The organism is Candidatus Neomarinimicrobiota bacterium (assembly GCA_017656425.1).
Lineage (GTDB): Bacteria > Fidelibacterota > UBA2242 > UBA2242 > B5-G15 > JACDNV01.
Genome location: JACDNV010000007.1, coordinates 115,343 through 165,253, shown reverse-complemented (window position 1 = coordinate 165,253; position 49,911 = coordinate 115,343). Strand labels below are relative to the sequence as shown.

General features: G+C 33.4%; 41 protein-coding genes and 4 tRNA genes (1 of these 45 running past the window's edge). 2 read left to right on the top strand and 43 right to left on the bottom strand.

The features are described 5' to 3' along the window. Positions 1-447: 447 nt before the first annotated feature. A complete protein-coding gene (locus H0Z29_06740) occupies positions 448-876 on the bottom strand; it encodes a hypothetical protein (protein MBO8131197.1) in 429 nt (142 codons plus the stop codon). A gap of 236 nt (positions 877-1,112) precedes the next feature. Between H0Z29_06740 and pruA the strand changes: the two genes are divergently transcribed. Together pruA and H0Z29_06730 are read left to right on the top strand one after the other, a co-directional pair. After that, positions 1,113-2,744 carry an L-glutamate gamma-semialdehyde dehydrogenase gene (gene pruA / locus H0Z29_06735; GenBank protein MBO8131196.1) on the top strand — a complete coding sequence of 544 codons (1,632 nt, stop codon included), beginning with the start codon at positions 1,113-1,115 and terminating at the stop codon, positions 2,742-2,744. A 156-nt stretch (positions 2,745-2,900) separates the two neighbouring features. After that, on the top strand, positions 2,901-4,661 hold the full coding sequence (locus tag H0Z29_06730) for a phosphoenolpyruvate carboxykinase (protein ID MBO8131195.1): 1,761 nt from the start codon (positions 2,901-2,903) through the stop codon (positions 4,659-4,661). A 282-nt stretch (positions 4,662-4,943) separates the two neighbouring features. On the opposite strand, the gene H0Z29_06725 is transcribed toward H0Z29_06730, so the two are convergent. From H0Z29_06725 to H0Z29_06520, 42 genes are all read right to left on the bottom strand, one after another. Beyond that, a tRNA-Arg gene (locus tag H0Z29_06725) sits at positions 4,944-5,017 on the bottom strand. 469 nt (positions 5,018-5,486) lie between these two features. After that, complete coding sequence (gene dnaK, locus H0Z29_06720) at positions 5,487-7,433, bottom strand: molecular chaperone DnaK (protein MBO8131194.1); 1,947 nt, start codon at positions 7,431-7,433, stop codon at positions 5,487-5,489. Positions 7,434-7,575: 142 nt separating this feature from the next. After that, positions 7,576-10,038 carry an ATP-dependent Clp protease ATP-binding subunit gene (locus H0Z29_06715; protein MBO8131193.1) on the bottom strand — a complete coding sequence of 821 codons (2,463 nt, stop codon included), beginning with the start codon at positions 10,036-10,038 and terminating at the stop codon, positions 7,576-7,578. Positions 10,039-10,109: 71 nt separating this feature from the next. Then, positions 10,110-10,781 (bottom strand): ABC transporter ATP-binding protein, encoded by a 672-nt coding sequence (locus tag H0Z29_06710; GenBank protein ID MBO8131192.1) that lies wholly within the window; start codon positions 10,779-10,781, stop codon positions 10,110-10,112. 10 nt (positions 10,782-10,791) lie between these two features. Then, positions 10,792-12,018, bottom strand: coding sequence for an ABC transporter permease (locus H0Z29_06705; GenBank protein ID MBO8131191.1), 1,227 nt, complete (start codon positions 12,016-12,018; stop codon positions 10,792-10,794). Beyond that, positions 12,011-13,228 (bottom strand): ABC transporter permease, encoded by a 1,218-nt coding sequence (locus H0Z29_06700; protein MBO8131190.1) that lies wholly within the window; start codon positions 13,226-13,228, stop codon positions 12,011-12,013. The genes H0Z29_06705 and H0Z29_06700 overlap by 8 nt, the downstream gene beginning before the upstream one ends. Further along, positions 13,225-14,727 (bottom strand): lysine--tRNA ligase, encoded by a 1,503-nt coding sequence (gene lysS / locus H0Z29_06695; protein MBO8131189.1) that lies wholly within the window; start codon positions 14,725-14,727, stop codon positions 13,225-13,227. Before lysS ends, H0Z29_06700 begins: the two co-directional genes overlap by 4 nt. Further along, the gene (prfB, locus tag H0Z29_06690) at positions 14,724-15,758 is read right to left on the bottom strand and encodes a peptide chain release factor 2 (GenBank protein MBO8131188.1); all 1,035 of its coding nucleotides are present in this window, start codon (positions 15,756-15,758) and stop codon (positions 14,724-14,726) included. The genes lysS and prfB overlap by 4 nt, the downstream gene beginning before the upstream one ends. Before the next feature lie 141 nt (positions 15,759-15,899). Then, positions 15,900-16,367, bottom strand: coding sequence for an Lrp/AsnC family transcriptional regulator (locus H0Z29_06685; protein MBO8131187.1), 468 nt, complete (start codon positions 16,365-16,367; stop codon positions 15,900-15,902). Positions 16,368-16,416: 49 nt separating this feature from the next. After that, positions 16,417-16,932 carry an SLBB domain-containing protein gene (locus H0Z29_06680; GenBank protein MBO8131186.1) on the bottom strand — a complete coding sequence of 172 codons (516 nt, stop codon included), beginning with the start codon at positions 16,930-16,932 and terminating at the stop codon, positions 16,417-16,419. 226 nt (positions 16,933-17,158) lie between these two features. Next, entirely contained in the window at positions 17,159-17,923 is a 765-nt protein-coding gene (locus H0Z29_06675; protein MBO8131185.1) for a hypothetical protein, read from the bottom strand. Further along, complete coding sequence (locus H0Z29_06670) at positions 17,907-18,899, bottom strand: hypothetical protein (protein MBO8131184.1); 993 nt, start codon at positions 18,897-18,899, stop codon at positions 17,907-17,909. The genes H0Z29_06675 and H0Z29_06670 overlap by 17 nt, the downstream gene beginning before the upstream one ends. An 11-nt stretch (positions 18,900-18,910) precedes the next feature. Continuing rightward, positions 18,911-23,653, bottom strand: coding sequence for a T9SS type A sorting domain-containing protein (locus tag H0Z29_06665; protein ID MBO8131183.1), 4,743 nt, complete (start codon positions 23,651-23,653; stop codon positions 18,911-18,913). A 5-nt stretch (positions 23,654-23,658) separates the two neighbouring features. Continuing rightward, a complete protein-coding gene (locus H0Z29_06660) occupies positions 23,659-24,438 on the bottom strand; it encodes a TIGR00159 family protein (protein MBO8131182.1) in 780 nt (259 codons plus the stop codon). Beyond that, the gene (folP, locus tag H0Z29_06655; protein ID MBO8131181.1) at positions 24,435-25,601 is read right to left on the bottom strand and encodes a dihydropteroate synthase; all 1,167 of its coding nucleotides are present in this window, start codon (positions 25,599-25,601) and stop codon (positions 24,435-24,437) included. Before folP ends, H0Z29_06660 begins: the two co-directional genes overlap by 4 nt. A 31-nt stretch (positions 25,602-25,632) precedes the next feature. Next, positions 25,633-27,615: an ATP-dependent metallopeptidase FtsH/Yme1/Tma family protein gene (locus tag H0Z29_06650; protein MBO8131180.1), complete on the bottom strand. Its 1,983-nt coding sequence runs from the start codon at positions 27,613-27,615 to the stop codon at positions 25,633-25,635. Between the two features lie 19 nt (positions 27,616-27,634). Next, a complete protein-coding gene (gene hpt / locus H0Z29_06645) occupies positions 27,635-28,201 on the bottom strand; it encodes a hypoxanthine phosphoribosyltransferase (protein ID MBO8131179.1) in 567 nt (188 codons plus the stop codon). Beyond that, a complete protein-coding gene (gene tilS, locus H0Z29_06640; protein ID MBO8131178.1) occupies positions 28,191-29,573 on the bottom strand; it encodes a tRNA lysidine(34) synthetase TilS in 1,383 nt (460 codons plus the stop codon). Before tilS ends, hpt begins: the two co-directional genes overlap by 11 nt. Positions 29,574-29,582: 9 nt before the next feature. Further along, positions 29,583-30,194 (bottom strand): MBL fold metallo-hydrolase, encoded by a 612-nt coding sequence (locus tag H0Z29_06635; GenBank protein ID MBO8131177.1) that lies wholly within the window; start codon positions 30,192-30,194, stop codon positions 29,583-29,585. Beyond that, on the bottom strand, positions 30,191-31,168 hold the full coding sequence (locus H0Z29_06630) for a hypothetical protein (protein ID MBO8131176.1): 978 nt from the start codon (positions 31,166-31,168) through the stop codon (positions 30,191-30,193). Before H0Z29_06630 ends, H0Z29_06635 begins: the two co-directional genes overlap by 4 nt. Positions 31,169-31,235: 67 nt before the next feature. Beyond that, complete coding sequence (locus H0Z29_06625) at positions 31,236-32,612, bottom strand: aspartate kinase (GenBank protein MBO8131175.1); 1,377 nt, start codon at positions 32,610-32,612, stop codon at positions 31,236-31,238. A gap of 5 nt (positions 32,613-32,617) precedes the next feature. After that, a complete protein-coding gene (asd, locus tag H0Z29_06620) occupies positions 32,618-33,643 on the bottom strand; it encodes an aspartate-semialdehyde dehydrogenase (GenBank protein ID MBO8131174.1) in 1,026 nt (341 codons plus the stop codon). A 162-nt stretch (positions 33,644-33,805) separates the two neighbouring features. Continuing rightward, on the bottom strand, positions 33,806-34,276 hold the full coding sequence (locus tag H0Z29_06615; protein ID MBO8131173.1) for a methylglyoxal synthase: 471 nt from the start codon (positions 34,274-34,276) through the stop codon (positions 33,806-33,808). An 11-nt stretch (positions 34,277-34,287) separates the two neighbouring features. Then, positions 34,288-35,733 (bottom strand): RtcB family protein, encoded by a 1,446-nt coding sequence (locus H0Z29_06610; protein ID MBO8131172.1) that lies wholly within the window; start codon positions 35,731-35,733, stop codon positions 34,288-34,290. Positions 35,734-35,749: 16 nt separating this feature from the next. Beyond that, positions 35,750-36,172 carry an archease gene (locus tag H0Z29_06605; GenBank protein MBO8131171.1) on the bottom strand — a complete coding sequence of 141 codons (423 nt, stop codon included), beginning with the start codon at positions 36,170-36,172 and terminating at the stop codon, positions 35,750-35,752. Positions 36,173-36,176: 4 nt separating this feature from the next. Continuing rightward, a complete protein-coding gene (locus H0Z29_06600; GenBank protein MBO8131170.1) occupies positions 36,177-37,322 on the bottom strand; it encodes a nicotinate phosphoribosyltransferase in 1,146 nt (381 codons plus the stop codon). Between the two features lie 76 nt (positions 37,323-37,398). Then, positions 37,399-37,962, bottom strand: a complete 564-nt coding sequence (locus H0Z29_06595) for a ComF family protein (GenBank protein ID MBO8131169.1) — start codon at positions 37,960-37,962, stop codon at positions 37,399-37,401. Positions 37,963-38,079: 117 nt separating this feature from the next. Continuing rightward, on the bottom strand, positions 38,080-38,958 hold the full coding sequence (locus H0Z29_06590; protein ID MBO8131168.1) for an ROK family protein: 879 nt from the start codon (positions 38,956-38,958) through the stop codon (positions 38,080-38,082). An 18-nt stretch (positions 38,959-38,976) separates the two neighbouring features. Beyond that, on the bottom strand, positions 38,977-40,308 hold the full coding sequence (locus H0Z29_06585) for a GWxTD domain-containing protein (GenBank protein ID MBO8131167.1): 1,332 nt from the start codon (positions 40,306-40,308) through the stop codon (positions 38,977-38,979). Between the two features lie 10 nt (positions 40,309-40,318). After that, positions 40,319-43,837, bottom strand: a complete 3,519-nt coding sequence (smc, locus tag H0Z29_06580) for a chromosome segregation protein SMC (GenBank protein MBO8131166.1) — start codon at positions 43,835-43,837, stop codon at positions 40,319-40,321. Between the two features lie 4 nt (positions 43,838-43,841). Beyond that, positions 43,842-44,189, bottom strand: a complete 348-nt coding sequence (locus tag H0Z29_06575) for a histidine triad nucleotide-binding protein (GenBank protein MBO8131165.1) — start codon at positions 44,187-44,189, stop codon at positions 43,842-43,844. Positions 44,190-44,199: 10 nt separating this feature from the next. After that, positions 44,200-44,913, bottom strand: a complete 714-nt coding sequence (locus H0Z29_06570) for a 16S rRNA (uracil(1498)-N(3))-methyltransferase (GenBank protein ID MBO8131164.1) — start codon at positions 44,911-44,913, stop codon at positions 44,200-44,202. Between the two features lie 5 nt (positions 44,914-44,918). Next, on the bottom strand, positions 44,919-45,524 hold the full coding sequence (locus tag H0Z29_06565; GenBank protein MBO8131163.1) for a hypothetical protein: 606 nt from the start codon (positions 45,522-45,524) through the stop codon (positions 44,919-44,921). 116 nt (positions 45,525-45,640) lie between these two features. Then, positions 45,641-45,726 (bottom strand) — tRNA-Leu (locus tag H0Z29_06560). A gap of 15 nt (positions 45,727-45,741) precedes the next feature. After that, positions 45,742-45,814: transfer RNA gene (locus H0Z29_06555), tRNA-Cys, on the bottom strand. A gap of 69 nt (positions 45,815-45,883) precedes the next feature. Beyond that, positions 45,884-46,252: a DUF2065 family protein gene (locus H0Z29_06550; GenBank protein ID MBO8131162.1), complete on the bottom strand. Its 369-nt coding sequence runs from the start codon at positions 46,250-46,252 to the stop codon at positions 45,884-45,886. A 13-nt stretch (positions 46,253-46,265) separates the two neighbouring features. Continuing rightward, positions 46,266-47,414 (bottom strand): DUF362 domain-containing protein, encoded by a 1,149-nt coding sequence (locus tag H0Z29_06545; GenBank protein ID MBO8131161.1) that lies wholly within the window; start codon positions 47,412-47,414, stop codon positions 46,266-46,268. A gap of 13 nt (positions 47,415-47,427) precedes the next feature. Continuing rightward, positions 47,428-48,270: a hypothetical protein gene (locus H0Z29_06540; protein ID MBO8131160.1), complete on the bottom strand. Its 843-nt coding sequence runs from the start codon at positions 48,268-48,270 to the stop codon at positions 47,428-47,430. 122 nt (positions 48,271-48,392) lie between these two features. After that, positions 48,393-49,253 (bottom strand): hypothetical protein, encoded by an 861-nt coding sequence (locus tag H0Z29_06535; protein MBO8131159.1) that lies wholly within the window; start codon positions 49,251-49,253, stop codon positions 48,393-48,395. Between the two features lie 28 nt (positions 49,254-49,281). Further along, positions 49,282-49,356, bottom strand: a tRNA-Pro gene (locus H0Z29_06530). A 36-nt stretch (positions 49,357-49,392) separates the two neighbouring features. Then, the gene (locus H0Z29_06525) at positions 49,393-49,770 is read right to left on the bottom strand and encodes a MerR family transcriptional regulator (protein ID MBO8131158.1); all 378 of its coding nucleotides are present in this window, start codon (positions 49,768-49,770) and stop codon (positions 49,393-49,395) included. Between the two features lie 80 nt (positions 49,771-49,850). Then, on the bottom strand, positions 49,851-49,911 hold the end of the coding sequence (locus tag H0Z29_06520) for a polysaccharide deacetylase family protein (GenBank protein MBO8131157.1). 599 nt of this gene lie beyond the right edge of the window; the window shows 61 of its 660 coding nt (coding positions 600-660); its start codon lies off the right edge, out of view; it ends in the stop codon at positions 49,851-49,853.

The following is a 49,911-nucleotide window of genomic DNA, read 5'->3' as shown; positions in this document are numbered from 1 at the left end:
TTTGAGTACAAAAGCCAAATCTGACAAAAGGCGATTTTGCATTTTTCAATTTGCACTCTGCATTCTGCATTGAGCCTTTGCGCTTAACGTCTTGTATTCACGAAGTCGCCGAAGGCGATTTCCCAAAGTGCAAGATAGCCTTACGGCAATTGCAAAATGAAGATTGCAAAGTGCAAAAGTCAAATTTATTTCTGTCTACATTTTGAGTACAAAAGCCAAATCTGACAAAAGGCGATTTTGCATTTTTCAATTTTCATTCTGCATTTTGCACTGAGCCTTTGCGCTTATCGTCTTGTATTCACGAAGTCGCCGAAGGCGATTTCCCGAAGGGCAAGATAGCCTTACGGCAATTGCAAAATGAAGATTGCAAAGTGCAAAAGTCAAATTTATTTCTGTATACATTTTGAGTACAAAAGCCAAATCTGACAAAAGGCGATTTTGCATTTTTCAATTTTCATTCTGCATTTTGCACTGAGCCTTTGCGCTTAAATCAATATTATATCCCTCTTTCCTAAGGTGCTCATTCGTAATATCAGCAAAAATAGCATTCCCAGATTTTATATCTTCAAGGAAGTAAAAATGTGATTTACTAAGATTCAATACTAGATGTGTTGTTAATGACAAATTATTAAATCTTCTTTTAAAATAATTTTCATGATAGGCATTTATAAAGTCAATTTCTAATCCCCTATTCTCAAGCCTTTGTAATAAATTTGTTCTATAGATTATCGAAATTAGTCTTTTATTCGGTAATCCAGGTATATGACATTCCATCGTATTATAAAGTTTATAACCAGTAAATAACGCTGTCTGACAGGTAGCGCTCTGAGGCAAACCTTCTAATCCAATCCTGGTATTTATTTCTTTAAAATACATGTTATTAGAAAATATAATCAATTATTTTCAATTGTAAAATATTTCAATACCTCATAATAATTCTTATATAAAGGATCTGTATCTTTTTTCTCGCCAATACCAAGCCCATCTACAAAAACAATCAAGATATTTCCTATCCTAAATCCTTTAAATTTAACACTACCAATTAACCTATCTATTTCTTAACTTAAAAGTATGATAAATTAATTAAAAACAAGAAAAACCAAGAGGTTATTATGAGTAACGCAAAATTTACATTACCAGATCCAAAAAACGAACGAATACTCAGTTACGCCCCCGGCACAAAAGAAAGAGAAATTCTAAAACAAACGCTTGATAAACTTTCATCTGAACAAATCGAAATACCGTTAATAATTGGAGGTAAAGAAATAAGGACAGGCAATACAGCCAAGTGCGTCATGCCCCATGATCATAATCATATATTATCGATATACCATATAGCCAGCCATAAAGAAATACAAATGGCAATCGACTGTGCAAAAGAAGCCTGGAAAGAATGGTCGAACACACCCTGGTGGATAAGAGCCAGCATTTTCAAAAAGGCGGCGGAACTTCTTTCAAACGAATGGAGATATATTCTCAATGCCGCTACAATGCTAAATCAGAGTAAAAATGTATTTCAGGCTGAAATAGACTCTACATGCGAATTACTAGATTTCTGGAACTTTAATACAAAATACATGGAAGAGATATACGAACAACAACCTATCTCCCCAAAAGGACAATGGAACAGGGTTGAATATAGGCCACTTGAAGGATTTATCTTTGCGATAACACCCTTTAACTTCACTTCCATTGCAGGAAACCTCCCGACTTCACCAGCCATTATGGGAAATACAGTTGTCTGGAAACCAGCATCTTCAGCTATCTTTTCTGCATATTACCTTATGAAGCTATTGAAAGAAGCTGGTTTACCAGATGGTGTTATCAATTTTATTCCCGGTCCCGGTACTATGGTCGGCTCAATAGTTTTGAACAGTCCTGATCTTGCTGGTGTACATTTCACCGGTAGTACCGAAACATTTCAGTATATTTGGAAAACAGTTGGGGAAAACATAAAAATTTATAAGAATTATCCTCGCGTAGTTGGTGAAACAGGTGGGAAAGACTTCATTTTTGCTCATTCAAGTGCAGACCTAGATGAGTTAAATACTGCCGTTGTAAGAGGCTCTTTTGAATATCAGGGACAAAAATGTTCCGCATCATCTAGAGCATATATTCCTAAATCAATCTGGGCAAAATTTAAAGAACTATTTATTGAAACTATTAAAACAATTAAGATAGGTGATGTGAGAGACTTCGAATGCTTCATGAATGCAGTAATAGATAGACCTGCTTTTGAAAAAATAAAATCCTATATTGAATTTGTAAGGAATTCGAATGAAGCAAAAATATTAATAGGCGGTAATTGCGATGATTCAAAGGGATATTTTATAGAACCAACAGTTGTTCAAACTGACAATCCATATTTCAAAACCATGGTAGAAGAAATATTTGGACCCGTTGTTACAATTTATGTTTACGACGATAATAAATACGAAGAAACTCTTGAAATCTGTAATAATACATCCCCTTATGGTCTTACTGGCTCTATTTTCGCAAAAGATAGAAAAGCCATTCAGTTAGCGGAAGACAAACTTCGATATGCAGCTGGTAATTTCTACATTAATGACAAACCGACAGGTGCAGTTGTTGGACAACAACCATTCGGTGGCAGTAGAGCTTCTGGCACAAATGATAAAGCAGGCAGTATATTGAATTTATACAGGTGGGTAACACCAAGAGCAATCAAGGAGCTATTAGTACCACCCAAAGACTACAGATATCCTTTTATGGAAAAGGAATAAAAATTTTACTTTACAATTTTATCGAACACACATATTTATGTTTAGCAATAATAGTAGGTAATTTATCGTTCCTAAATAATATCACGTAGAATATAAATCACTTTGTATTTATTTATAAATTCTTTATAATTGCGTGCATTAGATGGAGGCCTTGAAATGATTGAAAAAAACATTTTTTCGATAATAGGTAGAAAAGTTATACTAAGGATAAGGGGCCGAATGTGTGAAACAGAAGAAGAGTTATTTAATAGCCCATTTTTCAAAAAGTTTTTGTCGATTGCTATAGAAAGATTGAAACAAAGTGAATCTCGTCTCCTTGGCATATTTGGTACAAAAGATATAAAAAAACAAGATTTAGATGACTTGACCAAAGTATTTTTAATGCTAACAAAAATGCCTTATGAATATATTATAAAAATAAATCCTGAATACTCAGTATTTTTCAGGGATATACACCTTTTAAATGACCTCGTCGAGTTTTTATATAACTACTGGAGAAGCTTTGATAGATTTATAATCGCAGATTCCGAGGGAGACAGGCTCGATAAAAGACCTTACCGTACATTTAACGATACAAATGAAACGCTAACTCATCTTGTAAGAAAGATATACAGGGATCTTCAGGAAAATATAACTGGAAAACATCCACGCATTTATAGACAGGTTGCAGCTGGTGCTAATTTTTCCTCAATTGCCATACAGCGCCAATTAAACTTACCTGGAAATAGTTATGAAATATTGAAAAATATAAAAGTTATACGGCAGGTTTTGCTCAATCCTCCATTAATATTAGACCCCCCAATGAATAAAAGAACAGGTAGATTTCAGAAAGTAAATGAAAATCCACTCAACTATATTGAAAATATAGACCCAGATGAATGGCTCTGCTATCCAGCCAATGTAGGACATTATCTAATCTTTATATACTTTCACCAAAAATTTTATGAATTGGGATTTTCATTAAGCAATCTATTTGAACTTGCTAACGATGAATATTTAAAAAGAAGGCCCGATGCGATTTACCTCTTTGGTGTCCCTGGAAAGTCGCTATACAGGCTTTCGGAACTCCCTACTGTTTTCTATGATGATAAAGATAACAATATTTTGATTGCAACAATTCCAAATGATGATACATTTGGCTACTTTGGATATCTGAAGAAAATGGTGCTTACCTTACATAATGTAATCGTAATGAAAAAGGGATTGCTACCCTACCACGGAGCTTTCTTTAAAATAATTCTCAAAAATAATAGAGAATCGAACATTTTAATCATAGGTGACTCTGGCAGTGGGAAATCCGAAACCATAGAAGCGATGCGAATATTAGGCGAAGAATTGATTAAAGATATGATAGTAATTGCTGATGATATGGGATCAATAGAAATAAAAGACGATGGCGAGATAATAGCATACGGCACAGAAATTGGTGCTTTCTTAAGACTCGATGACTTGCCAACTGGCTATGCTTTTGGTCAGATTGATAGAGCCATAATAATGTCTCCTACAAAAGTAAATGCAAGGATTGTAATCCCGGTAACTACCTATGAAACAGTAATAAAAGGGCATAAAGTAGACCTCCTTTTCTACGCCAATAATTACGAGGAGATTGATGAGGATCATCCAACTATTGAAAGGTTTAATACTCCAGAAGAGGCGTTAAAAGTTTTCCGTGAAGGAACCGTAATGAGCAAGGGAACTACAACCTCTACTGGAATAGTACATTCCTATTTTGCAAATATATTCGGTCCACCACAATACAAAGATCTACATGAAAAAATAGCTGTTAAGTATTTCAACCATTTTTTCAGGAACAATCTATTCGTTGGGCAAATAAGAACTCGATTGGGAATCAAAGGTTTTGAGAAAAAAGGACCAGAAGAATCAGCAAGGGAATTAATAAAATTACTAGAAAAATAGTAAGTTAGTTTATAACTAAAATAAGTTTATTCTAATTTTAGCTTACATCCCATAGGTACTCAGATGGTTATAAAGATGAATTTTAATTTTTTAATATACTATAAAGCAATTTGATTTCATGTGACAAAATAATTACCTTTCTTAATGAATAAGACGGAAGAGGATAATTTTATCAAACTAAAAATTTTATTTTTTACTCAGTTATATTTTTACCACTAGTTGAGATAAATATTTTAATCGCTATCGAATCATTGACCATTAATTTTCTTTGTGCAGTATTAGTACCCCCGACAGGATTTGAACCTGCGACACCCGGCTCCGGAGGCCGGTGCTCTGTCCATCTGAGCTACGGGGGCATCAATAATACATCTTAATTTAGCATCATCATATTAAATCTTAAAGATTAATTAAGTACATATAAAAATTATTTATATGATAAGTTTCCTAAATAATTGCAATCTCCTCAAACATTTCCGACCTTAATCATAGAATGAAATTTTTATGAAATGATTAAATAAGGTGAGTTCGTAAAAAACCGAATTTATCAAATTCAGTATATATTAAATTATTTTTCATATTATCAAATTTCTCTTTAATCTATTTTAATTTCCACTCAGTCATGGGAGATCTAATAATTGGATTTTATACTTAATTGTGACATCTTTGTTACAATAACTAGTAAATATTAAATTAAATAATCATTATGAAGCTTTGCAAACTGCTAATTTCTCTATTATTAAAACATAGTTACACTCTATTATAAAGAAAATAAAAGGGGACTATTTTTAAGTCCCCCGTCCATAAATCTATATGAGGTGCAAAAGATTACTTTTTATCATCATCTACAATTTCAAAATCAGCGTCTTCCACATTATCGCTACCTTTTGTCTCCTTTTTTGTGGATGCGCTACCCGAAGAACTACCAGCGGATGCTCCTGCTTCAGCTCCAGTAGATGCTCCTGCCCCTTCTGCTCTAATTCTCTCATACATCTTACTCGACACCTCAGCCCATACTCTATTCAGATTCTCCATTCCATCCTTCATCGCCTTTAAATCGGAAGTATTCATAGCCTTCTTTAATTCATCAAGAGCAGAATTGATCTTACTTTTCTCTTCAGCACTTAATTTATTATCATATTCCTTAAGGTTCTTTTCGGTCTGGTATATAAGCGCATCACATTGATTTCTTGTTTCAACTTCTTCTTTCTTTCTCTTATCTTCTTGTTCATGTTCCTGAGCTTCTTTCACCATTCTTTGAATTTCTTCCTCAGACAAACCACTAGATGTCTGAATTCTGATACTTTGTTCCTTGCCAGTAGCTTTATCTTTTGCAGAAACATTCAATATACCATTGGCATCAATATCGAATGTTACCTCGATCTGTGGTACACCTCTTGGTGCAGGTGGTATACCATCCAGATAAAATCTACCTATACTCTTATTATCCTTTGCAAGTGGTCTTTCTCCCTGAAGCACATGTATCTCAACGGTAGTCTGATTGTCCGTAGCTGTTGTGAATATCTCGCTCTTTCTGGTAGGTATTGTTGTATTTCTTGGTATTAGTACAGTGGTTACTCCCCCCAATGTCTCTATTCCAAGAGATAATGGAGTAACATCAAGTAATAGTACATCATGAACCTCACCAGCCAGAATCGCTCCCTGGATAGCAGCACCTATTGCCACAGCTTCATCTGGATTAACCTCTTTACTTGGCTCTTTTCCGAAGATCTCCTTCACTAGCTTCTGAACCATTGGAATCCTTGTTGATCCACCAACAAGAATTACATCTGTAATATCTTCAGATTTTAATCCTGCATCCTTCAAAGCCTGATAGCATGGTTCCTTCGTACTCTCCACAAGATCAGCTATCAGTGATTCAAATTTTGCTCTGGTCAACTTTTCAAGTAAATGTATAGGCCCAGTTGCACTGGCAGTTATATATGGTAGGTTTATCTCAGTTTCCATACTTGAAGACAACTCTATTTTTGCACGCTCTGCAGCTTCTTTTAGTCTCTGCATTGCCATTGGGTCTTTTGTCAGGTCAATTCCCTCTTTCTTTTTAAATTCCTCAACAAGCCATTCAATAATTCTTTGATCGAAATCATCACCACCAAGATGAGTGTTACCACTTGTGGATTTAACCTCAAAAACTCCGTCCCCCAGTTCAAGAATTGATATATCAAAAGTACCTCCACCCAAATCATAAACTGCTACAATACCTTCTTTTTTCTTATCAAGTCCGTATGCAAGAGAAGCAGCTGTTGGTTCATTAATTATTCTACGTACATTCAATCCCGCAATCCTACCAGCATCCTTAGTTGCCTGCCTCTGTGAATCGTTAAAATATGCAGGGACAGTTATCACTGCATCTGTTATCTTTTCACCAAGTTTTTCCTCAGCAGTTTGTCTCATTTTCTGTAATATCATTGCACTAATCTCTGGTGGAGAATAAACCCTACCTTCTATCTCAACCCTTGCATCTCCATTGGGTCCTTTTACAACTTTGTAAGGAACCATTTCAGCTTCTCTTTTCACCTCATCATATTGTCTACCCATAAATCTCTTTATAGAATAGACAGCTCTGCCTGGATTTGTCACTATTTGTCTTTTTGCAGGATCACCAACGACTATTTCACCTTCTTTTTTAAATACAACAACAGACGGTGTTACCCTTCTTCCTTCAGAATTTTCCAAAACCCTTGGTTTATTTCCTTCAACAACGGCAACACATGAGTTTGTCGTTCCAAGGTCTATTCCAATTATTTTACCCATATTTTCTCCTCCTTGCTTTCAAATCATTAAATTCAAAAAAATCGACAGATATTTTTACAAATAGTGTGCCACACTAAAATTTACCTTTTTTAAATACAGATATGACATACTAATTGATAGATGTATGATATTTATTCAGAGTTTATTTTTCCCCTTTAGGTTCTTTATCCGGAGATGCTGGCAAAATTTCTTTATTCTGATCAAAAACTATTTTATTATCTTTCACTCTGACAAATATTGGTAGTCCTCTTGAAATATTACCTCTTAGAATCTCTTCAGCTATAGCATTTTCAATCAATTCCTGAATAGTTCGCCTTATTGGTCTGGCACCATATTCAGGATTATATCCTCTTTCAAGTATATATTTCTTAGCTTCGTCACTGAGCCTTATTTCTATGCCTGAAGATTTTATATTCTCCTGCACTTCTCTTATCTGAATGTCAATAATTTTTAGTATATCTTCTTTCGTAAGAGGCTTAAAAACAATTGGCTCTTCAATCCTATTTAGAAATTCAGGTGGCAATAATTTATTCACTTCAGCCAGCAACATTTTCTTAATAGCTTCAAAACCTTCGTTTAAAGACCTTTTTTCGAAACCAATCGTCCCAGAGTAAATGTTTCTTGTCCCTATATTCGATGTCATAATAACTATAGTATTTTTAAAATCCACCTTTCTTCCAAAACTATCTGTCAATACACCATCGTCAAATATTTGTAGTAACAGATTAAATACCTCGGGGTGTGCCTTTTCAATTTCGTCAAAGAGAACTACTGAATAAGGATGTGTTCTGACTTTTTCAGTTAACTCTCCCCCCTCTTCGTATCCTACATAACCGGGTGGAGCTCCTATTAATCTTGAGATAGCAAATTTCTCCATATATTCCGACATATCTATCTTTATTAATGAATCTCTACTCCCAAATAGATACTCAGCGAGAACCTTTGCTAATTCCGTTTTACCAACACCAGTAGGTCCTAAAAACAGGAAACACCCTATTGGCCTCCTTGGATCTTTAATTCCAACTCTCGCTCTTCTTATCGCAGAAGATACTTTTTCAATTGCTTCATCCTGTCCCACGATACATTTTTTTAAATTTTCCTCCATTTCAAGGAGTTTCTTGTTCTCTGTTTCCTTCAGTTTATTGACCGGTATACCAGTCATCATAGCAACAACATCTGCAACATCTTCGTCGGTAACATATACCGTCTTCTTTTTATCCGACTTTTCCCATTTTTCCTGCAGCAACCTTAGTTTTTCTTTAAGCCTTCTTTCTTTATCTCTTAATTCTGCAGCTGCTTCAAAGTTCTGTTCCTTTACAACTTTCTCCTTTGCTTTTCTTATCTCTTCTATCTTTCGCTCAATATCCAGAATTTCCTTAGGGACTATAATCTCTCTCAAGTGTACTCTGGATCCGGCTTCATCCATTACATCTATCGCTTTGTCAGGTTGATATTTATCGGTTATGTATCGATCACTTAGCTCTACACAAGCCCATAAGGCTTCTTCTGTATATATAACATTGTGATGCTCTTCATAATTTTTTTTCAATCCCTTTAAAATATCAAATGTCTCTTCTTTCGTAGGTGGATTTATAACAATTTTCTGGAACCTTCTTTCCAGTGCACCGTCCTTCTCAATATATTTTCTATATTCATCAAGAGTAGTCGCACCAATGCACTGTATTTCACCTCTCGCAAGAGCAGGCTTGAACATATTTGAAGCATCAAGAGATCCAGAAGCTCCGCCAGCACCTACAATTGTATGAAGCTCATCAATAAACAGTATTACATCTTTCGCCTTTTCTAACTCCTGCATTATTGCTTTCATTCTTTCCTCAAACTGGCCTCTATACTTTGTCCCTGCAACGATGGCTGCAAGATCTAGGTCTACAATTCTCTTATTGTATAACAGGCGTGGAACCTGTTTTTTAACAATTCTTAATGCAAGACCTTCAGCAATGGCTGTTTTACCAACACCGGGTTCTCCAATTAATACAGGATTATTCTTTTTGCGTCTTGTAAGAATTTGAGCCACTCTTTCAATTTCTTTATCCCTACCAATGACAGGATCAAGCTTTCCCATTTCTGCCAGTTTCGTAATATCCCTGGAAAAATGATCAAGTGCAGGAGTCTTGGATTTTCTTTCTTCTTTTTCACTCTGGTACTGGTTCTTAAAAAATGGGTCTGTTAACTCTTCTCTTATTGTTTCATAATCTATACCCATCTCTGTTAGCACTTGATATGCTATGCCGTCATTTTCCTTCAACATAGCAAGAAGCAAATGCTCATCACCAATTTCTTCAGCATCCAATTGCTTTGCTTCATTATATGTATTGCGTAAAATTCTTTCTGCTCTTTTTGTAAGAGGTAAATGACCAAGTGTCATTGTACCACCAGATGGTCTTATTGCATCCTCAACTGCCTTTTTCAGGTACTCTATATCTACACCGAGATTCAATAATACGTCGATTCCAATACTCCTTGTTTGTTTCAACATTCCAAGTAATAAATGTTCTGAACCTATATAACTATGTCCTAATCTTACCGCCTCTTCTTTTGCATATTTGATAATTTGTTGAATTTTCCTTGAAAAATTTTCCCTCATAATTTCTTAATGACCTTTCATTTCAATTTCACACCATTAAATTAAAACCAAAATTTAGCTAAATCAACTAATCATTTATCATGAACAATTTTACCATCCCTAAGGTATATTGTTCTGGCACAGATTTTTGAAACTTCTAAATTATGAGTAGCAATTATGAAGGTAACACCCAGAGAAGTATTTAAATCAAGTATTAGCTTCAACAAATTTTCTCCATTCTCTATATCAAGATTGCCAGTTGGTTCATCTGCTAAAATGACCTCAGGATTATTAATCATCGCTCTAGCAACTGCAACCCTTTGTCTCTCACCACCTGACAGTTGAGCCGGTTTATGGTTTATTCTGTCACCCAATCCTACTCTATCAAGCAATCTATGAGCCTTTTCTCTCGCCTTTTCAAAGTCATCATTATATATTATCGAAGGAACCATTACATTCTCAAGAGCAGTAAATTCTGGTAATAAATGATGAAATTGAAATACAAAACCAATCTTCTCATTTCTAAATTTTGCCAGTCTTTTTTCATCTAAATCAAATGGATTTATGTTGTTATACAAAATTTCCCCATTATCAGGTAATTCCAGCGTTCCAATTATATTAAGCAATGTAGATTTACCTGCCCCGGAAGGACCCATAATAGACAACACTTCACCTCTTTTCACACTAAAGTCCACTCCTTTTAATACCTCAATAACCGTTTCTCCATTTTTATAGGATTTATGAATATTATTTACTTTTAGTATATTTTCTTTATTATTTTTCATAATTAATAGCCCTTATGGCATTTATTTTACTAATTCTACTACTTGGTAAGAACGAACCCAAAAATATAAGAAATAATCCAGCAATAAATATTAAAATTATATCAAAAACTCTTACTATCACAGGGAGATATGGAATGTAATAAACAGAGGGCAGTGGGATTATTTTGTAATATTGTTGAACCAAACATAAGCAAGTAGCTATCACAATACCTGTAACAAGTCCAATTATACCATTCATAAGGCCAAGCCTAATAAATACTTCTCTAATAGAATCTGACGGCATTCCCATTGTTCTTAAAATACCGACTTCCTTTATCTTCTCAACGATTAACATTATAATAGAACTTGTTAAATTGAAAACAGCTACCAGAATTATTAATAAGAGTGCAATTAAGCTGCCGTATTTTTCAAGTTTCATTGCACCAAAAAGTACCCTATGTGTCTCATCCCATGACTTTACTGACATATCATTTCTAACTAATTTTGTGACATTTTCCTTGAAAGAACTCACTTTATTAAAATCGCTTAATTTTATTTCTAGACCATCAACATTTGCACCACGCCTTAAGAATCTTTGGGCTATAGCAACATCCATAAATATAAGATTTTCATCATAATCAAAAATATTTAACTCAAAGACACCGGTTAATACAAACTTTTTTGCGTCAGGTAGAGAATATAATCCTCTTAAGGTTGAAGGATTATAAAGAATGATTGTATCACCAACATACAGATCAAGTTTATCTGCTAATCTTGCTCCAACAATTACACCTGGCAAATCAGATGTATAGCTTTTAAATCCTGGATATCCTTTAACAAATGAACCTTCAACAGCAAAGATTTCTTTTAATGTCTTTTCAGGAATTCCTTTTACTCTTACTACACTTTCTTGCCCATTATAGGACAATATTACTTTTGAATAAATATAAGGATATATTGATTTAATATATTTAATATATTTTAGTTTACTTTTAATAGAATCAATAGTTTCATAACCAATGTTTTTTCCTGTGATCCTCATGTGAGCATCAATATCGATGACCCTTTTTATAACTTCACTTTCAAATCCATTCAAAATACTCATTGTAATAACAAGCGCAAAACTACCCAATCCTATCCCCAGAATTGAAACCCAAGAGGTAAAACTTATAAGACCAATTTTTTTCTTATTTCTAAAATATCTAAGAACAATCAATCTAATTAACTTTTTATTCATATCTGACGCAATCAGCAGGTGATAGCTTTGTTGATTTTTTAGTTGGATAAATAGTAAAAATCAAAGACAATACTATTGTTATAAAACCACCTATTACAAAATTCTCTACGCTTAAATGTATTGGTAATTTGCTCATAAAATAGACTTCCTGAGGAATTTGTACTATTCCATATCTATTTTGAATGAATGCTAAAATAATTGTTAAGATACAACCTATTCCGAAACCCAATAACCCAATGATAAGACCCTCTATTCCAAATATTGATATCAGTTGTCTACTATTCAAACCAAAACTTCTTAGAATTCCAATATCCCTCTTTTTCTCTGTTATTATCATGGTAAGAGAACTTGATAGATTGAACAAAGCGACAGCTAATATCAAACTGAATACCATCATTATTGGAAGTCTCTGAACTTCAAGCCATCTGATTAGATTTTGATGTAAATCCATCCATGACAATGCAATATATGGAAATCCAAGTTCATTGTTTATTTCCCTAGAGATTTTTTTTGCTTTCATTGGATCCACAAGAATAAGTTGGTAACCTGAAAGTTTATCACCTAAATTAAATAAGCTCTGAGCACTTTTGAGGGGGACATATACAAATACATCATCATAATCGCTCATCCCCGATTCATAAATTCCACCTACAACAAATTCCTTTATTTTCATCTTCGAAAATATCCCTGCATCTTTGCTTCGGTAAATGAGTAAAACTTTATTCCCAATATTTACCCCCAGTTTCTCAGCTAACTTCATTCCTAATAATATACAAGGTTTCCCATTTATTTCTTTTTCAAAACCACCTTCATTTATATAATCCAATACGCTGACACTTTTTGATATATCATCAGGATCAATCCCTTCTACTATAACACCCTCCAATTTGTTTTCATGTTTTATCATCGCTCCTGCATGTACATACGGTATTATATACCTAACTTCAGGCATAGTTTCCAACATAGAATCAACCTTTTCTGGATTAGCCAGCGTAAATTGATACATTGTCCGGATTCTTATATGAGCATCGAATCCTACAACCTTTTTTACTAGCTCCCTTTCAAAGCCATCTAAAATACCCATCGTCAACAATAATGCACATACGCCTATGGATAAGCCAATAACTGATAGAATAGATAAAAAAGAGGTATAGCTTAATTTATGTTTTGAAAATATATGTCTCAATGCAATAAAAAATGGGAATTTCATTGAGATGCTGTCCGGAGTTGCGGAAAGAAAATGACATCTCTTATGGAACGTTGCTCTGTAAACAACATAACAACTCTATCTATTCCTATTCCTACTCCACCTGCTGGTGGCATTCCATATTCCATGGCGTTTAAAAAGTCATAATCTATATCACAAGCCTCTTCATCCCCTCTATCTTTTAACTTTTTTTGTTCTTCCATCCTTTGTCTTTGGTCGATAGGATCATTTAATTCACTAAAGGAATTAGCAAACTCCTGCCCACCGATAAAAAGCTCAAATCGCTCTACTATATCATTTCTACCATGTCTTGCTGGTTTTGCAAACGGTGAAATCTCTATTGGATAGTCCATTACAAATGTTGGTTCAATCAGCTCTGGTTCAACAAGCTCTTTAAAAATCTCATCCATTAGCTTCCCTTTGTTCCATTGTGGTTTTGTATTTATTTCATACTTATTACAAATATTTTTTAGTTCATCTTCGGTTAAATTTTGTAATTCTATTCCAATTTTTTCACTCAACAAATCAAAAAAACTCTCCCTCTTAAATTTTTTACTTAGATCAATTACGTATCCTTCGAATATAAAAACCTTTTTACCTATCCTTTCCGCAATATACTTAAAATAATTCTCAACAAAATCCATCATATAAAAATAGTCTACATAAGCTTGATAGAATTCGAGTAAGGTGAATTCTGGATTATGATTTCTATCGATACCTTCGTTTCTAAAACATCTACCTATCTCATATACCTTCTCATACCCGCCCACAAGTAACCTTTTTAAATAAATTTCGAGAGCAATTCGCAAATAATAATCCTGATCAAGGGCATTGTAATATGTTTTAAATGGCTTTGCTGCTGCTCCACCATAGATTGCTTGCAAAATAGGTGTTTCCACCTCAAGATAACCATTTTCATTTAGATATTCACGAGTCCACTGTATTATTTTACTGCGTAGTATAAACACATTTTTAACTTCAGGATTAACTATTAAATCTACCTCCCTGCGTCTATATCTCTGTTCTTTATCAGTGAAAGCATCATAAATTTTTTCCTCCTTTTCTTTAATTACAGGAATAGGTCGAATATTTTTTGTTAGAATTTCCAATTTTTCTACAAATACAGTAATTTCGCCAGTTTTGGTTTTAAAAACTTTTCCTCGAATACCAACTAAATCACCTATATCCATATTATCAAACAGCTGGTAAACCTTTTTCCCAACTTTATTTTCCTGAATATAAGCCTGAATTTTCCCTCCTTCGTCTTGAATATGAAAAAAAGAAGCTCTACCCATTCTCCTGATGGACATTACCCTACCAGCAATCGAAATATCAACTTTTTCAGCTATAGAATCATAATTTTCTATTATTTGCTTTGAAATATGGCTCTTTTCAAAACTGTATTGATAAGGATTAAATCCCAATTTCCTGATATTATCAAGTTTTTTAAGACGATGCTTGACTATTTCTGACAGTGATTTACCCATTTCCACCCGTCTCATGACTGTTTTTTCTCCTTCTTTGTATATTCAAGCAAATACGCACGTATAAAATCATCGATTTTACCATCAAGTACATCTTCTACATTCCGCTTTTCAAAGTTTGTTCTATGATCTTTTACCATCTTGTATGGATGGAAAACATATGTTCTTATCTGATTACCCCAAGAGATATCTTTTTTCTGCTTATCGTATTTCTGCTTTTCTTTTTCTCTTTCTTCTTTTTTAAGCTGATATAAACGGGATTTTAATATTTTTAGAGCCATTTCCTTATTTTTAAATTGTGACCTTTCGTTTTGACACTGCACTACAATACCAGTCGGAATATGAGTAATTCTGACAGCAGAGTCTGTTTTGTTTACATGTTGTCCACCATGACCGCTGGCTCTGAAAGTATCAATTCTAAGTTCTTCAGGCTTTATCTCTATTTCAACATCTTCTTCAATTTCAGGGTAGACAAAAACTGAAGCGAAACTCGTGTGCCTTCTTTTATTTGCATCAAAAGGCGATATTCTTATTAATCGATGAATTCCCACTTCAGTTTTTAAAAATCCGTAAGCGTACTTGCCTTTTATCTCCACCGTGGCATCCTTAATCCCCGCTTCATCTCCATCCTGAATGTCAATGATGTTAGTTTCGAATTTCGAATGTTCAGCCCATCTTAAATACATTCTCAGAAGCATTTCCGCCCAATCCTGAGACTCTGTACCTCCGGCCCCAGGATGAATAGTTAAAATTGCATTTTTTATATCATCTTCATCACTCAAAATATTTTTTAATTCAATCTCATCTATTTTTTTCTTCAGCGTAGCGAGCATATCTAAAAGCTCAGGATATAAAGACTCATCCGGTTCCTCTTCCAGAAGTTCAGCCAGATCTTTTATATCTTTGTATAAACTGCCCAATGAAAAGTATTCGTCTAATAATTCTTCAATGTAGCTTATTCTACGAGTAATTTTCTTATATGTATCTATATCATTCCATATTCCTTCTTTTTGTACCTCAATCTTTAATTCACCTAGCTCCTTCTTCATTGACTCAACGTCAAAGGTACCTCCGTATATCTTCTAAGCGTGGTAAAATAGCATCTAATTCTTTTTTTATATCTGTGGCAATAGATCCACCCACCATTTTTATCCTTTATCTATATTTCGATAAATTTTTACAAATACAAATTATTTCTTTACAACGTAATCAGCTGGTCTTAAAGGTGAAAATTCCTTGTATGTAGATAAGACGATATATGTCCTTGTCTGCAATACACCTGGCCAGGATTGTATCTCTGAAAGTAAATTTTCAAGAGATGACGTATTTTCCGTTACTACCTTCAATAAAAATGTACCCTCACCTGTTATAGAATGGCATTCAATAATATCATACTCTTCACGAGAATTCTTAATAAACTCTTCGTAAGTCTTCATCGGTGATGTCATTATAAAAACAAATGCAGTAACATCCTTACCTATAGCAGCCTGATTTACTTTTGCACGGTAAGCATCAATTATACCTTTTTTCTCCAGCTTTTTCATTCGTTCACTAACAGCTGGGATAGTAAGACCAACCATCTCCGCTACTCTATTGCGCTGAATCCTTCCATCTTTTTGCAAAATCTCAAGAATCCTACAATCAATCTCATCTAATATTAAATCAGTTCTTTTCTTTAACATAATATCTTCTCTCCTCCATCTTATACTACCTACTTCTTGACAGATAATATTGAATCATTGCCCCTAAATAATAAATACTGATTAACTGCTGCGACCAGCTCATCGTTCTTAAAACATATTCAATAGGTTTCATCGGGACGACAATAGTATCCCCTGGCTTTACAATAGGTATCAATTCTTTATTACCAGTCTTTATATACTCTTTTATATCAACCTCGATTATCGCATCACCAGTACTATCAGGGTTTTCCCTTATTAAGCGTATTTTTGAAAGTTTTGCCCTATCAGTCGGTCCACCAGCTGCCGAAATTACATCCATCAGGTTCAGATCAACAGGAACCTCGTATATACCAGGGTATTTCACCTCTCCCCATATTTTCACCGTCATCATAAATGATTCCGTACCAGGTGCAAAAATATATCTAGCTGCACTTTTTGGTTGCACAGCTTCAGGGCGCCCTCTTTTTACTGAACCAGTCTGTGGAACAGAGATACTAAATAATACAGCTACTATTAATACAATTTTCAAAATATTCCTCACCTAGAATTCCTCCGCCTTTATACCCAGTTAAAAATTATTAATCGATAATATCATAACAACACTGTTGAAATATCTATGTAATTTGATTTTCTAAATTGAAAATTCCAAATATCTTTTTTATTTATTTACTAAAAATATTCAAATTACATTGAATTTTCTTTGAATATCAGTAAAATTTATTAACAAAAATAATTTTTCAAACTTATCAGCTCAATTATAAAATAAATTATTTTATCTTGAAATAGCCCCATTCAGATTCTGAACCAGCAATTTCTACGCCCCTTGCTTCTTCTGCAATTGCGTCCACTCTCCATCTATATAGTTTATTCCTTTCCAGACAAGATGCTATTGCTTTCCCATCAAAATTGTATAATTTGCTCTGTTCAAAATCGCCATAATTGGGTCGAAGAAACCTCGATATCCAGATTAGATTGCCAGTCTCAGCTTCCTCTATTCTTATAACATACTCATACGATAGATTTGAAAAATCATTCCACTGAAACAAAGGAATTGTATCTGTTATTTGACCAAGAGGTTTTGCAACGATTGGCTTTGGTATAATCCTATATCTTATTGTATCAGAGGGGATGCTCTTGTTTCCGGCCCTATCTATTGCCCTTAAATAATAAAAATAATTCTTATTTATTTTGATTCCCTGATCGTAATAAAAAGTATCTGGATTAATTAGTGAGATAATTTCGATAGTAACTATTCTGACAAAATTACCCTCACTATCAGGCTCTACTTTTTTTCTGTATATCTCGTAAAAAGCTATATCATCTTCATCATTTAGATACCACTGAAGAAAAATTGAATTGTTTTCATGATATGCATCGATTCCCTTTTCAATAGTATCCTCAGGAGCACTCTTCTCAACCCACCGAGGTCGTGATGGAGGAAATGGATCCTCGACATTCAATCCGCAGGAAATTACAAGATTTAAAATCAAAAATACAGATAATATATATAATCTTTTAAAATAAAATACCACAACTTATCCTCTGTCCCACTGAAAGTTCATCGTGTTTCAATATAGAATAATCTATTGATGTTTTGATATCCCCGAGCTTAAATACTATTCCTGCCCCTGTTGACCATCCATAGTCACGTAATCCAAACCGAATTGAAAGCACATTTTTGTAAGTAGCCTCTAACCCAAATCTAAACTTTTCACTATATCTGTATTCCTTATGAATCGCAAGTGTGAGATTTAATTTATCTTTAATATCCATGATATAACCAAAACTAATAACATTGTAAGGATTTACTAAATCCCGGGATTTTGTGGACCAATATATAGTTGTGCCAAAGGCATCCCTCAGGGTATACCCGAATATAACGTAACCCGCATTTCTGACATCAAAAATATCATATGCAGATACTTTTATTCTGCATCCTATATCCAGACCAATACCATCACCGCTTTCTCCGTATAACCTCTTTCTGATTAATTTAATATTCACACCGACAGGTATCTCAAGTCTTATGGGAACATATTTCCAGCCAAGATCAAATTTTTTCAAAAAGTTTCTTCCAATTGTAATAAAAATAGCACCCTCGTAATCATTAAATGTCTTTAATTTCGACTTAGATAATATTCTTACCGTATCCCTTCTAAATAATTCCTCATCTATTGCATTAACTACATCCGGTCTTATGGGAATACCATCGACGGATAAACTCACCCAATTAAGTCCTATACAAAGCTTTCTAAACCTTTTTGCAATACCCACATAATTCATATTTGCAAGACTAAAGACACTTGTATACATAAAATTTATTTCAAAATTTTCCACATATACTATCCCCGAAGGACTCACTAAAAAAGAAGATAGCGTTGTGTCAACAGCTCCAGTAGAATTAGCCATCGCAAGAGAACGAGCACTTACACCTAATTGTAAAAAATCATCAATATATTCTCCACCCTCAGCATGAAAGTTGATGCAAAAAATTAATGACAATATCAAAAACAACCTTCTCATCTCACTTTTGCAATTTTACCCTGAGATGTTAGTTTTTTATCATCTTGCTTGACAATTATCTTGTAAAAGTATACACCATTTGCAATATAATTCCCTTCATCATCCTTCCCATCCCAGCACACCTCATGGTAACCAGCTAGATTTATACCTAACCTATCTATTTCACTATTTATTGTTTTAATAAGTCTACCCGCCACTGTATAAATCTTAATATCAACTGATTCAACATCCTGCGTCAATTCATATATGAAATAAGTTTCCGCCTGAAATGGATTAGGATAGTTCCCATAATCGAGTAGCTTAAGATCCTTTTCTATTCTGTACCGCAACAAGGATTCATTTACATTCCCGGCAACATCTTTTGCTATAACCTTTAAACTATTAATCCCGAAATTATATTCAGGACTAAGTTTCAAGACCAGTTTATTTTCATCCGGCACATAATCTATTATCTCAATTGAACCTGTATCAATGAGAACATTATTCATAAAAAGCTTTAAAAACTCCCAATTCCCAATAAGTCCATTATCGTCTTCAATAATTATTGACAAGCTTGAATTTGGCGAAACATACGAATCATCATAAATATTCTTTCCTTCCGAATTAATTTCAATCGATGGGATTTTATTATCATAAATCTTAAACAGAGCGAATACATTTTTATCACGTACAACTCTATCTGTAAAATTATTCTGACCATCTAGAACATACCATTTATTAAATCTTGCATCAAATTTACATAAAGCTTTATCTTTTATCTCTTTATCATATTTTAAATGGATATCTTCTATAGAATTTCGATCATAAAAGATTACATTCCACAATGAATCATGTATAGGAATAAAACCTGGTTGATTGTGAATCTTATCCCTTAATTTACACTGGATATTTATAGAAAAAGAACTCGAATCCAGCACATCCTTACCATTAACACCAATGAAAAAAATACTATCAAGTGTAATCATTGCATAATTTTTACCATCAATTGTAGTACCTATTCCCGGTATCAAAGGAAAAACATTTACCTGTATATTCTTAATTATCTTATTGTTGGTTTCATTAATTTCTTCATACTTATTATCTTTATCTATTACCGCACTTAATCTTTTTATACCAAATCCCAAAATTCTCTCAATATCACAATAATATTCCCCTGGCTTATCAATCGTTAAAGTACAACTATCAAGTACTTCATTTTTATTTCCAATTACCTCTGAAAATACAACACTCGTATTTACTGTTTTATCACCAGTGTAATGTACCTTTGCTTTAATTTTAGGTAGTTTCCCCAAAGTTAGTATCAAATCTGCTACACTCAGATCAATACTTCCAGCTGTTTTAAATGTATATATTGGGCTTTCAAATTTGCAATCCTGTTTATATGCTATAAATTTCACCCCTACTACTTTATTTAACTTAGACAATATCAAAGCCTCATTTGTAATCCACTTCCCCAAGCTGAAACTATTAGACATACTCATTGCCTTTATTACAGATTCATCATTAAATCCATTTATAATCCGCAAGCCATATTCATTTGTATAAACCACGGTATTAAGAGTATCAACGAGGCATAATACAGAATCAATGCCTTTTCCTATTACGTTAATTCCTATATAGATACTATCACCTTTCTCTGGATTTTCAGGAAGCACAAAAAAATTTTCAAAATCAACCTCATTTCTCCACAAAATAGTGTGCCCTGATTTAGTCTCGATTTCCGATGGGATAAAATAAGTCAAAAGAAGATACTTTCCAGTATAGTTCATAGGAATGTCAAATTTAAACATTCCATTACCATCATTTTTTATTCTTAATATTTCTTTATATATTGCATCACGTTTATCCCCATATAACTGGCAGTAAATTTCATCAATACCAGAATAATTATTAAAAGTTAACCTCACGCTATCATCGCTTCGAGATGTACCATCTAAAACATTAATCGTATTATCCACGGATGGAAAACCGATTTTAACTGTCGGATCACCCAGAATATTGTAAGAAAACATTATAGATTTCGATAGATAGCTAAAATCCACATTGTTTATATAATAATCAATCTTCGCCAGATTAATAGCCTCTCCAACAGTATATCCTTCTTTAATCCTTTTGTAAAATTCTTTAATAAAAAGAAAATCATTTATGACCCATCCAACACTTGAAGACCCAATAAATACAATTGCTCCTCCATTTTCATACATAACCATTTTTTCGCCGAGAGAGAGCCTATCACCTCCAGCAAAATCACCTGTAAAGCATGTCATACTCGTAACTATTGGTAACATGTTAAAATTATGCAATTTATATACATCTTCGATTGACATCAATGAGCGATCAGACCAGATTGCTCCTCCTCCATGCCCAAAAAAGTTTATTAGATTGTATCCTGTATTGTTCATCTTATAGGTTAGACTGTCGGTATAATCCATTGTAGGTGTACATATCAATTTATCAACAAAAGTATTCATATCAATCACATTCTCAGCTATATAATCCGTCTGTTGATTAAAAGCTTCCGTTCCACCTGAAATAAGCATGATACTATTTATCCATGGAGTATTTAATCTATTCTTTTCATAGCGGATTCTTTTTTCAACGTATAAGTCAAATTCCTCTTCATTTCTACATGGTATTCTTCCGACAATTATGTCTGGTACTACATCGCATGTGTCAATTAGTGAATACCAATAATCGCACGCACTAGCTCCATATTTAAAAGTCTGGAAAAAGTAAGTGGGTACCGATTCCTCCTCTCTAATTTTGCTATCACCAACTATTATCAAATACTTTGGCTTAATCGCCCAATTTTCCATGGCATACAATAAAAAGTTTTTTATTGCGTACGGACTCACAATTCCATAGTTAAAATCATTGTAAATATTCTTAATGGAGATAGTCACCGGGGTATACCCCAACGTAGTATAAAAATCCTCTAATTTCTTTAAATTGTCCATATATTCATTTGATGAGATAATTATAATGTCTCCCTGGTTTGCGTTTACAGCAAGACCTAGTGTATCTATAGTTATATTTACTGGGCTTTTTATTGCAGATAGTCCAGCAGCGTAAAACTCAACAGTATCCGATCCTACATAATCTTCAAATAATACATAGTAATTACCAGTATAAAGATCACCCCTTGTTTCAAAATTAGTTAATCTAATCTTGTTTAATTCATATATCACTATATCAGAACTATTGAACCCTTCAACTTTAAATTGATACAATCCCGCTGGAAAATTTTCTGGCTTCTTAAAAATAATCTCATCATTAAAAGCTTTATATTCTCTATAATATTTAAGATCAAGCCAGTCAAAAAGTACTTTTGTGTATGGATTTAATTGATCCTCACTTTCAGATATTATTTGTATTGTGTTTTCTCCATGTTTTAGATATTTATTAAATAAGACGGTTTCATTACTACTGCTGCTTATAATGAATTTTTTCTGCCCACTCCATTGCCCTTCACCAGCCTTTATATCATTAATATAAATTGTAATTTTATTCACCCTATCTTGTTTTGTAAGACCGTGAAAGCAAGCTTTAAAGTTAAAGCTATTGGTCACTCCCATATCAGGGTATATAAGATTAAATGTATACACATTAGTGGAACCACCCATTATTCCATAATCAAAAAACCAGTGATCTCTCACATATGATGATCTATCAGTATCTGCCTGCCCCAATTGAAAAAAAGTGTTATTCTCCTCAAAATGAAAGTCATACTGGTAATTTCTTGGGACAATAGCTTCGCCAAATTCCTTTGTTAAAGAGGCATCTTCAGTGGCATATCTTAGTCCTGGATTATCATCCCAGTAAATCCAATATATATTATTATTAGTAAAAGGATCATAATAATATGCATCTGACTCATTTTTTTTCATCTCTGCAAAAAATTCTATATAATCTGATAAATCAAACTTACCATCTACACATCCTTTTACATAAATTGGGAATTCCCTCCCCTTATTTTCCAGATGTATGTTTAAAGGATTGATCTCCATTATATTTATACCAAGTTTCTTAAAATCACGCCCATATATTCTATAAATTCCGTCTTTATTGATTACAGCTTTTATAACTTCATTAACATTTTTCTGAATATTTTTACTTAAAATTTTCTTCTCAACTCTACCAGCGTGTAAATTTTTTGAATTTTTGAATATCCCCATTAACATTCTATCATTCAAATCGACAAATAATGATTTTTTACATGCACCGAGTAATTGTATTGTTACCCTTAAATCCTTAAAGTATTTAACTTTTCTCTGATCAAAATCAATTATGTATGGTATAACATAAACAGCTGTAATAGGTAAACCATTAAAGAAACCTTTGAATTCTTTATAAACATTCAAATTACCATGTCTGATTTTATTATCAATACCTGTAATATCATTATCCTCAAGGAAATATTCCTTACCAGGACATGAAAGATCATCAACATTTATAATCTTTAGATCTTTTTTCTCTACATTAACAATAATATCATTTGATAACGCATTCAATACTTTGACATAGATCGGGACTAAATAACCATTGATATAAGTTGTAGATAAGTCTTTCGAAGGTTTTATCCCTGAAATCAAACCATTTTTATAAATGTAATCGGGAAAATCATTGATAAATGTTATTATTAATCGATTATTTACTTTCTCCTCTTTAACAAGAGTACATGGAAAGATAGCATTAACATGGAAATAGTAGATAAAGATAAATATAAGTATAAGCCGCACTTAATTTATTCGTTACTTTCTCTCTCTTTCATGTATAGAGTCGTCAGCAATTCCTTCAGGTTATCAATATCAATACTTCTGTAGAGCACACCTTTGTAAGCTACAGAAATTTTCTGGGTCTCTTCTGAAACTACAACAACTACAGCATCTGACTCCTCGGAAGCTCCTAGCGCTGCCCTATGACGTGTACCAAGAATTGGGTCAAGATCAGGGTTCTCAGATAAAGGTAAAATACAACCCGCAGCCTCAACGATGTCATTATTTATTACAACAGCTCCATCATGAAGTGGTGAGTTAGGATTGAATATTGATACCAGCAGACTGGTAGTTAACTCAGCATTTAAAGGTGTCCCATACTCTTTTAAGTGCTTTACTCCCGTTTCCTTTGCTAACACAATTAATCCGCCCCATTTCCTTCTTATTAGCTCCTCGGCAGTTTCCACTACCACATCTATAGTTTTTGTGACACCCTCCCTGATAAATCTTCTGACAAGCTGTGTTTGGCCGAGATAATATAACATTCTTCTCAGCTCAGGTTGAAATATGATAACAAACGCTATAACCCATACTGTTTGTAACTGCCCAAGTAGCCATGAGATAGCCTGCAAATTTATAAGACGTGCCACAAAGGAGAATAAAAATATTAATACCAGACCTCCAAGCATATATGAAGCCCTTGTTCCCTTAAAAAATTTATAGAGCTGATATAGAAGAAAATATACAATTAAGATATCAAATATATCCCATATAGTGAAGCTTAAAAATTTTATTGTAAACAGTGTCATATTTCCTCGTAAAATTTTTTATTCTTACCTGCAATTGCATCAGCAACAGCAACTGCCCTTGCTACCTCTTTTACATCATGTACTCTTACTATATCTGCACCATTCAAAATAGAACATACTACTGCCGATATCGTTCCCTCTAACCTCTCCTCAACCGGTAAATCAAGGAGATAACCAATAAAGGACTTCCTTGAAGGACCAATCAGAATGGGATAACCAAGGGATTTGAATTCTTTCAAATATCTAATTATTAGGTAATTATCCTGCCATTTTTTACCAAATCCAATACCTGGATCAATCATGATACTTCCATTATCTATTCCTGTTTCTTTTGCAATATCTATTGAATACGCAAAATAATCAATAATCTCCTCTACCAAATTTTCATAGGCAGGATTTTTCTGCATATCTCTTGGAGTACCTTTAATATGCATCAGTATTACTCCAGCATTATATTTTAAAACAATCTCCGGCATTCTTTTGTCAAAATGAAAACCACTTATATCATTGACTATATCTGCCCCATATTTAAGTGCCTCTTCTGCTACCTCAGATTTATATGTATCGATAGAAATTACAGCATCAGTTTGCTCTCTTAACTTTTTTATTACAGGGATCACTCTATTTAGTTCCTCTTCTAATGGAACCGGTTCAGCTCCAGGGCGTGTTGATTCCCCACCAATATCTATAATATCCGCTCCTTCATCAACCATACGTAATGCAGATTCAACTGCTTCATCAACCGACTTATATTTTCCGCCATCGGAGAAAGAGTCCGGTGTAACATTTATTATGCCCATTATGTATGTTTTCTCTGATAAATCAAGATATTTATCTCGACATCTGAATATTCTTTTTTTATTCTCACTATTTATAAATTTCCTAATCTCTTCGCCGAGTTCGTCAAGGGCAAAATATTGATTTTTCAATTTCTCAATTAATACAGAATAATGCCTTTTATCCCCAATTAATAGGACATCTGTTTTTCCACCACTATTTAATAATGCATGTTTTGAGACTGCACATTCACCGCCTACTGATAGCATCTGCTGTTTTAAGATGTTTGCCGCCGGATATGGTAAATCCTTTATTTTTAAAGTGATATTTCGGGATTTAGGGAGCATAATTTGAATCCCTTTTTCTTCGACACCTATTTTTTTCATCTCGAAAACTATATGTTCCTCATGAGAGGTATCAATTTGCCTTATTTTGAACTTTTGGGACATCGATCTCTTCTTTAACCGGTTTTGCCTTTGGTTTCCTTTTAACCTTTTTTGTCTTTTTATTTTCAATTCGTTTTACAATTCTCTTTATCTCCTCGCCATCCATAACCTCTTTCTCCAGTAGCGTTTCTGCCAATATTTTTAATGCCTCCAAATGTTCTTTTAATATTTTTGTCGCTTCCTGTTCTGATTCCTCAACTATACGTCTTATTTCGCTATCAATCAATTTCGCAGTTTCTTCACTATAATCACGATGTCGTGCTAATTCTTTTCCAAGAAATATTTCTTCATCTTTTTTGCCGAATGTAAGAGGTCCAAGTCGCTCACTCATACCCCATTCACAAACCATTCTTCTTGCTAATTCAGTCGCTTTTTCTATATCATTACCCGCACCAGTAGTCAGTTCATTAAATATTAACTTTTCTGCAGCTCTTCCACCCAATAATACACATAACTGCCCCCGGATATATTTTTCAGAATAATTATGCCTATCATCCAATGGCAGCTGTGCCGTCATACCAAGTGCTCGCCCTCGTGGAATAATTGTCACTTTATGTACTGGATCAACCTCTGGTACATTTATAGCAACGAGCGCATGACCCGATTCATGATATGCAGTTAGTTCTCTTTCTCTTTGTGGAATTCTTAAGCTTCTCCTTTCTACACCCATTATAACTTTATCTTTTGCCTCCTCAAAATCATCCATACTGACAGCATCTTTATTCTTTCTTGCAGCGAGTAGTGCTGCTTCATTAACGAGGTTAGCTAAATCCGCACCTACCATTCCTGGCGTTGACTTAGCAATTACACTCAGGTCAACATCTTTATCCAACGGAATATTTTTAACGTGTACCTTTAATATCTCTTCACGCCCTCTGACATCAGGAATATCTACTACTATCCTTCTATCAAACCTACCGGGTCTTAAAAGAGCCGGGTCAAGTATATCAGGTCTATTGGTTGCAGCAAGAACTATAACATTGGTATTTTCATCAAATCCGTCCATCTCAACTAATAGCTGATTTAGAGTTTGCTCCCGCTCATCATGACCACCCCCAAGGCCAGCTCCCCTATACCTTCCTACAGCATCTATCTCATCAATAAATATAATGCATGGGGCATTCCTTTTGCCCTGATCAAATAGATCTCTTACCCTTGAGGCTCCAACACCAACAAACATCTCCACAAAATCAGCACCGCTTATACTGAAAAATGGTACACCCGCTTCACCGGCAACAGCTTTTGCAAGGAGTGTCTTGCCTGTCCCTGGAGGACCAACAAGTAATGCACCTTTTGGTATTTTCCCACCTAATTTTGAAAACTTTTTTGGGTTCTTAAGAAATTCAATAATCTCCTCTAATTCTTGCTTAGCTTCTTCGCATCCTGCCACATCTTTAAATGTAATCTTTGGTCTATCATGAGTCCATAACCTGGCTCGACTTTTGCCAAAGCTGAATATTCCCTGAGTTCCTCCTCCCTGAACTCGTCTCAAAAAATATATCCATATACCAATCAACAATAGCCAAGGTAATATATTCAAAAGGTATCCTGTCCATCGAACTGGTTTCTTCTTAAAATTATACTTTAAACCTGCCTCATCCCATTCTTTCAGCATATCACTATCAATAAAAGGTAGTGTTACCACAAACCTCTCAACCTTCACAGGTTTATTACCAATAACCATCTCTTTTTCCGATTTCAACTTACCGTGTAACTCATCAACCATTATAGTAGCTTCTTCAACAATTCCTTCTTTTAGCAACTCTTTAAATTGTGAATATGTAATTGGGTATTCCTCATAACCACCACTGCTCAATATCTGTATTAAAAATATAGAACTGATAAAAATTATTATCCAAATAAGAGATGTCTTGGAGGCTTTTTTCCATTTAAAGTCATTATCCGGATGCCTCTTTTTATTATTTTTTCTCCTTTTATTTCCCTTTGACGTCATTTTATTTTTCCTTCTTTATCTATTTAAAAGCAAATATTGATTTTAAATTTCTTAAATGTTGAGCTAAATCCAACCCATAGCCAACAACATACTTATCAGGGATTTTAAAGCCAACGTAATCAATATCAAAATCAAGTTTTGCACTTTCTTTAATTAAAAGCGTAACAAATTTGACGGACTTTGGACCACTTTCCTCAAGTCTTGCCTTTAGAAACCTTATCGATAATCCAGAGTCAACAATGTCCTCAACAACTACAACATCTCTCCTAGTTATGTCACAGCTTATATCTTTTATCAATCTGACTGTTCCACTTGACTCCGTACTATCAGCGCGAGTTGAGATTTTTATGAAATCCACCTCAGCATCTATATCAAGTTCTCTCATTAAATCTGACATAAAAATAAAGCTTCCATTTAGTACACCGATAAAAATCGGGTTTTTATCTTTATAATCTTTGGATATCCTTTTTGCAAGTTCTACAACCTTATTTTTAATTTCTTCCTCAGAAATTAGCTCAATTAAATGAATACCCGCATACTTTCCATATTCTGAAGTTAATACAAATTCCTTCTTCTCACTTTTCATAATATTCAACCTTCAGTACATTTTTTGTCTTATCATCTATTTTATAATCTTCTGATAAGACCAGTCCACACACCCAAATTATATTTTTACTATCCACAAGCAAAGGGATCATGTCCTTTTTCCAAAATGGTACCTTTTTATCAACATATATATCACTAACTTTTTTATGCCCATTCATCCCCAATGGTTTTATTTTATCGCCTCGCTTCCACTTTCTCAATTTCAAATCCCCGATTACTTTATCATAATCGATAAATTCCACATTCAGGTTTTCTCTTTCAAATTTAATACTATTTTTATTAATCAGCTCACTTTTAAAAATAAAATATTCATTTTCTACTGTAGAATTTACTGAAATAGCTATACACTCCCAGCTGTCAATCTTCTGCTTTTTAATACAGAATCTTTCTCTGTCAATATAAATTCTTATACCTTCACCTATATCTAAACGTTTACCAACATTATCATTTACAATCAAATTATATGTTTTGTTAATTTTATCAAAGGAAATCTTTGATGCATTTAATCCAAATTCCAATAATATTCTTCTCAAAACAATCTTTCCCAGAAATGGATGTAAGTTTTTAAATGTTTTTATATTTACTTCAACAGAATCCATTTTTCTACTTGCAATCAGATCGCCAATCCTATTTACATCTATTGTATTGTTAACATAATCACAAAATTCATCAGCTATTTGAGAAACATTATTAATACTTGTTACAACATTAGGATTTAAATCCTTTATTATTCTAGGAATAATAACATGCCTTATTATATTTCGTTGATATATTTCTAGATAATTCGTATGGTCTTCGTTGAATGGAATTTTGTTTTCTCTTGCGTATCTATATAATTCATATTTTCTAACAAAACGGATCGGTCTAATAATATTTCCCTCTTTTATTGGAATACCTCTCAGTCCTTCTATCCCTGTACCTTTGAAAAATCTTAGCAAAACAGTTTCGATATGATCATCAAGGGTATGTCCTGTCGCTATCACTGAATTAGGTAACTTCAAAGATATCTCATGAAAGAAATTATACCTAGCTTTCCTTCCCGCCATTTCTAAGGAGAGGTCTTCTTTTTCAGCAAACTCTCTTATATTTATTCTTCTAACATGAAAATCAATGTTATTATCTTTACAAAACTGCTCAACCAGGTTTTCATCCCTATTTGCTAACTCACCGCGTAAAAGGTGATTTAAATGTGCCACATGAAGAATAAAACCATAAACTGTTGATAAACATTTTAAAATATGTAATAGAGACATTGAATCTACACCGCCGGAAACACCAACAATAATATTTTTGACCCTATCAAATAATCTGTTCTCATCGGAAAACTTTTTTACTCTATCACAAAGTTTCATAACATAATCTTACATTAAAAAAGGATTATTCTTTTTCTCATCTAGAATATTGCTCTCGGGTCCATGACCTGGATAGATTATAATATTCTCATCAAGATTCTTTAATCTTTCCAAACTATTTATCAAGAGGTCTTCATTGCCACCCGGCAAATCCGCTCTTCCGATTGATTGCTTGAATAATGTATCACCGGTGAATAAAATTTTGTCGATTTTTATACAAATACTACCGGGAGTATGACCTGGTGTATGCAAAATTTCAAACTGAAAATTTCCAATTTTTAATTCTCCTTCATTTTCAATATAGCTATCGGGAATCGGAGTTTCAAGTTTACTTAATCCAATAAAATTAAGCATATCATCATAATAGTTCAAAATAGCCTGTTCATCTTTGTGAATAAAAAAAGGTATATCATACTTTTTCTTCAAATCATTGACAATTCCGATATGATCAGGGTGTGCATGAGTTCCGATTATACCAGTTAGTGTTAAAGAATATTTATCAATCCAGCTTTTCAACAATTCATAATCAAGTCCAGGATCGATCATAATAGCTTTGATCCCATCAATAATAATGTATGCGTTCGCCATAAAAGGTCCATTTTCAACCTTTATTATTCTCATATCCGCCTTATACTGCTTTTTAGAATCTTAGATATTTTATCATTAACAGAATGAGGAAAAAAGAATTTTACAAGAGCAAAAATAACATTAAAGATCTCATTCTGTTGTGGATTGACGTAAATGGTTCCACGTAGCATATTATCGTTGATGACTTCCAGAAAAGGAATTGAGATAATAAATGGATAAAAAATATTATATTCACATACAAGAAGTTTTTCTACCTCATCAACCTCTTTAATATTTCTCCTATCAGTAAAAGCTATAAAGTCCAATTTCTCCAAACTATTTATAAATTTCTGCGTCTCGATTTTATTCTCTGAGATGACTTCAAATTGGACTGCTTTCTTATCCTTTGTAGATCTAAAATTACCATGAGAAGTTTCAATGGAGACCTTATCAAAATCAATATTAGGGTAAATCTTAGATAACCTGTTGTAAAGCTTATCTTTTGCTGCGCTCAGATTGGTTATAATTCTCAAAGTTTTTATCTTAAATTCCTCCAATTTTTCTAACAACACTTTACTAAAATAGGAAATAGCGTAATCCAAACCATCAGGAATAATTAATTTTTTATTTAATAAAATTTCTTCATTTAAACGAAAGGAAAAGTAAATACCACCACTCTCTGTTATATCGTTGGAAATTATTATCATTTTCCCCCTTGATAAACTTTGTGTTAAATATATTGAAGGATCAAAAATTACCAGAACATCTGCTTTACAAACAGCCTCGTCAAGTGAATAATCAACCCCAATTCCAAAACTTGCCCACCAGCTGTTCATTTCCTCATTAGCAGCAATTTTCAAACCGGATTTTTTCCAGTAATATACAGGGGTAATATATATAGATTGAGGTACGTTAACATTCAAAATAATTTCTTCAACAGTAAAAATTTCCTTAATTTTCAATAGATACCTGATTAATTTTAAATCCATTCTGTTTTTACCAAGAATTAATATGCTTCTTCTATTCACAATTATTTTTGATTGATTTAATTAATTTAAAGTTATACACCAAATCGAATTATTAAAAAAATAACATTTAAACAGAGTTAAAAAATTCTTTATGCACAGCAGCAATTGCTCTTTCACAATCCTTTTCATTAATAACAAAGTATATTGCTACACTTGATGCTCCTGTTGAAATAACCAGCACATTTATTTTTTCCTTTGCCACAGCACTGAATATTCTTGAAGCCACTCCTGGTACCTCGAGCATACCTTCTCCGACTGCGGCAATAAGACATATATCATCCAGTACAATTATTTCATCAACTGCATGTATATCTAGAGCTTTAAGTATTTTATATGCAGTGTATAAATCTGATTTCGAAAATAAAATATTAATACATGTTTGTGATGTTATTATTGATTTAATATTCACTTTTGACTTGTTTAGAGTAGAGGTTACTTTAGAAAGTATTCCGGGCTTTATTCCAACACTTGGTCCCATCAATTGTATAATACCTATATCTTTTGTGTACGTTATACTCTTTACCACCTCTTCTTTCACAAATCGACTTTCTTCAATAATAGTTACAGGCTCTATTACACCTCTAAAATTAGTAATATCCATAACCCTTATGGGAATTTTTTTAAACATTACTGGTTCAACGGTTCTCTGATGTAATATCTTTGCTCCGAAATAAGAAAGCTCCGCTGCCTCCTGATATGTCAGTCTGGATATTGGGATAGGATTATCTACAATTTTTGGGTCACCACTCATAAATCCTTTTACATCTTTCCATACATCAAGATATTTAGCATCAATACAATATGCTATTGCTGATGCTGAATAATCAGAGCCACCTCTACCAAGAAGAGTCACCTTCCCGCTTTCTGAAATTCCATAAAATCCAGGGATAACATATATCTTCTCGTAGTTCAAATTTTTCTTTACAAGTGGTGCTGATTTTTTAAAATTCACTGTCGCGTTTCCAAATTCACCATCGGTATATAAACCAGTTTGTTCTGGTAATTTTTCCTCCGCTGGAAATCCACTCTTTTTCAGTATCAATGAAAAAACCATGGAAGAGATTCTTTCTCCATAGCTCAATATTGAATCATATACAAAATCTGGTATCTCCTCAAGGTAGTGTATACCAAGTAAATACTTTTTTAATTCTTTTATCCTTTCATTAACTCTTAAATAGAGTTCTTCTCTTATATTATTATCTTCTGTTAATGTATTTATAACATCTATAGATGTTTTATTTAACCTTTCTAAAACGGCATCAGCATCAAGTACGCGCTTAGATACCTGATCAATTGCAGAAATTAAAAAATCCGTAATACCGTAGAAAGCAGATACTACAATTATGATCGGCTGATTATAAGCTTCTATTATTTTGATCAGCTTGGTTATATCATCTTTATTCTTAAAATTCGAGCCACCAAATTTTACCACTATTTTGTCCAATTGCCTTACCCCCAAAAATTTTTTACGAATATTTCAGCATTTTGTATTGATCCGCCGGCAGCTCCCTTTACGATATTATTTACGAGCAAAACAAAACCAACCCTATCATTTTCCTTCTTGACCCTGCCAGTAAATACTACCATTCCTGGAATTTCTCCTTTGAATGCAAGCATAGGTTGCGGCATCATCTCATCATTAAGGTATTGTACCGGATTCCTGGGCATTGTAGGTATATCAAACTTCTCGCCTTTCAGCTCATCCCACTGATGGATAACATCCTTAACATCCACATCATTATCAAATTTTACCCATACTACTTCCAAATGACCAAAATCAACCGGTACCCTAATACAATAAGGGAATATTTCAGGATCAATAGATAATATTTTCTTTGTTTCTTTAATAATTTTCTCCTCTTCACCATTTATAAAAGGAAGAACATTATTCATAATATCAAGAGCTGATAATCCGGGGTATCCTGCTCCAGAAATTGATTGGTAGGTGGAAATAAAAACCTCTCTAATTCCAAACTTCCTTAAAGGAGCCAAAGCTACAGCAAGTCCTGTTGTAGAACAATTAGCATTCGTAACCACAAATCCCTTATCAGGATATCCCTGTCTTTCTATCATTTTAATATCATCAGCATTTGCCTCAGGTATCAGAATTGGAACATCTTCTTCATATCTCATAGCACTTGCATTGGAAAATATATAAAACCCCCTTTCTCGTAATATTGGTTCAACTTCTCTTGCAACTTCTGCCGGCAATGCACTAAATAAGATTCTAACGTCTTCTGGCCTATCATTCTCCTTCATAAACCTATCAATTGAATAAAGCCTAATTTTATTGACTTCTTCTGTATAGTTTACAGGTAACATCCATTTAACCGTATCACCATACAGCATACCATCTCTTTTTCCCGATGCTATAAGTTTTTTTATCCTAAAATATGGGTGCCTGCTTAGAAGAAAAACGAAAGACTGACCTACTATACCAGTTGCTCCAAGTATCCCAACATTAATTTCCCTCATACTACTACTCCTTTCAAACCAAAATTCGAGAATCCTTCTTCACTGAATAAAATCGACCAAATATTATAAAAAAAATACGTATAAGTAAATTTGTTTTTAAATTGTATTCAATGTATTTATATAATTAATCCATTAACACTGTCGACTTTTTCACAAATCATTTTAGTTTAAATCAACTCTCCTTTTTAAATAACTTGTGTAATCTTTTATAATTGGCTTATAATCACTTTCAAAAAGAGGAGATGATATGATGAAGTCTGCTGTTGATCTATTACATGCAATAGGTATATTATATAACGTCGCCAGTCTTAAAAGCGCTTTTACATCCACATCGTGAGGCATTGGCTCCATTGGGTCCCACAAGAAGATCAATATATTTATTTTACCTTCAGCAATCATCGAACCTAGCTGCTGATCGCCTCCTAAAGGACCTGATTTTAGAATTGTAAATTTATCTTCAAAATTGAAATTACTGCCAAACCTTTTTTCCACCTCTTTTTTTAAAAGAGTTCCTGTAGTGCCAGTACACACAAATTTATGCCTAATAAGAGTTTCAATATTAAAGTTGAACCATTCTACTAGATCTTTTTTTCTGTTATCATGAGCAACCAATCCAATTGTCTTTGTTCTCATAAAATTTCCCCCTATCCTTTTATTACACCTAATGGTCTCAAGCGTGCTACCTTCTTAATAATCCCGGTCTTATGCATCGTGTCAACTACTTCACCTACATCCTTATAGGCATGTGGCATTTCTTCCGCTATAGTACCACGAGAATCTGCCAGAACGTAAATTCCATATTTTTTCAATTCATTATTCAAATCAACTTTACCGCTTTCAATCTTTGCCTGCCTTCGTGATAGCACTCGACCAGCACCGTGACATGAGCTACCAAATGTTTCCTCCATTGCTCGTTGTGTTCCGACACAGATATAGGACTCAGTACCCATATCTCCGGGAACCAAAACAGGCTGACCTATAGACTTATAAATATCAGGCAAATCAGGTGAATTAGGACCAAATGCACGAGTTGCTCCTTTCCGATGCACACAAACTTTTACATTCTTTCCCTTCCATTCATGTTCTTCTATTTTTGCTATATTATGCGCAATATCCCATATTAATTGAAACCCTAGATCAACAGGAGATATATTTAGACTTTTTAATAATTGGTTTTCTATAAGTGATGATATAACCTGCCTGTTGGAAAAAGCAAAATTGGCAGCTGCCCTCATTGCTGAGAGATAATCCTGTCCTTCTTTTGATTGGATAGGAGCACAAGCAAGCTGACGATCTGGGATATTTATTCCATATTTTCTTACTGCATTAATTGTAACTCTTAAATAATCATCACAAATTTGGTATCCTAAGCCTCTCGAACCAGTATGGATTAAAAACACTACCTGATCTTTCCACAAACCCAAAATATTTGCGGATTTACTGTCATAAATATCAGCCACTACAGATAGCTCTACGAAATGATTACCTGAACCAAGTGTCCCGAGCTGAGGAGCTCCTCTTTCATATGCTTTATTGGAAACAACATCTGGATCGGCATCATGGATCTTACCCTTTTCCTCTATAAATTTTAAATCCTCAGATTTACCATAGCCATTTTTAACCGCCCATTCAGCCCCTTCCAAAAGTACTTTCCTCACCTCCTGCTTCGACAGTTTTTTTATGGCTCCATGTGAACCTACTCCAGTTGGTATAGCGCTAAATAAATCACTTATAATATGTTCAATTTTATCCTGAATATCACTATATTCCAGATTAGTCCTTATTAGACGAACACCACAATTAATATCATATCCTACACCTCCCGGTGAAATTACCCCATTGTTTACATCCGTAGCTGCGACACCTCCAATAGGGAACCCATATCCCCAATGAATATCTGGCATTGCCATTGAATATCCAACTATCCCTGGTAAATAGGCAACATTTTTTACTTGTTTTATGCTTTCATCCTTCAAAATTTGCTTCAATAGCTTCTCGCTGGCATAAATCCTGCCCGGCACATGCATACCAGCTTCTTTTGGGATTTCCCATGTAAATTCATTTATCTTTTTTAAATCTCTGTTTTCCATTATTAGTCCCCTAAAATTATACGTCAAATATTACAGTGGACCTCCACAATCCACCTACCCTTTTAACCTCAAGTTTATGATAAGTAACGCTTTTTATCTCTCTCTTAACAATATGCCTCATTGGGTCAAAGACCTCTCCACTTATCACACTTTCGAGGCTATGGTAATCAAGCTTCTTAAATTTAAATTGCTTAAAGAGCATATTTTCTGCATAAAATAAAAATAATAATTCACTAAGCCAATCGTGAAACAATAGATCTATCTGTTCTGCTTTAATTCTCATCTCACGATCTATTTTTGGGTCCACATCCGTTATATCTGTTATCAAATCAAAAAGAGCATAACCTCCGTTTTCAAATAGTTCTGCCAAACTTTTACCAAATACATTAATTCCAATATCCGACGAATGATTAATTAATTTATATTTTAAATGTTCCATGTTTCTACAGTTCTAATTCAGAAATCTGTTTTAAAACATACTTTCTTATTTCAAAATCATCGGGGACAGAATGCACTATCCGGCCATCTCTTATATATTCGATGTTTAGTTTAGTAAGATTTTTTTCAATATTATCGGAATCTGAGGGATAAACACTCAAATCTAATGGATTATTACCTATATAGACATCCTTACTACCAGACTTTTTCCCTTTTTTCGAAATCTTTTCACCTCCTATTTCAACAATATCCATAGCAAAGTCAATTACCGGTGCATTGCTGATACTGGTTCCGACACCGAACATATCAGCAATACCACTCAATTCAGATACATCATCTATACTTAAACCTCCTGAAACTACAATTTTAACATCTTTATATCCTCTGATATCGAGTTCCCACCTTATCTCTTCCAATATTTTTTTAAAATTTCCACGTCTTGATGAAGGCGTATCAAGTCTTATAGCGTAGAGCTTGTCACCCAATGCTTCAGCTACTCTTATAGCTTCAAATTTTTCATCGTTAAAGGTGTCAATCAAAGCAACTCGAGGCACATTTACTGGTATTACATCATCAAAACATTTTATTGCTTCAACAGTATCTCCTACAAGTAATACCAAAGCATGAGGTATTGTCCCCGTTGCCTCAATACCTAACACTTCGGCAGAAAAACTCGTAGAAATTCCTGAGCAACCTCCTATATATGCGTTTCTGTCTATTATTGTACAAATACTTGGATGCATTCTTCTTGTACCAAAAGAAAGTATCGGCTTACCTTTAGCTGCTTTATAAAACCTGGCTGACTGAGTTGCAATACCAGAAGCCTGACAGATTAACCCAAGAATTGTTGTTTCATATTTTCCAAAATCCAGATATCTACCTTTTATTTTCATTACAGGAGTATCAGGAATGAAAATACTTCCCTCAGGAATTGCTTCTATTGTTAACGATTTCCCTTCCATTAAGCTCAATACATCTGATAAACCCGAAAAAATCGCCCAGCTGTAATCGTTTGGCAGTGACTTCGCAGTAAATTCTACGACAACCTCTTTATCTATACCCTTTTCTCTTAAAATTCTTTCGGTCCTTTTAAAATATATATCTGTTACCTTTCCTTCTTTTATATCTTCAATGGTTGCAACTCTAAGCATTATTTCACCCCCTTTCAACATATAAAATTTATTCTTTTAATTCTTCTTTTCCAATTTTAAGAAAGATATAAGTTATTTATAGCATTAGCGGAGAAGCTACAGCAAACCCTATCACTTTTTCTGCCCCTGATTCCACAAGTTCTTTGGCAGCAAAATTCAAAGTAGCACCGGTGGTAATTACGTCATCAACAAGTATTATATTCTTATTTTCTATTGAATGTTTCTCCTTTTCTACCTTAAAAGCATCCTCCACATTGATTTTCCTTTCATGTAAATCAAGATTAGTCTGAGACATTGTATATTTCTTTCTTACTAATAATTTATTATTCACTGGAAGACCTGTTACAGCAGAGATACCATTAGCGATGAGCTCTGACTGATTATAACTTCTCTCTCTCTTTTTAACCGAATTTAGGGGGATCGGGATTAGAAGATCGTAGCTCATTAACCATGATAAATTACTTCTTATCTCTTCACCTGCTAAGAATCCCAGTCTGAATCCAATAGATTTAAACTTATTATACTTCATAAAATGAATTAATTTCTTGAGAGTCGTATCAAAAACAAAACAGGAAATAGCATCTTCAAGATAATTCACATAGACTTTTTTTGGCGGTCTATAGCCATCGATTTTTTGCAAGCCTTCCCAACAATTATTACAAACTTTCTCAAAAGATGTATTTATACTTTTTCCACAACAAATACAAAATGGAGGATATAAAAAGCCAATAAGACCTTTTATTATAGAACTAAACATCTAAAGTGGATTCAATGCCGATGATCCTATAATGCCGGCTGCCTCACCGAGTGTACTTAACTCTACTTTAAGCGTCTCACGTGGTTTGTCGTGAATTCTATTATATAATTCACTTTGCATAGACTCATAAAAAAATCTATATCCTCTTGATACAGAACCACCAATGACTATAATTTGCGGATCAAGGACATTTACAAGATAGATAAGCGAAAACCCCAAATGTTTGCCAAACTCTTCCCATGCTTTTAATGCCTTTGGATTATTTTTTTCTGCTTCGGAATATATCTGTGTAGGAGTCAAATCCTTATTATATAGCTCTTTGTAAATTTTATTCAAACCTCTTCCCGAAATATAATCTTCAAATACCCCATCCTTATAAGGGGAAAGAGCATATTCCATAGCTGTCCCTGTAGCCCCTCTATAAATTTTGCCTTTATATACAAATCCAAGTCCATAACCAGTACCTAAGGTAACGCCAATCACATAATCCATTCCTCTTGCTTTTCCTGCTATTTGTTCACCCAGTGTAAAACAATTTGCATCGTTATCTATAATTGTTTCTACGCCAGTCAAATCTTTCACGCTTGGACCCAGTGGATAATTTCTTAACATAACAAGGTTTGGAGTATTTAAAACAACCCCAGTGTATGGGTCAAGTGGACCCGGTGATCCAATACCGATAATTTCAATGTCTTCCCACTTTATCCTTTCCCTTTTAAGAATCTGCTCCATTGATCTAACCATTGATTCTACAAGATCATCGGCGTCCTTACATTCGGCAACAAGGAATCTCTCTGTATCACCGATTATTCTGCCATTATTAACCAGTCCCACACTTACCTTCGTACCGCCTAAATCAACTCCTAATCTAAATCCCATGAATATATCACCTCCTATTTATTGGTTTATCCATCGCTGCCATTCTTCATCATGGATCTCTTTCCTGGCAGTAGAATGAACAAGTTCCATAACACCAAAACCTGATTTATCAACGAATATGAATACCACCCCGCCTTCAACATTATAATAGTGCCAAATCTGATACGGTTTCAACTCCATTGAACTCGGATACCTTTCTATTTCTGATGGGAAACCATATTGAATTATTATACGTCCCATATCTGTTTTCCAGCCTTCTGTATAAGCATTCCCGAAATTAGTATTGGCATACTCCAGCCTCTTCATAAATTCCAATTTTGCCTCATTAACCTCAGTTGTTGGATCAGGATCTCGGCTATCCCAAAAATGAATAAGAATCTGCCTTTTCCCCTCTATATTAGCCTTCTTATACCTCTTTATTTCGTTATCAGTTGCAATATATTTAAGAGGCCCAAATATCCTGTCAAGTTCTTCTTCACTCATACCTGAATACATAAAATCCACAAGTAGCTGTTCCACATTTTTCTCTTCTGTTTCATTTACAACGTAAAATTTTTTCACCGCGAATATTGTATCACCTTCATCGATAAAACTTATTTTTAATTTATATATTCCACTTCTTAAACTGCTCACATTAACACTACCAATTTCTACTACAGAATTACCAGGTTTATTCTTTTTAACTATCCCATAATCTTGAATAATATTGTCATTTATATCTAAAATCTGGTAATTAATGGAATATTGGTCTCTATAATTTTCACCAAATTTTATATTATAAATTTCGCAATAGGGATACAATATTGGCGCATGAAGCCCAAATACAGAACTTGCATTTGGAACAAGATCATATCCAAAATATCTAGAAAATTTATTTTTACTCTCCGTCTTACTTATTGACGAACAAAGCTCAATATCGCTAATAATTGGTTCTCTCGATGCAAATGACCGGATATTAACTTTTTCCTTTCTCACATATTTTATATTCTTGTTCATATCTATTATTACGCCATACAACTCATATTCACCTGGCTCTATTGTTAATGTTGTCATTTCAGGGATTTTTTGAGAAGCTTTAATCTTTGTAGTATCATCTGTTTTATCAACAATACGCCACATATCCCACGCTTTAACTGTATCATCTTTACTGAGAGCAACTCGTATCTCTACGTCAGCCCTATAAAAACCATCATCAGAACGAACAAACTTAAAAATATTCCGTGGGATAAGTAAGATCACTTCAATCACTGATACGTTTTCATCTCCTTTAAAGACTGCACAATCCATATCAAAAACTTGGGAAAGAAGATTGGAAAATATTAATAGAATGTATATTATTAACTTTCTCATTATTGACCTTTTACTTCATTTTAACAGATACAATCTGACTAATACCATGTTGGGGCATAGTGACCCCATATAGAACATCCGCCATGTTCATTGTTAATTTGTTATGTGTTACTATAATGAATTGTGTGTTTTTGGAAAATGTTTTTATCACATTAGCAAACCTTTTAATATTTTCATCATCAAGCGGAGCATCTACCTCATCCAGTACACAAAAAGGACTTGGTTTCACCTGATATATAGCGAATAGTAGAGAAATAGCCGTTAAAGCTTTTTCACCTGCAGATAACATTTTTAGAGACTGAAGCTTTTTGCCTCTAGGACAGGCGTAAATTTCTACCTTCGATTCTAATGGATCATCGCCACCTTCAAGTCTTAGCTCAGCGGTTCCACCACCAAAAAATGCTTTAAATGTTTCTTCAAAATTCACCTGAATTTTCCTGAATACTGATAAATATTGTTCCCTAGCCACTTTATCTATCTCAGCAATAATATTCTTCAAACTTTCCCCAGACTTGATTAAATCATTCATTTGTTCTTTCAAAAATTTTAATCTTTCACTCTCAGACTTGTATTCTTCTTCCACACTAAGATTTATTGAACCAAGTATCTCCAGCTCTCTTTTATACCGCTCTATGTTCCTTTCTATCTGTTCTACTGAAATATCCTCATTAATATTATCTATATCAATCTCTCTTTTGTATTTCTCCCTTATTACAGTTCGGAGCTCATTTTCCTTACTTTCAAGTTCTCTTATTTCCAATTCAGTTTTCTTTATTTCTTCGATTAATCTATCTCTTTGATGTCTAAATTTATAAAGCCTCATATTAATGCTACTGGTTTCTTCCTTTATATTTCTAATTTTATTCTCAATATCTTTTATATCTCGCTGCACCTTTGAGAAGTTACCATCAACATCCTCGACCAAAGCTGACCTTTCTTCAATATTCTTACCAATTGACTCTTTATCAGCATTTAATATTTCTATTCTATCTATAATTTCTTTTAATCGGTCATCAGAACTACTTAGAAAACGTTTATTTACCTCAAATCTCCGTTCAAGATTTTCAAGATCATTTTTCAGATTAACAAGACTTATTTTTAGCTCAGAGATTTCGTTGGAAATATTTTCATATTCATTACTCACTTCTGAAAAGCTTTGTTCTTTTTCAATTATTTCATCCTCCAGCGCTTTTATTTTTTTATCGAATTCCTCAATTATTTCCAACTCTTTTTTCAATCTACTCTTAAAAGAATCTATAGCAACCTTGTTAGCCATTAGACTGTCATTTAATGCATCAATTGATGATGTAAGTTTCCCGTTTTCTATATGTAATTTATTCAACCTTTCTCTACTTTCTTTTAGCTTTATATCTATTTCTTTTATTTTAGAATCAATCTGTTTTAATACAAGCTGGGAATTTTTCTTATTTTCAACAACTTCTTCCAAATCTGATTGCTGAGCATCGTATCTCGTTTTGAGTATATCCAGCTTCTCCCTTAATCTATTCAAAACCATTTTTCTTCCAATTAGAACGTTCTCTTTTTTATAACCCTTAGTTACTATTATTGAATCATCCGGCCTCTTGTACTTCCCAGATTTCGATAAGAGGCCAACACCATGATATTCTGCTTTTGATGCTATTTTATCGAATACATCATCATTAACTATATAAATATTTCCAAAAATATACGATACAACTTTACTTGCATCCGGAGTTGATTTAATAAAATTTAAAATCGGTACAAATTCGTCACTAACCTTTTTACTTTTATCTTTTCGCACTAATTCTTCAGTTAGTATGGTAACCTTACCCTTAAGCGAATCTTCTATGTTATTTATTTTATCTAAAATATTTTTCAAATCCTTCACAACGATAATGTTCTCAATATCACCAAGTACTATTTCTATCAGATGACGATATCCCTGATCAACATCAATTAAATCAAATAATGCTCCCTTAAAACCCGATGTCCCTTTTTGATTTTTCAGCAGTACATTCAGCAACTCATTATCAGAGCCTATATTTTCAATTAATTTATCATAAAACTCTATTTTTTCTCCTATACTCTCTATCTCCACTTTTGTCTGATTCAACTTTTTAGTCAGGATTTCCTCTTTTTTTATTAGCTTATCAAGTCTATTTCTCTCCTGATTTTGTGCAGATATATAATTTCCAAGAGCATTTTGCAACTTTGCAACTTTTTCAGAAAGCCTCTTAACATCAGAAGAAATATTCTTTAACTTCTCCTCGTCTCTAATGATTCTTTCTTCAATTCCTTTATTTTCATTTTCTCGGGTAGTGATATTTTCTCGAAGATTCTTTATCCTTTCCTGGATTTCACTTCTTTCTCTCATTAGCGAAAATTTCTTATCTTTCAATTCCGTAAGCTTCTCTCTAAGGTTTTCATATATGTTACTAAGCTTTTCAAGATCCTTTTCCTTAATCGAATGTCTACTCTGGTTATTGGCAATACTTTTCCTTACATCCTGTATCTTTTTGCTTAAAACTTCGTTTTCCTGTTTTCTTTTCAATATTTCGGACCTTAGAGAATTCATCTCATTATTTTCCCTATCAATATTCAACTCAATATTTTTCAATTTCTCTCTTAACAACACAAGTTCTTTTTCCAATTCAGATTTATTCTCCATTATGGAATTTCGGTCCTCAATATATTGCAAGTGTTCATTTTCAAGGCTATTTAATAGAGCCTCCTTCTCTTTCAGTTTTTCCTCATTCTGGCTTATTTCCACCTCAAGCTTATCTCTATCTCCAATTAGTGAATTCAGCCTCTCCTTAAGAGGATCAATTGATGAACGAATAGCTATTATCTTCCTTGAGGTTAATAAAATTTCTGATTCAATTAACTTCTTTGTATAATCACGATACTTTTCATATTTTTTTAGTTGTGAACGAAGCTTTCTAACCTTAGATTCTACTTCCTGGATAATATCACTTAAACGCAATAGATCATTTTCAGTAGCCTCCAGTTTCCTCAGAGCAGATTTCCTTTGTATTCGGTATTTATTAACTCCTGCTGCTTCTTCAAATAACTGTTTTCTCTCTTCGGGATTTTCACTTAAAATCTCCTCAACCATCTTCAATTCCATGATGGAATAGGCATTTGCCCCCATTCCAGTATCAATAAAAAGATCATTTATATCCTTAAGACGGCAAACATGGTTATTAATTAAATATTCACTATCACCACTTCGATACATTCTTCGCGTAATTACTATATCAGAAAGAGCTATCGGAATTTTACCACTTTCGTTATGAATTACCAATGATACTTCAGCAAGGTTTAAAGGCTTGACCTTTTCCGTACCGTTAAAAATTACATCCGTACCTTTATCTACACGAAGAACCGTCGGTTTTTGCTCTCCTATCACCCATCTAATCGCATCGACTATATTCGATTTTCCACATCCATTTGGACCAACAATTGCGGTGATCCCTCTATCGAAATCGATTTCCGATTTTTTATAAAAAGATTTGAATCCAAATATATTTAACTTTGAAATATACATATCCCTAACCAGGAGGCCATCTCATTTTACGCCCACCTAAAAGGTGCATATGAATATGAAAAACCTCTTGTCCTGCATTCCTCTTACAATTTACAACCAATCGGTAACCGGATTCTGATATACCATTATCAACAGCTACTTTTTTGGCAACACCAAACATCTTCCCCAGTACAAGATAATCGGTTTCGTTAATATCATTAATAGAAGGGATATGAGACTTGGGAATTATTAAAATATGTACAGGTGCCTTTGGATTAATATCTTTGAACGCAATAATTTCATCATCTTCGTAAACTATACCCGCTTTGATCTCTTTATCCACTATTTTACAAAAGATACATTCTTTATCCAATTTTTGCCTCCTAATAATAACTGTATAAAATATATGAAACTGCAGTGATTATTGCTAACTCAGTTCTCAATCTCCTATCAATTAATTTCACTGTCTCAAAACCAAAGTCTTTTGCTTTTTCTATCTCTTCTTTTGTAAATCCCCCTTCAGGACCAAACAATATACACACTTTTTCCGGGAGACCGTCCTTGTCAAAGATACTACTAATTGCAACTTCCCCATCCATATCCGCTATAAGCTTTAATCCATCTTCTGACATTTCTTTTAAACATGCGTCAAATCTGTCCATATACTTTATAGCTGGAATTCTAAACCCATTTGATTGTTTTACAGATTCAATAGAGATTTTCTTTAATCTTTCTAAGTTTACCTCCTTCACTACCGAATTTTTAGATCTAAATAACAATATTTCCGAAATACCAAGTGCGCTACAATCCTTTATAACCTCTACCATAGCCTTAGATTTTAGCAATCCAACTCCAACTTGTAATTCAGGATACACCTCATTACAAGTAAAAATATCGGTAACACTACAAATCGCTCTATTTTTTTCGATCTTATTCACTAACACCTTGTATTTCACACCCAAACCATCAAATATAGTTAAAGTGTCTCCTACCTTTTTTCTTAAAATTTTAAAGGCATGTTTGAATTCATCACCTTTCAAAATTAACCTTTTATTCTTAAGGTCAATATCATCAGAGTAAAATAGAAAGTCATGCATTTAGACTATCTACCGAATTGGAATTTAACAAACATTCCACTATATACCCTACTACCCTCTAATTTTTTGTTAAAAAAATAAGCCTGGTATCCAAGATCTATCGATATTACTCCACCGAACATGCTCAAAAACTCAACACCAATATACGACTCAATCCCTTGCGAGATACCAGTTCTCATCTTTTTTATTCTTTCAACAAAATCATAAATGTTCGGAGGGTCAAAATAAACTACTGCACCGCCAGCAAAGCAAGCATGTGGTTTAAAATTGCCTTCTAATTTATTTATAAATAGATATTTTTTAATACCCACCATCACAGGTAAGAAGTTTAGTCTCTTCGCATCTCCCCTCTGAACATATGTCATATAATAATAATCATAATAAGGGATATCGATCTCATCCCTAACTATTATAAATGAAAGAAATGGTTCAAGTACCCACCCTTTCTTTAAAACATAATCATAGAATAAACCTATACCTGTTCCATATTGATATATACCAGCATTTACACCAAAAACATTTCTCCTCGTCTTCAATTCAAATTTTTCATCTGCCTTAGCTATGTAAACACATTCAAATAATAGCAAACCAATTATTATCCATCTCTTCATAATTCACCAAAATCATATACAATACTAATTTACATTTATATAAGTAAAAATTAAATCCTAATTTTCTTTGGTATTAATAAAATTACATGAATGACTAAGTTTTTCCAAGGTTTTAGTGCCGAGGGCGAGACTCGAACTCGCACGGAGTAAAAACCCCGAGGGATTTTAAGTCCCTTGCGTCTACCAATTCCGCCACCTCGGCAAATGTCAACCCAAGAGGCGACGGCCGGATTCGAACCGGCGAATCGCGGTTTTGCAGACCGCTCCCTTAGCCACTTGGGTACGTCGCCATTCAAAAAACAATTACTTAATTTATAAAAATTCATACCCTTTTACAATTCATATAATCTTTAAAAATATCAATAAAATCCAGCTAAAATTAATCCCAATCCTATTATTCCAATGAATAAAAAGTAGAATCTAAATATTCTGTCACCCTCTTCAAGGAATCTACTATAGGACTTCCTTACTCTTTCACCAGAAATCAAATACATTACACCATCTATAAACAAAAATAAACCTATAATGAGGATAAATATCTTTAGTTTAGTCCGGTGTCTAAAATATAATATCCCAAGTCCCAATATTATTTCAGCAATTCCAATTGGTATAAAAAATTCCCTTTTTATAATGTATTTCATTAGATTTTTCACAAATTCAGGAAATAGTAATGAAACTATAAAAATAGTTAAAAATATTAACCCAATAATAACATAATACAAGACCATAAATACTTCCTATTCAACCAATCCAATCTAGAATCCTGTTCAATATCGGGGTTTTAACGTATATTGCGTCAAAGGGACAAGCTTCCTGACAGCAAAAACACCCAATACACAAATTATAATCAAATCTCAAAAATTTTTCCCCGTTCTTGGACACCCAATTAATTGCTTTTGGGTCTACCGAACACTGGTTAATACAAATCCCACACTTTTTACATCTATTGTGATCAACCACAGGTTTCCTTATTAATAATCTCCTTAGAAACGGAATACTTGCTAAATTACCCATTCCAATTCTAGAAACACTGCTTGTATTAAAGCTTAATGTTCTAAAGTTTTCTATAGAATCTCCTATTACTTCAATGTCTTCTAACCTTGATACACCAAGACCAAGAATCTCTCCCCATTTATTGGTCGGAATTTCTTGCGGATCAATGTTAACAATATAAGATAACACGGAATCAATAGCAACCGGATCGTCAGAAATTACTATTAGCCCAAGATTGTATCTTTTACCAGCTCCAGGACCATTACCTTCCATTGCATCAATAGCATCAACGATATATAATCGAGGCTTTATTATTAGGTTTAAATCTATAAGCATTTGAGAAAAACTCTCAGGATTGGAGAAAATGACATGAAGCTCAGCTTTTTTCAAGCCTGGAATACAACCAAGCTGATTCTTTACAGCACAGGTAATCCCTGTCAACTGGTGAGTTTTAAATTTAGGTAAGCTTACGATACCATCTGCTTCAAGTACACCATTGGCAATAAATAATCTCTTACTCCTATAAGTATTAGAAGCAAAAACCTCTTTACCATTTTCAAAGTCAACAAAAGGAATTCCCATCTCATCAGCAACTTCTTTAAGTCCCGCTCTCTGAGCAACTTTTTCTGGTTTTCCAAATCCAGGAGAGTCACCATACACCAACTGAACACCAAAATCCCTCAGTACTTTTGCCACTGCTTTAAAAAACAATGGATAGGTAGTAACACATTTTTCAGGTAAAGATGCTTTTAATAGATTTGGCTTTAGTAAAATCTTCTCTCCTTTTTTAAAAAACCTCTCAACCCCACCTGCAAGCTCAATACCGTAATGAATCTTGGAAACAAGCTTATTAAAATTATATCCTTCACATCCAATAATGACAACCCTGGATCTCATTTTTCCCATATTTTTATTCTATTTTTATTTTTACTTTTGCCCAGATTGGGGAATAATCACTCGCCTCCTGAGCTATATCTTCATTCATAATCAAAAACTCCACGGGCTCAAAATAATCATTTATATAAATAAAGTTCATTATATTCACTAAATCATTTACATAGTCAACACTTTCAGCATCAATTCTGGCTGAACTCATTTCGTATAGATAATAAGACATGTCACTCATTATTTTATCATCTGGAGGATTCTTAAAACATGTTGAAGCAACGATATAATTATTAATTCCTCTTTTCATAATCAAATCAATTATTTTCTTAAAATCGTCATGAAAAGAGGACGAATCACCTAAGAAATAGATGCCATAAGAATGAATTTTTTTATATCCTATTTTTGTAGTCGCATGAAGTATGCCGTAGGTGATGTTGTTACCTTCCTTATTTACCTGTAATTCCGAAAACTCTATTGGATATCTGGTAAGAATAGCAAAACCGTTCCATCCACCATCATGTTCTATAAGCTTTCCAAATGTAAACTCCATTCCTAGGTTTGCAGCTATTATTCTAGCTTGATCATCATAAAAAGTTCTACCCAGTTTATAATCAACATCAAATAAAAATATTAAATCAGAAGGCTTACGTCTTAGAGCTCTTATAATTCTTGAAATACTATAATTACCATCAGTTCCAATTGCATGATTAATGTTATAGCTTATAATATTTATATAATCTCGATAAAGTATTTTCCTTATGTTTTTTTCTGGTCTCTTTTTAAAAACATAATATCCAGCAGCAACAGCTATAAAAAGAATTAATATTATAAAAAATTTATATATAAGACCTCGTCTCTTGGGCATACTTAACGAACCTGATCATATATTAATTTAAATAAACATTCATAACATAGAATTTAATAAACTACATTGTCAAGAAATTGTTTAATCGTGTTAGTGAAAAGAATTATTTATAATACTTATAATCAATCAAATACTACAACACCATGATAATTTTCGATATTAGGAACCATTCTCCACAACTTTTCAATATCTGTTATTCTTACACTAAACAGAAATTTTTCCTTTGGGATTTCAATATTAATCTGCTCCAAAATATTTTTATACCATCCAATAATCCTTTTCCTATCCCAGATAAAAAACTTTGTTGACAAATAAAAATTTTTCCCCAGAAACCCAAAAATTTCCTGTCCTGTAACAAAGGGTATATCGATCAAAAATAGAGGAAGCAGTGATATAATTGCCTTGCCTCCATAATACTCTCTTATATCACTAACCAGATTGGATATTGTAGTTATTCTCCATTCCAACCATTCCTCCATATAATCCATCATTTGTTCTTCATTTGAGATAATTTTTCCAACAACACTGGAAAATCCGACAAGACAATAGGGACAATAACAATACCTTGGCATCGGGTCCTTAACATCCAATGGGTCATTTATCCAGTCAAAAGGATATCCAAGATTGTCAAAATAAATTACATCAGGTCTGATAATTTGAGCTTTTTCTAAAAAAGAATAAAAATTTTCTCTCACCTCAGGATAGTTTGGACAAACTGGATGATAACTATTTTTAGGTATATAATTAATACCTCTATAATTAACGGGTGAATAAAATGAACTTTTCTGATATAAGGACTCATTTTCAAAACAATTAAAATAGAGTCCTATTTTTGATTCTTTATAAATCTCTTTGATACTGGAAATCCTCTTTTCAATTGTTTCGTAATCTATCTCATTTGTAAACTCTACGATTAAATAATTATCCCCTTCTTTACCACTGATTACTTTATTTATATCCTTGCAAATATGATAAAATTCCAACTTTTGATACCATAGAAAGAAATACTAGTCGGAGCGGTCGGATTCGAACCGACGACCTCCTGAACCCCATTCAGGTGCGCTATCCTGACTGCGCCACGCTCCGTATTCATATAACAAAAAGCTATAGCAAATTTAAAAATTATATATCAATTTTATCTAACAAATTTGCTATTTCTATCAACTCTAATTTAATTTTTTGTAATACTTCCAAAATTCTTTTTTTTGATAGAGACTCTTCTTTACTAACATCAACCGATGATATTGAAACATTTCTCTTCATTTCCTTTAAATATTTTTTTGCTCCTTCTATTGTAAATTTTTTTTCATATAATAGGTTTTTGATTAGATGGATTAATTCTATATCCTTTTCTCTATATATACGATTACCGGCTCTATTTTTTGCTGGAGATAATTGAGAAAATTCCGACTCCCAATACCTTAGAACGTGTGGCTTCAATCCAGTAATCTTGCTTACCTCACCAATTGAATAATAAAGTTTCTTAATCGTTCTAACCATACCTCAAACGAATTTCAATAGCACTTAAACTAAAACTTTAATATTATAGCCATAATTAACCGTTCTGTCAAGTATTTTCATTAGCTAATTGATTTCGTTAAAATAGTTCCATTTGCACAGAAATTTATAACATTCTGCTTT

What these genes read in the sequence shown, in the direction of transcription:
- H0Z29_06740 (MBO8131197.1), bottom strand. Translation starts at nt 876, where the DNA reads ATGTATTTTAAAGAAATAAATACCAGGATTGGATTAGAAGGTTTGCCT.
- pruA (MBO8131196.1), top strand. Translation starts at nt 1,113, where the DNA reads ATGAGTAACGCAAAATTTACATTACCAGATCCAAAAAACGAACGAATA.
- H0Z29_06730 (MBO8131195.1), top strand. Translation starts at nt 2,901, where the DNA reads ATGATTGAAAAAAACATTTTTTCGATAATAGGTAGAAAAGTTATACTA.
- dnaK (MBO8131194.1), bottom strand. Translation starts at nt 7,433, where the DNA reads ATGGGTAAAATAATTGGAATAGACCTTGGAACGACAAACTCATGTGTT.
- H0Z29_06715 (MBO8131193.1), bottom strand. Translation starts at nt 10,038, where the DNA reads ATGAGGGAAAATTTTTCAAGGAAAATTCAACAAATTATCAAATATGCA.
- H0Z29_06705 (MBO8131191.1), bottom strand. Translation starts at nt 12,018, where the DNA reads ATGAATAAAAAGTTAATTAGATTGATTGTTCTTAGATATTTTAGAAAT.
- H0Z29_06700 (MBO8131190.1), bottom strand. Translation starts at nt 13,228, where the DNA reads ATGAAATTCCCATTTTTTATTGCATTGAGACATATATTTTCAAAACAT.
- lysS (MBO8131189.1), bottom strand. Translation starts at nt 14,727, where the DNA reads ATGAGACGGGTGGAAATGGGTAAATCACTGTCAGAAATAGTCAAGCAT.
- prfB (MBO8131188.1), bottom strand. Translation starts at nt 15,758, where the DNA reads ATGAAGAAGGAGCTAGGTGAATTAAAGATTGAGGTACAAAAAGAAGGA.
- H0Z29_06660 (MBO8131182.1), bottom strand. Translation starts at nt 24,438, where the DNA reads ATGACACTGTTTACAATAAAATTTTTAAGCTTCACTATATGGGATATA.
- folP (MBO8131181.1), bottom strand. Translation starts at nt 25,601, where the DNA reads ATGAAAAAAATAGGTGTCGAAGAAAAAGGGATTCAAATTATGCTCCCT.
- H0Z29_06650 (MBO8131180.1), bottom strand. Translation starts at nt 27,615, where the DNA reads ATGACGTCAAAGGGAAATAAAAGGAGAAAAAATAATAAAAAGAGGCAT.
- hpt (MBO8131179.1), bottom strand. Translation starts at nt 28,201, where the DNA reads ATGAAAAGTGAGAAGAAGGAATTTGTATTAACTTCAGAATATGGAAAG.
- tilS (MBO8131178.1), bottom strand. Translation starts at nt 29,573, where the DNA reads ATGAAACTTTGTGATAGAGTAAAAAAGTTTTCCGATGAGAACAGATTA.
- H0Z29_06635 (MBO8131177.1), bottom strand. Translation starts at nt 30,194, where the DNA reads ATGAGAATAATAAAGGTTGAAAATGGACCTTTTATGGCGAACGCATAC.
- asd (MBO8131174.1), bottom strand. Translation starts at nt 33,643, where the DNA reads ATGAGGGAAATTAATGTTGGGATACTTGGAGCAACTGGTATAGTAGGT.
- H0Z29_06615 (MBO8131173.1), bottom strand. Translation starts at nt 34,276, where the DNA reads ATGAGAACAAAGACAATTGGATTGGTTGCTCATGATAACAGAAAAAAA.
- H0Z29_06610 (MBO8131172.1), bottom strand. Translation starts at nt 35,733, where the DNA reads ATGGAAAACAGAGATTTAAAAAAGATAAATGAATTTACATGGGAAATC.
- H0Z29_06605 (MBO8131171.1), bottom strand. Translation starts at nt 36,172, where the DNA reads ATGGAACATTTAAAATATAAATTAATTAATCATTCGTCGGATATTGGA.
- H0Z29_06600 (MBO8131170.1), bottom strand. Translation starts at nt 37,322, where the DNA reads ATGCTTAGAGTTGCAACCATTGAAGATATAAAAGAAGGAAAGGTAACA.
- H0Z29_06590 (MBO8131168.1), bottom strand. Translation starts at nt 38,958, where the DNA reads ATGGGATTTAGATTAGGAGTTGATTTAGGCGGTACGAAGGTAAGTGTG.
- H0Z29_06585 (MBO8131167.1), bottom strand. Translation starts at nt 40,308, where the DNA reads ATGAGAAAGTTAATAATATACATTCTATTAATATTTTCCAATCTTCTT.
- smc (MBO8131166.1), bottom strand. Translation starts at nt 43,837, where the DNA reads ATGTATATTTCAAAGTTAAATATATTTGGATTCAAATCTTTTTATAAA.
- H0Z29_06570 (MBO8131164.1), bottom strand. Translation starts at nt 44,913, where the DNA reads ATGCATGACTTTCTATTTTACTCTGATGATATTGACCTTAAGAATAAA.
- H0Z29_06565 (MBO8131163.1), bottom strand. Translation starts at nt 45,524, where the DNA reads ATGAAGAGATGGATAATAATTGGTTTGCTATTATTTGAATGTGTTTAC.
- H0Z29_06550 (MBO8131162.1), bottom strand. Translation starts at nt 46,252, where the DNA reads ATGGTCTTGTATTATGTTATTATTGGGTTAATATTTTTAACTATTTTT.
- H0Z29_06545 (MBO8131161.1), bottom strand. Translation starts at nt 47,414, where the DNA reads ATGAGATCCAGGGTTGTCATTATTGGATGTGAAGGATATAATTTTAAT.
- H0Z29_06540 (MBO8131160.1), bottom strand. Translation starts at nt 48,270, where the DNA reads ATGCCCAAGAGACGAGGTCTTATATATAAATTTTTTATAATATTAATT.
- H0Z29_06525 (MBO8131158.1), bottom strand. Translation starts at nt 49,770, where the DNA reads ATGGTTAGAACGATTAAGAAACTTTATTATTCAATTGGTGAGGTAAGC.